Genomic DNA, 56973 nt, shown 5'->3' on the forward strand with positions numbered 1-56973 from the left:
CTCGTGCCCGGCGTCGATCATCCGGGCGGCGGCGACGGCGGAGTCGACCCCGCCGCTCATCGCGGCGACGACCCTCATGCCCGGCTCCTGGAGGCGGCGTGCGCCCGTCGGGCCCGCTCGAGGGCGGGCGGGAGCGCGGCGAGGACCGCGTCGACGTCGGCCTGCTCGGAGCCGTGGCCGAGGGTGAACCGCAGCGCGCCCCGGGCCTCGCGCTCGGGCACGCCCATGGCCAGCAGCACGTGGCTGGGCCGCGGGACCCCGGCCTGGCAGGCCGACCCGGTCGAGCAGGCGATCCCGGCGGCGTCGAGCAGGTAGAGCAGGGAGTCCCCCTCGGCGTCGGCGACGCGCAGGTGCACGTTGCCGGGCAGCCGGTCGGTCACGTCGCCGGGCGTCCAGGTGCCGCTGACGCTGATGCCGTCGTCCAGCGCCAGCGCGCCCTCGATCAGCCGGTCGCGCAGCGCGGCGAGATGCCGGGCGTGGCTGGCCTGCTCCGCGGCGGCGTGGGCGACGGCCTCGGCCAGCCCGGCGATCCCGGGGGTGTCCAGGGTGCCGGAGCGCAGCTTGCGCTCCTGCCCGCCGCCGTGCGTGAGCGGCACCGGCGACTGGTCCCGGCCGGCGACGAGCGCGCCGACGCCCAGCGGGCCGCCGATCTTGTGGCCGGTGATGACGCCCAGGTCGACGACCGAGAGGTCCAGGGGGACCTGGCCCAGCGCCTGCACCGCATCGCTGTGGAACGGGATGCCGTGCTCACGCGCCAGCTCGGCGAGCTCGCGGACGGGCTGCACGGTGCCGACCTCGTTGTTGGCCCACATCACGCTGACGAGCGCCACCGTCCCGGGGCCGCCGTCCGCGTCCAGCGCGTCCCGGAGGGCCTGCGGGTGGACCCGACCCTGGCCGTCCGGCTCGACCCAGGTGACCCGGGCCCCGGCGGTGCGGACGAGGTGCTCGACCGGGTCGAGGACGGCGTGGTGCTCGACGCTGCTGACGACCAGCCGGTCGCGACGGGGGTCGGTGGTGCGCCGGGCCGCGAAGGTCCCCTTGACGGCGATGTTGTCCGACTCGGTGCCGCCGGAGGTGAAGAGCACCTCCGAGGGCCGCACGCCCAACGCCTCGGCGATCCGCTCCCGCGACTCCTCGACGACGCGGCGGGCCGCCCGGCCCGGCGTGTGGAGCGAGCTGGCGTTGCCGACCTGCTGCATGGTGCGGGTGACGACGTCGACGACCTCGTCCAGCACCGGCGTGGTCGCGGCGTGGTCGAGGTAGACGAGACGGTCGGGAAGGGGCACCGCAGAAGTCTACGTCCGTCACCCTGCCCCGACGGCCGGACGAGGCAAGGCCCCGGCCGCGGGGTCGCGGTCGGGGCCTTGCGTCGGGGGTTGCTCAGCCCTTGCGGGCCTGGACCTCCTGGGTGGCCTGGGGCAGGACCGTGAACAGGTCGCCGACCACGCCGTAGTCGACCAGCTCGAAGATCGGGGCCTCGGGGTCCTTGTTGACCGCCACGATCGTCTTGGACGTCTGCATGCCCGCCCGGTGCTGGATCGCCCCGGAGATGCCCGCGGCCACGTACAGCTGCGGCGAGACCGACACCCCGGTCTGCCCGACCTGGGAGGCGTGCGGGTACCACCCCGCGTCGACCGCCGCCCGCGAGGCGCCCACGGCCGCGCCCAGGGAGTCGGCGAACTCCTCCACCGGGCCGAAGTCACCGCCCGTGCCACGCCCGCCGGAGACCACGATCGCGGCCTCGGTCAGCGACGGCCGGCCCGAGGCCGCCTTCTGCGCGCGCTCGGTGATCCGCACCGCGGTGGCCGCCTCCGACAACGACACCGAGACCTCCTCCACGACCGGGGAGGCCGGAGCCTCCTGCGCCGGGACCGAGTTCGGCTTCAGCGTGACCACCGGCGTGCCGGAGGTGACCGTCGAGGTCACCGACCAGGACCCGGCGAACACCGACTGGGTGGTCAGCACGCCACCACCCTCACCGGGCTGGACGTCGACCGCGTCGGTGATGACCCCCGAGGAGGTCTTGATCGCCAACCGGGCCGCGATCTCCTTGCCGTCGTTGGACGAGGGCAGGATCACCGCCGCCGGCGACACCTTCCCCACCAGGTCGGCCAGCAGCTCGGCCACCGGCGCCACCAGGTGCTCGGTCAGCGCCGGGTCGCCCGCGGCATACACCTTGGTCGCGCCGAACCGGCCCAGCGTCTCCGCCGCCGCCTGCGCATCACCCCCGACCATCACCGCGGCCGGCTCACCCAGCCGGGCCGCGGCCGTCAACGCCTCGGCGGTGGACTTGCGGACCTGCCCGTCGACGTGGTCGACCAGGACGAGAACTTCAGCCATCAGATGTGCTCCTTCATCAATCTCGGGTCGACCGGCTCAGACGAACTTGCGCGAGGCCAGGAAGTCGGCCAGGGCCACCCCGCCCTGACCCTCGTCGGTCACGACCTCGCCCGCCGAGCGCGGCGGACGCTCGGTCGCCTCCACGACCTTCGTCCAGGCCGCGTCCAGCCCCACCTGCGCGGCGTCCACGCCCAGGTCGGCCAGCGACCAGGTGTCCACCGGCTTCTTCTTCGCCGCCATGATCCCCTTGAACGAGGGGTAGCGCGGCTCGTTGATCTGGTCGGTCACGCTCACCACCGCCGGCAGCGAGGCCTCCACCGTCATCGAGGCGGTCTCGTCGTCCCGACGGATCCGCACGGTCGATCCCTCCACCGTCAGCTCCGAGGCGAACGTCACCTGCGGCAGACCCAGCCGCTCGGCCAGCATCGCCGGCACCACCGACATCACCCCGTCCGTGGACGCCAGCCCGGTCAGCACCAGGTCCACCGGCGACTCCTGCCCCAGCTTGCGCACCGCCTCGGCCAGCACGAGCGACGTCGCCACCGAGTCCGACCCGGCCAACGCCTCGTCCAGCACGTGCACACCCCGGTGCGCACCCATCTGCAGGCTCTTCTTCACCGCCGCCACGGCGTCGTCCGGGCCCATGGTCAGCACCGTGACCTCGCCCTCGCCCGCCTCGACGATCTTCAGCGCCTCCTCCACCGCATACTCGTCCAGCTCCGAGAGCAGCCCGTCCACCGACTCCCGGTCGGTCGTGCGGTCCTCCTCGAAGCCCCGGTCGCCCTGGGCGTCCGGCACATACTTCACACAGACGACGATGTTCACGTCTCACGTCCTCGTTGGTCGGGGGCAGTCGGGCCCATCTTGTCATCTCGTCCCGGGCCCGACGCCAGGTGGCTACTCATGGGTAACACAAGCGCGTCAGCGGCCCTCGAAGCTCGCCTTCCCAGGGCCCTCCTTGACGAAGGAGGTCATCCCGATCTCGCGGTCCTTGGTGGCGAACACCCCGGCGAACTGCATCGCCTCGATGGCCAGGCCGGTCTCCAGGTCGTTGTCCAGTCCGCGGTCGATGGCCTCCTTGGCGGCCCGCAGCGCGAACGCGGGGCCGTGCACGTAACGCTGGACCATCTCCAGGGCCCGCGCGTAGGCCTGGCCGGAGGGGACGACCTCGTCGACCATGCCCATCTCCCTGGCCTCGGCGGCGTCGATCTGCCGGCCGGTGAAGACGAGGTCCTTGGCGCGGGAGGGGCCCACGAGCCGGGCCAGCCGCTGAGTGCCGCCGGCCCCCGGGATCACGCCGAGCAGGATCTCGGGCTGGCCGAGCTTGGCGTCCTCGGCGGCGACCCGGAAGTCGGCGCACAGGGCCAGCTCGTTGCCGGCTCCCAGGGCGTAGCCCTCGATGGCGGCCACGACCGGCTTGGGGATGCGCGCCACGGCGCTGAAGCACTCCTGGATGACGGCGGCCCGCTGCACCATGTCGGTGTAGCTCATCCGCTGCATCTCCTTGATGTCGGCCCCGGCGGCGAAGACCTTCTCCCCGCCGTAGAGCACGACGGCGGCGACCTCGTCGTCGGCGGACACCAGGCGGGCCGCCTCCCCGAGCGCGTCCTGCACCTCGATCGAGAGCGGGTTCATCTTCGGCCGGTCGATCCGGATCGTGGCGACGCTGGCCTCGATCTCGATCCGCACGAACTCGCTGGCCGTGGGGACGGTCCTGCTCACGCGTCGCCCTCCCGGCCGTCCGACCCGTCGGCGGGGGCGTCCTGCTGGGCCGAGGCGCCCCGCGTGCCGATCGACAGCCACGGGCCGACCTCGGTCCCCTCGGGGGCTCCCTCGGGCAGCTGCGGGTCGAGCCCCTGCTCGGCCCGCGACTTGGCCAGCACGTTGCGGTGCCACAGCGACAACGCCTGCAGGATCAGGCCGACGCCGATCTGCAGCTTGGCCTTGGGCTGCTCCTGGCGGGCGACGATCTGCTCGACCGCGAGCACGAGGTGGCCGGCGGCGATCCCGGCCTTGACGAGGTTCACCCCGAGGGTGATGTCGTTGCAGCCGTCCAGCCGCACGCGCATGTCCTCGGGGACCGAGTCGGCGATCTGCCACTGGCCGAAGACGCGCATGATGTCGAACTGCTCGCCCTGGACGACCTTGACGAAGAGCTTCTGGTCGCGGGCCTCGAAGGCCACGTCCCCCTCCTTGTCCAGGTCGGGGTTCATCTGCAGGTCCTGCAGGGCGTCGAGGACCCGGCCGCTGAGGGGGCGGTCCTGCGGCGGCGGGGGGAAGTTGGGCAGCGAGGTGGGATCCGTCATGGCCCCAACGTACCTCCCGCCCGGTCGGCCCCCTGCGGTGTGGGTGCGCGGGCAGCGGGCCCGGCGGACCTACCCTTGGCCACCATGGCCCCACCCCTCCGCCCCCGCCGCAGCACGGACACCCCGCCCCCTCCCGGGGTCACCAGGACGGCGGCCGGGACCGAGGTCGCCGTCGTCGCGGCCCACGCCACCGCGGTCGAGCTGTGCCTCTTCGACGGGGCGCACGAGCGCCGCATACCCCTGCGGCACCGCGCCCACGGCACCTGGTGGGACGAGGTCCCCGAGCTGACCCCCGGCACCCGCTACGGCTTCCGCGTCGAGGGCCCGTGGGACCCCGACGCCGGCCACCGGCACAACCCGGCCAAGCTCCTCCTGGACCCCTACGGGCACGCCGTCGAGGGCTGGGTGCGCTGGGGGCCCGAGGTCTACGGGCACGTGGTCGACACCTCCGGCCACGCCTCCCCCGGGACCCGGGACCCCCGGGACTCGGCGCCGTTCGTCCCCCGCTCCGTCGTCCTCGACCACGACTTCGACTGGGGCGACGACGCCCTGCCGGCCGTGCCGTGGTCGGAGACGGTGGTCTACGAGGCGCACGTGCGCGGGCTGACGATGCGGCACCCGGAGGTGCCCGCCCACCTGCAGGGGACGTATGCCGCGCTGGGACACCCTGCGGTCGTGGAGCACCTGCTGTCGCTGGGGGTGACCACGCTCGAGCTGCTCCCCGTCCACGCCTACGTCTCCGAACCGACCCTGGTCCGGCAGGGGCGGCACAACTACTGGGGCTACAACAGCCTGGGGTTCTTCGCCCCGCACGCCGGCTACGCGGCCGCCAACGACCCGCAGGGCGTGGCGGACGAGCTGCGCACGGCCGTGCGGACCCTGCACGCCGCCGGGATCGAGGTCCTGCTCGACGTGGTCTACAACCACACCGCCGAGCAGGCCTCCGCCTCCGGACCGACGCTGTCCTGGCGCGGCCTGGACAACGCCGGCTACTACCGGCTGGACGAGCGTGGGCGCGACATCGACGTGACCGGCACCGGCAACACGATGAACGTGACCGAGCCCGCGGTCGTGCGGATGATCCTGGACTCCCTGCGGCACTGGGTCGAGCACTACCACGTCGACGGTTTCCGCTTCGACCTGGCGCCGGCGCTGGGGCGCGGCCGCGACGACGGCTACGACCGCGACCACCCCTTCCTCGTGGCGCTGCGCGCCGACCCCGTCCTGTCCCGGGTCAAGCTCGTCGCCGAGCCGTGGGACGTCGGGGTGCACGGCTGGCGCACCGGTCAGTTCCCCCCGCCGTTCGCCGAGTGGAACGACCGCTACCGCGACACGGTCCGCAGCTTCTGGCTCGACGACGTCCGGCGGCGCCTGCACGGCGAGCCCGGGCACGGCATCCGCGAGCTGGCCACGCGTCTGGCCGGGTCGGCCGACATGTTCGCCGCCGGCGACCGGGGCCCGGTCGCGTCGGTGAACCTCGTCGCCGCGCACGACGGGTTCACCCTCGCCGACCTGACGGCCTACGACCAGAAGCACAACTACGCCAACGGCGAGGACAACCGGGACGGGCACGGCGACAACCGGTCGTGGAACCACGGGGTGGAGGGGTCGACCACGGACGCCACCGTGCTCGCCGCGCGCAACCGCTCGATCCGCAACCTGCTGGCCACCCTCGTCCTGAGCGCCGGCGTGCCCATGCTGGTGGCCGGCGACGAGATGGGCCGCACCCAGGAGGGCAACAACAACGCCTACAACCAGGACAACCAGATCTCCTGGGTCCGCTGGGACCTGCGCCCGTGGCAGCAGGAGCTCCTCGCCGACGCCCGCGACCTGCTCGCGCTGCGCCGCGAGCTGGCGCTCGTGCGCACGCCCCGCTTCCCCACCCACGAGCCCGTCCCGGGGCGGACCCGCCTGCGGTGGTTCACCGAGACCGGGCACGTCGTCGACGACGAGGGGTGGCTCGACCCGTGGCGACGCACCGTGGTGGCGGTGCTCGACACCCTCCACGCCGAGGACGGCGCGGAGCGGCAGGCCGTGGCGCTGGTCCTGCACGGCGGGCTCGACCGCGTCGACGTCGTGGCCCCCGTGGTGGAGGGGGTGCCAGGCTGGCGGCGGCGCTGGACCAGCGAGCCGGACCCGGCCGGCCCGGGGTCGGTAGACCCCGGGCAGGACCTGTCCGTCGGCGCCACCACCGTCACGGTGCTCGTCGGCGCCTGACCGGCCCGCTCAGGGCAGCGTGACCAGCCCCAGCTCGGCGGCGCCGGCCAGCTGCCCGTGGCGCGGGAGCACCCGCACCGTCCAGCCCAGCGCACCGGTGCGCGCCAGCCGCATCCGGCCGTCGAAGCGGTGCCGGCCCTCCTCGTAGGACTGGGTCGGCTCGAGGTCGACGTACTCCAGGTCGGTCAGCGTGTCCTCGGCGTTGGCCCGGCCGTAGGCCATCTGGACCCGCACCTGGTGCGGGTCCAGGTCGCCGAGGCCGACGAAGGCGTGCACCGAGATCTCGTCGCCGATCTGCGGGGCGTCCGAGAGACCGTCGGCGTCGACGTGGTCGATCCGCACCTGCGGCCAGCTGGCGTGCACCTGCTCGACGTAGGCGGCCAGGTCGCGGGCGCCGGCGAAGTCGTCGGCGGCGGCGGACCAGGCGGCGTGGGCGGCCGGCCAGTAGTACTGCTCGGTGTAGTCCCGCACCATCCGGTCGGCCAGGACCTTCGGGCCCAGGGTGGACAGGGTGTGGCTGACCATCTCCAGCCACCGCTGCGGCAGGCCGTCCTCGTCGCGGTCGTAGAAGGTCGGCACGACCGTCCGCTCGAGCAGCTCGTAGAGGGCTGCCGACTCGAGGTCGTCCCGTCGGTCGGGGTCCTCGACGCCGTCGGCGGTGGGGATGGCCCAGCCGTTCTGGCCGTCGTACCACTCGTCCCACCACCCGTCGAGGATGGACAGGTTGAGCGCGCCGTTGAGGGCGGCCTTCATCCCGGAGGTGCCGCAGGCCTCGAACGGACGCAGCGGGTTGTTCAGCCACACGTCGCAGCCGGGGTAGAGCTGCTGGGCCATGGCGATGTCGTAGTTGGGCAGGTAGAGGATCTTGCCGCGGACCTCGGGGTCGTCGGTGAAGCGCACCATCTGCTGGATGAGCGCCTTGCCGGTGTCGTCGGCCGGGTGCGACTTGCCCGCGATGAGCAGCTGCACCGGGCGCTCGGGGTCGTTGAGCAGCTTCTTGAGCCGCTCCGGGTCGCGCAGCATGAGGGTCAGGCGCTTGTACGTCGCGCCGCGCCGGGCGAAGCCGATCGTCAGCGCGTCGGGGTCGAGGACGTCCTCGGTCCAGCCGAGCTCGGCCTCGGTGACGCCACGGTCGCGCAGGGAGGTCTTCAGCCGGGCCCGGGCGTCGTCGATCAGCTGGGCCCGCAGCTCCCGCTTGGTGCGCCAGAACGCGTCGATCGGCACCTCGTGGATGCGGGTGAAGACCGACCGGGCGGCGGTCTCCGGCCCGAGGTGGGCCTTGGCCAGGTCGTAGAGCTTGCGGTCGACCCAGGTGCCGGCGTGCACCCCGTTGGTGACCGAGCCGATCGGCACCTCGTCCAGGTCGAAGCCCGGCCACAGCCCGGAGAACATCTCCCGGCTCACCGCGCCGTGCAGGCGGGAGACCCCGTTGACCCGCTGGCCCAGGCGCATGCCCATGACCGCCATGTTGAACCTCGAGCGGTCCCCGCCCTCGTAGTCCTCGGCCCCCAGGGCCAGCAGCCGGTCGAGGGGGACGCCGTCGAGCTGGCAGCCGTCCTCGGCGAAGTGGGCCCGGATGGCGTCCACGTCGAACCGGTCGATGCCGGCCGGCACGGGGGTGTGCGTGGTGAAGACGGTCCCGGCGCGCACCGCCCGCAGCGCCTCGTCGAAGGTCAGCCCCGCGCGGGAGACCAGCTCGCTGATCCGCTCCACGCCCTGGAACCCGGCGTGGCCCTCGTTGGTGTGGTAGACGGTCGGCTCCGGGGCGCCGGTGATCCGGGAGTAGGCGCGCAACGCCCGCACCCCGCCGATGCCCAGCAGCATCTCCTGCTCCAGCCGCTGGTCGCCGCCGCCGCCGTAGAGGCGGTTGGTGACCTCGCGCCGGGCGGCGTCGTTGGTCTCCACGTCCGAGTCGAGCAGCAGGAGCGGCACCCTCCCGACCTGCGCACGCCATACCCGCGCGTCCAGGTGGCCGCCCTGCGGCATCGCCAGCCGCACGACGACGGGGGTGCCGTCCTCCTCGCGCAGCAGCGACAGCGGCAGGTCGTCGGGGTCGAGGACGGGGTAGGACTCCTGCTGCCAGCCCTCGGCGTTGAACCGCTGGGCGAAGTAGCCGGAGGTGTAGAACAGCCCCACGCCCACGATCGGGATGCCCTGGTCGCTGGCCGCCTTGAGGTGGTCGCCGGCCAGGATCCCCAGGCCGCCGGAGTACTGCGGCAGCACCGAGGTGATCCCGAACTCCGGGGAGAAGTAGGCGATCGACCGCAGCTCGCGGTCCCCGTGCTCGGCGGTGCGGCCCGCGCCCTCCTGCTGGTACCAGCGGGGCTTGGTCAGGTAGCGCTCCAGGTCCGCCGCGGCCTCGTGCACCCGGGTGACGAACGACTCGTCGGCCGCCAGCCGGTCCATGTCCGCGGTCCGCAGCGAGGAGAGCACCGCCACCGGGTCGTGCCCGCTGGCCTGCCACAGCTCGGGGTCGATGCTGGCGAAGATGTCGCGGGTCGGGGGGTGCCAGGACCAGCGCAGGTTGAGCGCCAGGTCGTGGAGCGGGGCAAGGGTCTGCGGGAGGACGGTGCGTACGTGCAGCCGACGGATAGCCTTCACACCGGTCGAGGATAGGGGACGGGGCTGCAACTTCTTGCACCGTGCTGGTGACGGCCTCGACGGACGGGCCGGGCGGCGGCGCGAGCGCCGACCTCAGGGTGACCGGCCCACCCGATCCCCGGTAGCGTGAGGCGCGTGACCGAGGACTCGACCACGCCCCCCGCCCAGCCCGACGCCGACCCGATCGACCGATCCGTCCTGGCCCTCTTCGGCCAGCAGCCGGTCGGCCGCATCCCCGTCCTGGACGTCGAGCCCGTGGTCGACGCCGGCCGCCGGCCGACCCGCTCGGTGGTGGGCGAGCTGTTCCCCCTGTCCGCCACCGTGCTGCGCGAGGGCCACGACGCCGTCAACGCCACCGCCGTCCTCGTCGACCCCGACGACCGGGAGCACCACGTGCCGATGGTGCAGACCAACCCCGGTCTGTCGCACTGGGAGACGGTCGTGCACGCGGACCAGGAGGGGGTGTGGAGCTTCCGCGTGGAGGGGTGGTCCGACCCCTACGGGACCTGGGTGCACGACGGGACGATCAAGGTCGAGGCCGGCGTCGACGTCGAGCTGATGCTCGAGGAGGGGGCCCGGGTGCTCGAGCGGGCCCTCGACGAGGTCGACCGGCCCCAGGAGGACGCCGACCTGCTCGACCGCGCCATCGGCACGCTGCGGTCCAGCTCGCTCGACCCCGCCCGACGGCTGGCCGCCGGCACCGACGAGCAGGTGCAGGAGGTGCTCCGGCGCGCCCCGCTGCGCGACTACGTCAGCGCCAGCCCGAGCTACACCTGGTGGGTCGAGCGCCCCCTGGCGCTGACCGGGGCGTGGTACGAGATCTTCCCGCGCTCCGAGGGGGCCACCCAGGACCCGCGGACCGGGCTGTGGACCACCGGCACCTTCGAGACCGCCGCCCGCCGGCTGCCGGCCATCGCCGAGATGGGCTTCGACGTGGTCTACCTCACGCCGGTGCACCCCATCGGGTCCACCAACCGCAAGGGCCGCAACAACAGCCTGACGGTCGAGGAGCACGACCCGGGCTCCCCCTACGCCATCGGCGCCGCCGAGGGCGGGCACGACGCCATCCACCCCGACCTGGGGGACTTCGAGGACTTCGACGCCTTCGTCGAGGCCGCCCGGGAGCAGGGCCTGCAGGTCGCCCTCGACCTGGCGCTGCAGGCCTCCCCGGACCATCCGTGGGCGAGCGAGCACCCGGAGTTCTTCACCACCCGGGCCGACGGGACGATCGCCTACGCGGAGAACCCGCCGAAGAAGTACCAGGACATCTACCCGCTCAACTTCGACAACGCCCCCGCGACGATCTACGCCGAGGTCCGGCGGGTCGTCCAGGTGTGGATCGACCACGGCGTGAAGATCTTCCGGGTGGACAACCCGCACACCAAGCCGGTGGAGTTCTGGCAGTGGCTCATCGCCGACGTGGCGGTGGACCACCCGGAGGTCATCTGGCTGGCCGAGGCCTTCACCAAGCCCCGGATGATGCAGATCCTGGCCAAGGTCGGGTTCCAGCAGTCCTACACCTACTACGCCTGGCGCAACACGGCCGCCGAGCTGCGGGAGTACGTCACCGAGCTGGCGACCGAGACGGCGGCCTACATGCGGCCCTCGTTCTGGCCGACGACGCACGACATCCTCACCCCCTACATGCAGACGGGCGGGGCGACGGCCCACCTGGTCCGCTCGGCGCTGGCGGCCACCCTGGTGCCCACCTACGGCATCTACGCCGGGTTCGAGCACGTCGAGGACCGGCCGCGGCCGGGGGCCGAGGAGCACCTGGACAACGAGAAGTACGAGTTCAAGGACCGTCGCTGGGGCGAGGACGTCCCGGGGCGCACGGACCTCACCGGGTGGCTCACCACGCTCAACCGGATCCGCCGGGAGCACCCGTCGCTGCACTGGTTGCGCAACATCACCTTCCACGGCGCCGACGACGAGAACGTCCTCACCTTCTCCAAGCACGGCGGCGGGGCCGCCGACGGCTCGGCGCAGGACACCGTGCTCGTCGTGGCCAACCTCGACCCGCACAACGTCCGGGGCACCCGGCTGCACCTGGACCTGCCGGCGCTCGGACTGGGCCTGGGCTGGGGGCGTACGTTCACCGCCCACGACCTGGTCACCGACCAGCGCTGGACCTGGGACTCCGAGCCGTGGGTGGTGCTGGGCCCCGGCTACGGCCACGAGCCGGTGCACATCATCCACGTGACGACGGACTGAGGACACCTCATGCGCGGACTCAACCTGCACCAGCCCGGACTGCGGAACGACCCCGACTGGTTCCGCAAGGCGGTCTTCTACGAGGTCCTCGTGCGGGCCTTCGACGACTCCACCGGCTCCGGCTCGGGCGACTTCACCGGCCTCATCAACCGCCTGGACTACCTGCAGTGGCTCGGCGTGGACTGCCTGTGGATCCCGCCCTTCTACGCCTCCCCGCTGCGCGACGGCGGCTACGACGTGGCGGACTACACCGCCGTGCTGCCGGAGTTCGGCACCCTTCCGGACTTCCGTGAGCTGATCTCCCAGGCGCACGCCCGCGGCATCCGGATCATCACCGACCTGGTGATGAACCACACCAGCGACCAGCACCCGTGGTTCCAGGCCTCGCGGTCGGACCCGGACGGCCCCTACGGGGACTTCTACGTCTGGTCCGACACCGATGAGAAGTACAGCGACGCCCGGATCATCTTCGTCGACACCGAGACCTCCAACTGGACCTTCGACGCGGTCCGGCGGCAGTTCTTCTGGCACCGGTTCTTCTCCCACCAGCCGGACCTGAACTTCGAGAACCCGGCCGTCCAGGAGGCGATGTTCGACGTCGTCCGGTTCTGGATGGACATGGGCATCGACGGCTTCCGGCTGGACGCCGTCCCCTACCTGTTCGAGGAGGAGGGGACCAACTGCGAGAACCTCCCCCAGACGCACGACTTCCTGGCGGCGCTGCGCAAGATGGTCGACGAGGAGTACCCCGGCCGGGTCCTGCTCGCCGAGGCCAACCAGATGCCGGCGGAGGTGGTCGACTACTACGGCACCGAGGAGGCGCCGGAGTGCCACATGTGCTTCCACTTCCCGGTCATGCCGCGGCTCTACTACGCCCTGCGTGAGGAGAAGGCCGAGCCGGTGGCCCGGGTGATGCTGGAGACGCCGCAGATCCCCCCGGGCACGCAGTGGGGCACCTTCCTGCGCAACCACGACGAGCTCACCCTGGAGATGGTCACGGCCGAGGAGCGCTCGGCGATGTACGGCTGGTACGCCCCCGACCCGCGGATGCGGGCCAACATCGGCATCCGTCGCCGCCTGGCGCCGCTGCTCGACAACTCGCGCAGCGAGATCGAACTCATCAACGCCCTGCTGCTGTCGCTGCCGGGGTCGCCGTGCCTCTACTACGGCGACGAGATCGGCATGGGCGACAACATCTGGCTCAGCGACCGCGACGCGGTCCGCACCCCGATGCAGTGGACGCCCGACCGCAACGCCGGCTTCTCCACCGCCGACCCGGGCAAGCTCTACCTGCCGGTGATCAGCTCGCTCGTCTACCACTACAACAGCGTCAACGTCGAGGCCCAGATCGCCAGCAGCTCCTCGCTGCTGCACTGGACCCGCGGCATGCTGCAGGTGCGGGCGGCCCACGAGGTCTTCGGCGTCGGCCGGTTCGAGCTGTGCGAGGCCGACAACGACGCCGTTCTGGCGTTCGTCCGGGCCCTGCCCGCCGACGACGACAGCGAGCGCGACGGGCACCCCGCCGTGCTCTGCGTCAACAACCTCTCCTCGCGCCCCCAGGCGGCCCGGATCACCCTCCCCGAGGAGCTGCACGGGGCGCTGGTGACGGACCTCTTCGGCGGCCACGGCTTCCCCGACGTCGAGGACGACGGCACCATCGTCCTCACCCTGGGCTCACGCGACTTCTTCTGGCTGGGCCTGCAGCCGGTCGAGCCCGCCGGCCCCACCCCCACCGCGCCGTCCACCCACTCCGAGGAGGGCTCCTGATGGCCACCCTGTCCCCCGACTTCGACGACTTCCTCCCCGGGTGGATCGCCACCCAGCGCTGGTACCGCGGCACCGGCCGCACCCCGCTGCTGCGCCGCATCGGGGGCATCCGGTGGGAGGACCCGCTCGGCGAGGTCGGGCTCGAGGACCACCTCCTGGTCGACGAGTCGGGTCCCGAGCCGGTCGTCTACCAGGTCCCGCTGTCCTACCGGGCCGAGCCGGTGGCCTTCCTGGCCCACGCCCTCGTGGCCACCGCGGAGCACGCCGAGCTGGGCACCCGCTACGTCTACGACGCCGCCCACGACCCCGTCTTCGCCCAGACGCTGCTCCAGCACGTCTGGTCGGAGCACGACGTGCCCTCCGCGCGGGCCCGACGGCTCGTCGCCGGCGGGACCGCCCCGGCCCTGCGCGCCAGCCGGGTGCTGACCGGTGAGCAGTCCAACACCTCGATCGTCGTCGACCCGCACGAGGGCCGTCGCCCCGTGCTGGTCAAGCTCTTCCGCGTGCTCCAGGCCGGGGAGAACCCCGACGTGACGGTGTGCGCCGCCGTCGCCCGGACCGGCGACCGCACCGTCCCGGGGCCGCTGGGCTACGTCGAGGGTCGCTGGAACGACACCGACGGGCAGGAGGTCAGCGGCCACCTGGCCGTGGCCTCGGAGTTCATCGCCGGGGGGCGGGACGGGTGGGAGCTCGCGCTGGCCGCCGCCCGCTCGGGGGAGGACCTGTCCACCCCGGCGCGGGAGCTGGGCGAGGCGACCGCCCGGGTGCACACCGCGCTCGCGGCGGCGTTCGGCACCGAGGACGCCGAGGCGCAGCGGGAGACGCTGGTCGCGCGCCTGCGGCAGCGGGCCCGGACCGCCTTCGCCGAGGTGGACGAGCTGGCCGTCCACCGCGAGGACGTGGACCGGACCTACGACGCGCTGGCGGACGTCCCGCTGCCGCCGCTGCAGCGCATCCACGGCGACCTCCACCTCGGCCAGGTGCTCCACGTCCCCGGGCGCGGCTGGGTGCTGCTCGACTTCGAGGGTGAGCCGCTGCGACCCATGGCCGAGCGCACCGCCCCCGACCTGGCCCTGCGCGACGTGGCCGGGATGCTCCGCAGCATCGACTACGCCGCCGCGACCGTCGACCAGGAGGGCGTCGACGCCACCGGCTGGGCCCAGGAGGCCCGCGCCGCCTACCTCCAGGGGTATGCCGCCACTGCGGACGTCGACCTCGACGACCCCCAGGTGCGCACGCTGCTCGACGCCCTCGAGCTGGACAAGGCGCTCTACGAGGTCGTGTACGAGGCCCGCAACCGGCCCTCCTGGGTGCCGATCCCGGTCGAGGCGGTCCAGCGGCTGGTCTCCGGCGGTCGGGCCGGCCGGCACGAGGCTCCGACCGGCCCGGTGGCGGCGGCCGACGGTGGCGACGGGAGCTCCGACGAGCGTCCGGGCCGCCACCGCGCGGACCAGGGTCCCTCGGCCGCCGACTTCGGCGTGGCCGGGACGTCCGCCGAGGACGGTGCCGCGTCGCTGACCGAGGAGTCCGGCGAGGTGCGCAGCGTCGCGCTCCCGGAGGAGTATGCCGCCACCCCCGGTCCCGGCGAGCCCGACCCGGCCGCCGGCGGGGGGTCGGACGACCGGCCCGAGGACCTCCTCGAGGACGCGGGGGACCTCTCCCCGCTCTACGCAGGGGCCGGAGCGGGCGCCGACCAGGACGCGACCGCCGAGGGCGACGAGCAGGCCTCCCCGCACGTGCCCGCCAGCGGCGGCCGTCCGCATGCCCCCGTCCCTCCGCCGGAGGAGATGGTGGACGCCTTCCGCCCGACCCCGGCGGGGTCCCGGCCCGCCAGCGGCGGGCTTCCCCACGCCCCGGTGCCTCCGCCCGCCGGCATGACCATCACGACGGACCTGCCCGCCGGGCCCCGCCAGGGCGGCGAGGAGCCACCGCCGTCCGTGGACGTCGCGCAGCCGGCGGCCGCCCGGGAGTACCCGCCGGCCAGCGGCACCGCGCCCCGGTCCGCCGAGGGGGTCCTGCTGGATCCCGTGGTCAGCCACCGGCAGGCCTGGGAGGAGGCCAGCAGCTCCCCCGCGGTCGTGACCGGCCGGGTCGTGCGGGACGACGGTCCCGCCGGAGGGGCCGGGGTCCCCGGGGCCGGGGCCGGCGCGGACGCCCCCGGGACGGTGCGTCGCACCCCCCTGCCGCCGCCGCAGGAGCCGCCGGCACCGCATACCCGTCCCCTCGACCTGGACGAGGCCACGGACGTCGTGCACGGCCTGCACCGCAGTCCCCACCACGTCCTGGGTCCCCACGCCCACGAGGGCCACGTCACCGTGCGCACGCTGCGTCCCGGGGCCCAGGCGGTCTCGGTGCTCCTCGCCGACGGCCGGGAGCTGCCGATGACCCACGAGACCGGCGGCATCTGGGCGGCGGTGGTCCAGCAGGAGCAGGTCCCGGCCTACCGGCTGGCGGTCACCCGGGAGGGCGAGCGCCGGATCGTCGACGAGTCCTACCGGCACGCGCCCATGCTCGGCGAGATCGACCTGCACCTGCTCGGCGAGGGCCGGCACGAGGAGCTGTGGCGGGTGCTCGGCTCGCACGTGGTCACCCGGCGCGACGAGATGGGCGAGGTCACCGGCACCCACTTCGCCGTCTGGGCCCCCAACGCGCTGGCCGTGCACGTCGTCGGGGACTTCAACGGCTGGGACGGCAGCACCCACGCGCTGCGCGTCCACGAGGACGTCGGCGTCTGGGAGCTCTTCGTGCCCGGCGTGGGCGCGGGTGCCCACTACAAGTACGACATCACCGGCCCCGACGGCACCCGTCGGGCCAAGGCCGACCCGATGGCCCGCGCGACCGAGGTGCCGCCCTTCAACGACTCGGTCGTCACCGTCTCCACCCACCGGTGGAACGACGACGCCTGGATGGAGCGCCGCGCCCGGGAGGACATCCACCTGGGCCCGATGAGCGTCTACGAGGTGCACCTGGGGTCCTGGCGGCAGGGGCTGAGCTACGAGCAGCTCGCCGACCAGCTCGTCCCCTACGTCAGCGAGATGGGCTTCACCCACGTCGAGCTGATGCCGGTCATGCAGCACCCCTACGGTCCCTCGTGGGGCTACCACGTCACCGGCTACTTCGCGGCGGACAGCCGGTTCGGTCACGAGGACGGCCTGCGCCACCTCATCGACCGGCTCCACCAGGTCGGGGTCGGGGTCATCCTCGACTGGGTGCCCGGGCACTTTGCCACCGACCCGTGGGCGCTGGCCCGTTTCGACGGGACGCCGATCTACGAGCACCCGGACCCCCGCAAGGGCTGGCACCCGGAGTGGGGCTCCTACATCTTCGACTACGGGCGCCCCCAGGTGCGCAACTTCCTCGTCGCCAACGCCTGCTACTGGCTCGAGGAGTTCCACGCCGACGGCCTGCGGGTCGACGGCGTCGCCTCGATGCTCTACCTGGATTACTCCCGGGAGGGCGACCAGTGGATCCCCAACCGCTACGGCGGCCGGGAGAACCTCGAGGCGGTCGAGCTGCTGCAGGAGACCAACGCCACCGCCTACCGCCGCAACCCCGGCGTCGTGATGATCGCCGAGGAGTCCACCTCCTGGCCCGGGGTCACCGCGTCGACCGAGGAGGGCGGCCTGGGCTTCGGCTTCAAGTGGAACATGGGGTGGATGCACGACACCCTCGGCTACCTGGCCGAGCTGCCCTACGCCCGGGCGCACCACCACCATGCGCTGACGTTCTCGCTCGTCTACGCCTACAGCGAGAAGTACATCCTGCCGATCAGCCACGACGAGGTCGTGCACGGCAAGGGGTCGCTGCTGCGCAAGATGGCCGGCGACTCCTGGCAGAAGTTCGCCACCACCCGGGCCTTCCTGGCCTACCAGTGGAGCCACCCGGGCAAGCAGCTGCTCTTCATGGGCAGCGAGTTCGCCCAGGACCGGGAGTGGGCCGACGGGGGCACCCTGTCGTGGGAGCTCACCGAGCGGCCCGACCACGGCGGTGTGCAGCGGCTCGTGCGCGACCTGAACCGGCTCTACGACGAGCTGCCCGCCCTGTGGCAGATCGACCACCACGAGGACGGCTTCGCCTGGCTGGACGCCAACGACGCCCACCGCAACCTCTACTCCTACCTGCGGTGGGGCAACGAGGGCCCGGACGGGCTGCGGCCGGTCGTGGCCGTGGTCGTGAACTTCAGCGGGGTGCCCCAGCACCAGGTGCACGTCGGCCTGCCCTACGGCGGCCGGTGGCGCGAGGTGCTCAACACCGACGCCGAGGTCTACGGCGGGTCCGGCCAGGGCAACATGGGTGCCGTCCAGGCCTACGACGAGCCGCACCAGCGGCAGCCGTGGTCGGCCCTGGTCACCGTGCCGCCGATGGGTGCGATCTGGCTGGTGCCCGACCCGGTCGAGGCCGAGGAGGAGCCGCCCGCCCAGATCGAGCAGGCCGACGAGGAGCCGCCCGCCACGGCCGCGGTCTCGGAGGTGTCCGGCCTCGAGGCGGTCGAGGACGGCTCACGGACCACCGACGAGCCGATCCCCACGGCCACCACGGACACCGGGACCCCGGGCGCCGTGGACGAGGGGACGACCGACGCCCCGACAGCGGAGCCGGACGGGGACGACGCGACGCCGGACACCCGGCTCCGGGAGCCCGTGGACCCGGGCTACCCCGGGGAGGTCCCCGACACCGACACCGCCGACGACGCCGACGCCGACGGCACGGCATACCCCGACACCCGGCAGAGCTGAGGAGCGAGCACGATGGCACGGCACGAGCGCGCCGGACAACCGGCCCGGCCCGAGGACCTGGTCGACGTCGCCTCCCTGGTGACGGCCTACTACACGCGGGTCCCCGACCCGGAGGACGTCGACCAGCAGGTGGCCTTCGGGACCTCCGGGCACCGCGGCAGCGCGCTGGACACGGCGTTCAACGAGGCGCACATCCTGGCCACGACCCAGGCCATCTGCGAGTACCGGAGGCAGCAGGGCACGACCGGGCCGCTGTTCCTGGGCCGGGACACCCACGCGCTGTCCGAGCCGGCCTGGGCCAGCGCGCTGGAGGTGCTCGTCGCCAACGACGTGACCGTCCTCGTCGACGCCACCGACCGCTACACCCCGACCCCGGCGGTGTCCAGGGCGATCCTGGCGCACAACCGGGAGGGCTCCGGCGGCAGCGACGCGGACGGCATCGTGGTGACCCCCTCGCACAACCCGCCCCGGGACGGTGGGTTCAAGTACAACCCGCCGCACGGCGGCCCGGCGGACACCGACGCCACCGGATGGATCGCCGACCGGGCCAACGCCCTCCTGCGCGCCGGGCTGGACGGCGTCCGCCGGGTGCCCTTCGCCCGGGCCCGGGGCAGCGCCGGCAGCTACGACTTCCTCGGCGAGTACGTCCGGGCGCTGCCGCGAGTCCTCGACCTCGACGCCGTCCGCGAGGCGGGCGTGCGGATCGGGGCCGACCCGCTCGGCGGGGCCGCGGTGGACTACTGGGGGGCGATCGCCGAGGAGCACCGGCTGGACCTCACGGTCGTCAACCCGCTCGTCGACCCCACCTGGCGCTTCATGACGCTGGACTGGGACGGCAAGATCCGGATGGACTGCTCCTCGGCCGACGCGATGGCCTCGCTCATCGCCGCCCGGGACCGGTACGACATCGCCACCGGCAACGACGCGGACGCCGACCGGCACGGGATCGTCACCCCCGACGGGGGCCTGATGAACCCCAACCACTACCTCGCGGTGGCGATCGACCACCTCTTCGGGGGCGCCCGGCCGGACTGGCCCCAGGACGCGGCCATCGGCAAGACGCTCGTGTCGTCCTCGATGATCGACCGGGTGGCCACCTCCCTGGGCCGGCGCCTGGTCGAGGTGCCGGTGGGCTTCAAGTGGTTCGTCCCCGGCCTGCTCGACGGGTCCGTGGCGTTCGGCGGCGAGGAGTCCGCCGGGGCCTCGTTCCTGTGCCGCGACGGCTCGACCTGGTCGACGGACAAGGACGGGATCATCCTCGCGCTGCTGGGCAGCGAGATCATCGCCCGGACGGGCCGGACCCCCTCGCAGCGCTACGCCGAGCTCGTCGAGCAGCTCGGGGGCGGCGCCGAGATCGCCTACGCCCGGATCGACGCCCCGGCTGACCGGGAGGCCAAGGCCCGGCTCAAGGCCCTCTCCCCCTCGGACGTCTCCGCGGACGCCGTGGCCGGCGAGCCGATCACCGCGGTGCTCACCGAGGCCCCCGGCAACGGGGCGGCGGTCGGCGGGCTGAAGGTGACGACGGAGAACGCGTGGTTCGCCGCCCGCCCGTCCGGCACCGAGGACGTCTACAAGATCTACGCGGAGTCGTTCCGCGGTCCGGAGCACCTGGCGCAGGTGCAGGCCGACGCCCAGGAGGTCGTGGACGCCGCCCTGAAGGGCTGAGCGTCGGTCAGAACAGGGCGCTCATCAGGGCGCTGCGCGCCTTGCCGACCCGCGGGTCGGAGCTGCCGACGACGTCGAACAGGCCCAGCAGGTGGGTCCGCACGCGGTCGCGGTCCTCCCCCGTGGTGGCCCGCACGAGGTCCACGAGGCGGACGAAGGCGTCCTCCACGTGCCCGCCCACGACGTCCAGGTCGGCGGCGTCCAGCTGAGCCTGCACGTCGGTGGGCCGGTCGGCCGCGGCCTGGCGCACGGCGGTCAGGTCCATCCGGCTGGTGCGTTCCAGCAGCTGCACCTGGGCCAGGCCGAGACGGGCCTGCTCGTCGCCCGCGTCCTCCCGGAGAGCCTGCTCGTAGGCCTGCTGGGCCGCCGTCCAGTCCCCGCGCTCGACGGCGTCGTAGGCCGCCTGGTGCAGCGGGGGCAGCTCGGCCTCCGCGTCCTCGTCCGCCTCCCCGCCCGCTGCGTCGGCGTCGGCCAGCTCGACCCGCCCGGTGACCCCGTTCGTCACCGCCGCCTGCAGGAACTGGTCGAGCAGCTGGTCGACCTGGCTCATCGGCTGCACGCCCAGGTAGAAGGGCATCGGCTGGCCGCCCACGAGGCCGATCACCACGGGCAGCGCGGTGACCTGCCCGAAGGTCTGCTGCAGCACGGGGGTGAGGGCCTGCATGACCCCGGGGGCGGCCGCCAGGTCGACGCCGACGACCTGGAAGCGTCCCTCCTTGTCCCGGGCTGCCTGGGCCAGCTCGCGCAGGTGCTGCACCGACTCGGGCACCTGCGGGGTCCACAGCACCAGCACCAGGGGGGTGGTCAGGCTGGCGTTGACGACCGCCTCGAAGCTGGCGTCGTCGGCGTGCACGAGCGCCCCGCTGCGCCCGGGGACGCCGTCACCGGCCTGACCGGTGCCGCCGCCGGCCGGCGCCGACGCCGCCTGAGCCGCAGCACCGGGGGCGGACGCGGGGGCGCCGGGCCGGCCGTTCCCGCCGCCGAGGCGGGACAGGTCGACGGCACCCCTCAGGGCAGCGGCGGAGAAGGGCTGCTGGGACATGGAGGCTCCTCGTACGACGGTGGTGCGGGTCGGGTGCTGGCTCCCCAGGGTATGCGGTGAACGCGCCGGTCAGGACCCCCAGGCCTCGACGAGCTGCTCGCGGACGGCGATCATCTCGGGGGTGAACTCCTCGCCCTCGGCGGGTACCCGCACCCCCATGAACACCATGGTGCGCAGGACGGCCTCCTCGGTGACCTCGTCGATGCCGGCCAGGGTGGTGAAGGCCTCCGGCGGCGTGAGCACCACGTCGGGCTCGACGGTGAACGTGGTGTCGCGCAGGAGCGTCCCGATGACGAACGCCGACCCGTCCTCGAACAGCAGGGTCTTGGTGTCGTCGGAGATGAGCCAGTTCCTCTCCTGCAGCGTGGCCCTGCCCTCCACCGCGGCCGCCTGCTCCTCGGCGGCGTCCCGGACGGCCGGGCTGTAGCCGTGGGTGCGGTACTCGGGGATCTCCTCCGGCTGCGGCCAGCTGGTGTAGGCGGCGATCTCCTTCAGCGTGTCCCGCGGGGCGACGAGCAGGTCTCCCTTGCCCTCGCGCAGCACGGGGGTGCCGACCGACCGGGGGTCGAAGGTGGGCACGGAGGTCCCCGGGAGCATGGGGGCCTCCCAGATGATCCGGAAGTCCTCCTGCTCCCCGGTGCGGCTCTCCATGAGGTGCAGCACCGGCACCCCGTCGTCGGGCACGGTCTGCACGAGCAGGAACTGGGGCAGTTCCCCGTCCTCGCGGCTGATCGCCAGGACGTTGGGCTCGGCCGGGGCGTCCATCTCCGCCTCCGCCGACTCGCCGTTGACGGCCTCCAGGACGTCCGCGGCCTCCGCCGCGTCCCGGGCCGAGCCCATGACGGACTTGCGGTGGTCGTCCACGACCTCGTCCCCGTCGCCCCGGAGTGCCGCGTGCCGCCGCTCCAGGATGGTGGCGGCGACCTGCTCGGCGTCCTCGACGCTCATGACCGCGGTCGCCTCGTCGGTGCTCATGGCGACCGTCTCGTCCTCCGTGTCGCCCGAGGTCGCGGCGACGTCGGCCGTGGCGGTGCTGTCGTCGGCGTCGGCCCCCTCGGAGGTCGCGGTGGCCCCGTCCGCGTCCGGGCCGGCGGTCGTCGCGGGGCCGTCCGTGGCGGTGGCGCCGGTCGCGTCGTCGGCGGAGGAGGCGTCGGAGGAGCCGTCCCCACCGGTGCAGGCGGAGAGCGCGAGCGCCGAGGTCAGGGCGACCGCGGCGGTCAGACGGGGAAGTTTCATAACGAAACGGTAAACACCCCCGGCCTCCCGCGCCAAATCAGGAACCTCCCAGGTCCCTGGTCCGCACCCCCCGCCGGTCCGCGGGACCGCTCACCCACCGCTCCAGCAGCTGGTACCCGCCGTAGAGGACCAGCAGGACGGCCGTCACGTGCAGGAGCAGCGCCAACGCGACCCCGCTGATCACCCCGGCCTGCCAGTAGCGGCCCCAGGACAGGGCCAGGACCGAGGGGACCAGGACGGCGAAGACCGCCCCGAGGACCAGCTCCTGCTGCCAGGGCCGGTCCCCCATCCACGGCAGCACGTCGAGGACGTCGAGGAAGTCCAGGGTGGCCAGCACCCCCACGAGGGCCACCAGGCCCAGCACCGCCACCAGCCGGGTGCGGTGCCACGGGTCCCGGCCGGCCCAGAGCGTCCCCAGGGTCACCGCCGCCCACATCAGCCAGGCGCGGACCCGGCCGGTGCCCAGCTCGACCATGGCCGTGCGGAAGAGGCGGTCGGCCTCGTGCCGGTCGACCGCCGGTCCCTCGTGCGACCCGGGCCGCACGAGGGCGTCGTGCAGCACCGCCGCGGGCAGGAACTCCCCGCTCACCGGCACCAGCCAGGTGAACAGGTGGGGCACCGAGGCCAGGTCGGTGGTGAAGGTGTCCAGGTCGGTGGGGACGACGAAGGGCTCGGGGTGGTCGGGCGAGCGGTAGCCGAAGCGGCGCAGCAGGCTGAAGTCGCGCCCGTCCACGCTGCGCAGCTCCAGCCGCAGCAGACCGCCGGTCTCCGCGTCGAAGAACTCCCCCGACCCCACCTCCGTCACCCCGCGGCGAAGCGGTCCGTGGCCCGGACCAGGGCGTCGAGGGTGCCCGGCTCGGAGAACGCGTGCCCGGCGTCGGGGACCACGACGAACTCCGCGTGCGGCATGCGGGCGGCGAGGTCGAAGGCCGTGCGGGCCGGGGTGCACATGTCCAGGCGGCCCTGGACGATGACGGTGGGCACGGCGGAGAGCCGGTCCGCGTCCGCCAGCAGCTGGCCCTCGCGCAGAAAGCCGCCGTGGGTGAAGTAGTGGTTCTCGATCCGGGCGAAGGCCAGCGCCTGGGCCGGCTCGGTGGCCTTGGCGTAGCCATCCTCGTCCGGCTGGACGGTGATGATCCTCGACTCCCAGCCGCTCCAGGCGACCGCCGCCGGCAGGTGCACCTGCGGGTCGGGGTCGAAGAGCAGCTCGTGGTAGGCCTCCATCATCGCGTGCCGGCGGTCCGGGGCGACGGGGGCGACGTAGTCGGCCCAGTGGTCGGGGTAGACGTGCTCGAGGTGGCCGCGTTCGTACATCCACGCCAGCTCCGCCCGGCGCAGGGTGAAGATGCCCCGCAGCACCAGCTCGCCGACCCGCTCCGGGTGCCGTTGCGCGTAGGCCAGCGACAGGGTGGAGCCCCACGAGCCGCCGAACACCTGCCACCGGTCCACCCCGAGGTGCTCACGCACCCGTTCCAGGTCCTCGACCAGGTGCCAGGTCGTGTTCGTCGCCCACACCCGGGGGTCCACGGTGGTGGAGGCGTGCGGCCGCGACCGACCCGCCATCCGCTGGTCGACGAGCACGATCCGGTAGCGCTCCGGGTCGAACACCCGACGCTGCCGGGGCGAGGTGCCGCTGCCCGGGCCGCCGTGCACGAAGACCACCGGGCGGCCGTCGGGGTTGCCGGACTGCTCGACGTAGATCTCGTGCCCGTCCCCCACGGGCAGGTGCTCCACGGCATACGGCTCGATCTCGGGGTAGAAGGTGCGTCGCTGCTCCACGCCCCCTGCCTACCACGCGACGACGACACCGGACGGCAGTAGTCTTCCTGGGCATGTCGACCAGCGCCGCCACCGCCGACACCGACCGCCCGTGGGCCTCCCGGCTGGCCGCCCTCGGACCCGGCCTGCTCGCGGCCTCGGCCGCGATCGGGGCCTCGCACCTGGTCTCCTCGACCCAGGCGGGGGCGCTCTTCGGCTGGCAGCTGGGGCTGGTCATCGTGCTCGCCCTCGTGCTGAAGTACCCCTTCTTCCGGTTCGGTCCGGAGTACACCGCCGAGACCGGGCTGAGCCTCGTCGAGGGGTATGCCCGCAAGGGCCGGCCCTACCTGCTCGTCTTCTTCGTGCTGTCCGCGCTGTCGTCGGTCATCTCCACCGCCGGCGTCACCCTCCTCGGGACGGTGATCCTCGCGTGGATCCTGCCCTCCTCCTGGGGGCTGGGGGTGCCCGTGCTCGCGGCCGCCCTCATGGGGCTCACCTGGTTGCTGCTGGTCGGCGGCCACTACAAGGCGCTCGACGGCGTCACCAAGGTCATCGTGGTCACGCTGGCCCTGGGCACCGTCGTGGCGGTGGTCATGGCCGCGGGACGCACCCCGGTGCGGGAGGCCGGCTTCGTGGACCCCTCGCCGTGGACGCTGGCCACCCTGCCCTTCCTCGTCGCCCTCGTCGGCTGGATGCCCGCCCCGGTGGAGATCAGCGCGCTCAACTCGCTGTGGGTCAAGGCCAAGGCGCAGGACCGCCGCCTGTCCCGGGACGGGATCCTGTTCGACTTCACCACCGGCTACGTGGTGTCCGGGATCCTGGCCCTGTTCTTCCTGGCCCTGGGCGTGTTCGTCCAGTACGGCAGCGGGGAGGAGCTGGAGATGGCCGGCGGCGCCTACATCCCGCAGCTCATGGGCATGTACGGCGAGGCCATCGGGCAGTGGGCCGTCCCCCTCATGGCGGTGGTCGCGTTCGTGACGATGTTCGGGACGATCATCAGCGTGGTCGACGGCTACGGCCGCGCGTGCGCCGAGTCGCTGCGCCTGCTCCGGGGGCAGCCGCGGATGAGCCGCCGGGCCAAGGACACCTGGATCACCCTCATCGCCGTCGTCGGCCTGGTCATCGTCATCTTCATGAGCGCCCAGCTGGCGGGCATGCTGCGGTTCGCGATGATCAGCGCCTTCCTCACGGCCCCGGTGTTCGCCTGGCTGAACTTCTCCCTCGTGCGGCACGAGCACCGGCTCTCCCCCGGCCTGCGCGCGCTCTCGTGGGCGGGCCTGGCCTTCCTCGCCGGGTTCGCCGTGCTCTTCCTGCTCAGCCTGACCGGGGTGCTGGGCTGATCAGCCCCGACGCACCATCCGCGCCTCCCGGACGCCCGCGTGGCGGTCGTCCGACACCGCCCCGTCGAGCTCGAACCCGTGACGCCGGTAGAACCGGACCGCCCGGTCGTTGCCCTCGGCCAGCCACAGGTAGGCCGGGCCCGGCCCGAGCACCTCGGCCATGAGCCGGGCGCCCAGGCCCCTGCCCTGGTGCCCGGGCGCCACGTTGAGCGCCCACAGCTGGTCGGGCGTCGGTGCGTCCTCGTCGCGCGCCGGGCCGCACATGAGCCAGCCCGCGGGATCGTCGCCGAGCACCGCCACCCTGATACGGCGCCCGTCCGCGGGGACGGCGTCGCGGGCGTAGGCCTGGGCCACGGAGTACCACAGCGGCCGGAAGGTGTCCGCCGACAGCCCGTCGACGACCTCGTCGTCCATGAGCCCGCGGTAGGTCTCCTGCCAGACGCGGGCGTGCAGCTGCGCGAACGGCTCGACGTCCGCCATGACCGGGTCCCGCAGCAGGTATGCCGCCGGGTCGGGCTCCCCGGGTGCGCTCACCGGGGGTCCTCCGTCAGGTGGGCACGGACCCGCTCCACCTTGGTGCGCAGCTGGTCCGTGTGCCCCGGGCGCAGGTCGGCCTTGAGCACGAGCGAGACGCGCGGGCCGTGGGCCGCGACGGCGTCGCAGGCCGCGCGGACCACCGGCATCACCTCGTCCCACTCCCCCTCGACGGTGGTGAACATCGAGGTGAGCTCGTAGGGCAGACCGGACTCGCGGACCACCCGGACGGCGTCGGCGACGGCCTCGCTGACCGACCCGGAGCCGTCGCCGGCCACGGACGGGGCGACGGAGAACGCGAAGAGAGCCATGGCCCCACCGTACCGAGGCCGCCCGGCACCCCCAGGGTCAGCGGCCGAGGGTCTGCTCGACGACCGTGTCCGCGGCCGCGTAGGGGTCGAGCCGGCCGGCCAGCACCTCGCCGACGGCCGTCGCCAGGATCCCCCCGCCGTGCTCGTCCCCCAGCCGTTCCCGCAGCCGGGCCAGCGCCAGGGCCTCGACCTCGCGGGCCGCCCGCTCGCGGCGGCGGCGCTCCAGCTCGCCGTGCTCCCCCAGCCACGACCAGTGCTTGTCGAGGGCCGCCATGAGCTCCTCGACCCCCTGGCCGCGGTCCGCGACCGTCTTCACCACGGGCGGCCGCCACAGGTGGGGCTCGGTGCGGTCGCCGAGGGAGATCATGTGGCGCAGCTCCCGGACGGTGGCGTCGGCCCCGTCCCGGTCGGCCTTGTTGACGACGAAGACGTCCCCGATCTCCAGGATCCCCGCCTTGGCGGCCTGCACCCCGTCGCCCATCCCGGGCGCCAGCAGCACGAGGGTGGTGTCGGCCAGACCGGCGACCTCGACCTCGCTCTGGCCGACCCCGACGGTCTCGACGAGGACCACGTCGTAGCCGGCCGCGTCGAGCACCCGCAGCGCCTGCGGCGTCGCCCGCGCCAGCCCGCCGAGGTGGCCCCGCGAGGCCATCGACCGGATGTAGACGCCCTCGTCCAGGGCGTGGTCCACCAGCCGGATCCGGTCGCCCAGCAGCGCTCCTCCGGAGAACGGGCTGGAGGGGTCGACCGCCAGCACGGCCACCCGCAGGTCCCGGTCCCGCAGGGCCCGCACGAGCATCCCGGTCGAGGTCGACTTGCCCACCCCGGGGCTTCCCGTCAGCCCGATCGTGCGGGCCCCCGAGGCGTGCGGGGCCAGGGCGGCCATCGCCTCCCGCAGGGCCGGGTCGCCGTTCTCCACCAGGGTGAGCAGCCGGCCCAGGGCACGCGGGCTGCCCGCCCGGGCCTGCTCGACCAGGGCGGGGACGTCGACCTTCCGTCTCGATCGCATGGGACCAGCGTCGCAGAGGGTATGCGGTGCACCCGGCCCGGGTGCACCGCATACCCTCTGCGGACGTCAGGCCTGCTGCGCCGGCACCCGGACGATGAGGGCGTCGCCCTGGCCCCCGCCGCCGCACAGGGCGGCGGCGCCCACCCCTCCGCCGCGGCGCTGCAGCTCGAGGGCCAGGTGGAGGAGGATGCGCGCGCCGGACATGCCGATCGGGTGGCCCATCGCGATGGCCCCGCCGTTGACGTTGACCTTCTCCGGGTCCAGGCCCAGCTCCTTGGAGGCGGCCAGCCCGACGGCGGCGAAGGCCTCGTTGATCTCGACGAGGTCCAGGTCGGTGGGGGCCAGGCCCTCCTTCGCGCAGGCCTTGGCGATCGCGCGCGCGGGCTGGCTCTGCAGGGTCGAGTCCGGGCCGGCCACCATGCCGTGGGCGCCGATCTCGGCGATCCAGCTCAGGCCGAGCTCCTGGGCCTTCTCCTTGCTCATGACGACCACCGCGGCGGCGCCGTCGGAGATCTGGGAGGCGGAGCCGGCGGTGATCGTCCCGTCCTTGCTGAAGGCCGGGCGCAGCCGGGAGAGCGACTCGACCGTCGTGTCGCCCCGGATCCCCTCGTCGGTCTTGAAGGCGACCGGGTCGCCCTTGCGCTGCGGGATCTGCACCGTCACGACCTCCTCGTCGAAGCGGCCCTCCTCCCACGCCTTCGCGGCGAGCTGGTGGCTGCGCGCGGCGAAGGCGTCCTGCTCCTCGCGGGTGAACTCCGCCGACCCGCAGTTGGCCCCCTCGGTGAGGTTGCCCATGGCCTGGTCGGTGAAGGCGTCCCAGAGGCCGTCGTAGGCCATGTGGTCGCGCACGGTGACGTCGCCGTACTTGTAGCCGCTGCGGGACTTCTCCAGCAGGTGCGGGGCGTTGGACATCGACTCCTGACCGCCGGCGACGACCACCTCGACCTCGCCGGCGCGGATCAGCTGGTCGGCCAGGGCGATGGCGTCGATCCCGGAGAGGCACACCTTGTTGACGGTGAGGGCGGGCACGTCCATGGGGATGCCCGCCTTCACGGCGGCCTGCCGGGCCGGGATCTGGCCGGCACCGGCGGTGAGCACCTGGCCCATGATCACGTAGTCGACCTGGTCGCCGGAGACCCCGGCCTTCTCCAGGGCCCCCTCGATCGCGAACCCGCCGAGCTCGGCCCCGCTGAACCCCGAGAGCGAGCCGAGCAGGCGGCCCATCGGGGTGCGGGCCCCGGCGACGAGGACGGACGTGGTGGGGGCGGACGTGCTCATCGGGAAGAACCTCCGGCGTCGGTGGTGGAAGCGGTGCTGCCTCCCACTGTAGTGCGCCGACCGGACGCTCCCGGCGGGCCCCGGCCGGGTCCTCAGCCCCCGTGGATCAGGGTCCCGGCCACGACCGTCGCCGAGACCCTCGTCGCCCGCAGCCGACGCGCCTGCTCGGCCGAGGTCGCCCCGGGCGCCCCGAGCGGGTCGTCCTCCAGGAGCACCAGGTCCCCGGGGGCGCCGGCCCGCACCCGTCGTCCGTCCACGGAGGCCGCGAGGGCCTCGACCGGGGTGAGCGCCTGCTCCGGGTGCCAGTTCTCGCCGTCGAGGGGACCGCGGTGCACGGCGGCCGCCGCGGCCAGCCAGGGGTCCAGGGGCGAGACCGGGGCGTCGGAGCCGAGGACCACCTCGATGCCGCGGTCGAGGAAGCTGCGCAGCGTGAACGTCCGGTCGGTGCGGTCGGGCCAGCACTGCTCGGTCACGACCCGGTCGTCGAGCAGGTGGGCCGGCTGGACGCTGGCCCGCACGGGCAGCCGGCGCCACCGGTCCAGGTCCTCGACCGCGACCAGCTGGGCGTGCTCGATCCCGCCCCTGGCCCCGGTCCGGCCGAAGGCCGTCAGCGCCTGGTGGACGGCGGCGTCCCCGATGGCGTGCAGGGCCACCTCCAGCCCGGCCCTGCGCGCGGTGGCCAGCAGGTCCACCAGCTCCTCGCCGCCGAGGTTGGGCGCCCCGGCCGGCTCGGCCAGGCTGGCCCCGTCGGCGTAGGGCTGGCAGCACCAGGCCGTCCGGGTGTTCAACGACCCGTCGCTGATGATCTTCAGCGGACCCATGGTGACCAGCCCGTCGGTGGCACGGATCGTGTCGCCCGTCCGCACCCCTGCGGCCAGGACCTCCTCCAGGCCCTCGGGATAGACCCCCACGCGGGCCCGCAGGGCCGGCAGGTGCTCGGCCACCCGGTCGCGCCAGTGCGCCCAGGGCCGGCCGAACTCCAGGTCGGTGATGCCGACGACCCCCAGTGCGACGGCGTCCGCCAGCGCCAGGGCCACCCCGGCCTCCGCCTCGTCGTGGGCGCCGGGCAGTCCGCCGAGGCGTTCGTAGACGGCGAACCACTCGGCCTCGGCGATGACGCCGTCGCGCCGGGGCGCACCGAGCAGGTCCATGGCCCGCGAGTTGAGCCACCCGTGGTGGCCGTCCCCGCTGATGAGGACGACGGGGACGTCGGGGGCGACCGCGTCCAGGTCCGCCGTCGAGGGGTCGCGCCCCCAGGTCGCGGGTCGGTGCCCCCACCCGGTGAGCACCCCGCTCGTCGGCAGGTTCCCCTCCGCCAGCCGCCGCCGCACCAGGTCGACGGCCTCGTCCGCGTCCCGGGCGCCCGACAGGTCGAGCCGGCTGCGCACGAGGCCCCACTGGCGCACGTGGACGTGGTGGTCCCACAGCCCCGGCAGGACCCACCGCCCGCCGCCCTCCAGCTGCTCCCCGCCGGGCGGCCGGGGCAGGGTCGGGGCGACCTCGGTCACCGTTCCGTCCTCGACGAGGACGTCGACGGGCGTGCCGGACGGGTCGGGCGCCGTTCCGTCGAGCGGCACGACACGCACCCCGCGGATGAGGAGAGAGTCCATGGGGTGGGAGTATGCCGCCCGTCCCCACCCGTGTCGGGCACCGGGCCTAGTCTGTGGTCATGAGCGCTACCCCCGGCCCGCAGGACCCCTCGGCGCAGAGCGTGCTCGGTCCGTTCCTCCTCGCGATCGACCACGTGGGCATCGCCGTGCCCGACCTGGACGCCGCGATCACCTTCCACCAGGAGGTCCTGGGCAACCGGGTCGTGCACGAGGAGACCAACCCCGAGCAGGGGGTGCGGGAGGCGATGGTGGCGGTCGGCCCGGCCGACACCGGCGGCGGCGCGCCGCCCACGATGATCCAGCTGCTGGCCCCGACCGGTCCGGACTCGACGATCGCGAGGTTCCTCGACCGGTCCGGGCCGGGCCTGCAGCAGCTGGCCTACCGGGTGGCCGACGTCGACGCCGTCTGCGCGCTCCTGCGGGAGCGCGGGCTGCGGCTGCTCTACGACGAGCCCCGGCTGGGCACCGCGGGGTCGCGGATCAACTTCATCCACCCCAAGGACGCCGGCGGGGTGCTCGTCGAGCTGGTGGAGCCTGCCGGGTGAGCCGAGGCAGCACGAGGCTGGTCCGCGGCCGCCGGATGCTGCGCCGGCTGCGCCCCCACCACGTCCCCCGGGCCGGACGGCGCGCCGTGCGCCGCTGGCAGGACTACCGCGAGCGCCAGCTGACCCTCCTCGCCGAGAGCAACCGGCTCCAGCAGGAGCTGCGCGACCAGGTGGTCGCCCCCGTGACGGTGGTCCCCGGCGTCCCGCCGCCGGGGGCGGTCGACGCCTCGGCCCCCGGCACCGCGGACCAGGACCCCCGGGCCGGTCGCAGCTGGTCGCTCGCCTCCCCGTTCTACGTCGGGTTCACCTTCGCCCTGGGCGCCCTGCTCGCCTGGCTGCTCGTGCAGAACCTGACCCGGCTGACCTCCGTGTTCACCTTCCTGCTCGTGGCCCTGTTCGTCACCCTCGCGCTCGACCCGGTCGTGCAGTGGCTCACCCGGAGAGGGTTCACGAGGGGGCCTGCGGTCCTCGTCGTGTTCCTGGGCCTGGTGGCGGTGGTCACCGTCGTCGGTCTGCTCGTCGTCCCCCCCATCGTGGCGCAGGCCGGGGCCCTGGTGGAGAAGTTCCCCTCCTACCTGCAGAACCTCGGCGGCCAGCCCTGGCTGGCCGACCTGGACGCCCGCTACGACCTCTCCGGACGGCTCACCGAGGAGGCCGACCGCCTGGCCACGGACGGGCGCACCATCTCCACCGTCTTCGGCGGCGTGCTGGGGGCGGCCGGCTGGGTCGCCGGCAGCCTCGTGGGTCTGCTGACCTCGGTGATCCTCACGCTGTACCTGCTCGCCACCCTGCCCACCGTCAAGGAGGCCGCCTTCCTCCTCGTGCCCAGCAGCCGTCGTCCCCGGGTCGTCGGCCTGGCGGAGGAGATCATGCGGCGGGTCGGCGGGTACGCCCTGGGGCAGAGCGCGGTGGCCACGATCAACGCCGCCTGCTCCTGGGTCATGATGCAGATCATGGGGATCCCCTACCCGGCCGTCCTCGCGGTGCTCGTCGGGCTGCTGGGCCTCATCCCCATGATCGGCGCCACCCTGGGCGCCATCATCGTCGGGCTCGTGGCGCTGACCGTCTCCCCCACGACGGTGCTCGTGGTCATCGTCTACTACGTGGTGTACCAGCAGGTGGAGAACTACGTCATCGTGCCCAACATCATGCGGCGGACGGTGTCCGTGCCCGGCGCGGTGACCGTCGTGGCGGTCCTGGTCGGCGGCACCCTCCTCGGGGTGCTCGGCGCGCTCATCGCCATCCCCGTGGCGGCGGGCCTGCTCCTGCTCTACCACGAGGTGATCGTCCCCCGGCAGCAGCGCACCTGACGACGACGGTCAGGCGAACGACCCGCCCGGGCGCCGACGCTCCCGGGCCGACCAGCACACCGTGTGCCAGTGCCGGCGGTTGTCCAGCTGCTGCATCCCGTCCACCGGCCAGACCACGGTGTGGGCCACGTCGGCGCCGACCTCGTGCTGGCAGCCGGGGCAGCGGTAGACCCGGCCGGTGCCGGTCGGCCCGACCTGCCGGATGGCCCACACCTGGCCCGCCCAGGCGACCTCCACGACCGTCGGGCCCCGGGGCCCGGGTGCGGGCGAGCCCGCACGCCCGGGGACCGGCCGTCCCCGGCGCCGGGGACGGTTGGACCGGGGAGCCACGGTCGGCCCGTCAGGAGGTGAAGGGGCGGTCCAGCAGGACGTGCTCCAGGAGCAGCGGGGACGGGCGCAGGGCGTCCGCCGGGAGCCCGGTGCCGCCGGCCGAGAGCTCCTCGCAGACCGCGAGCACCTCGTCCGCCCCGATCTGGTCGATCATCGCGAACGGCCCCGTCGGGTAGCCCAGGCCGTGCTGGAGGGCGGTGTCGATGTCCGCCACGCCCGCGTAGCCCTCGTCGAGCATCCGGACCGCGTCGTTGAGGTGCGGCACGAGCAGGGCGTCCACGACCATGCCCGACCGGTCACGGCAGACGACCGGCTCGGCGCCGATCCGGGTGACGACCTCGCGCAGCAGGGCGACCGTGGCGTCGTCGGTCGCCGAGGACCGGCCGATCTCGACCACCTGGCCGTTGCCGGTGGGGGCGTGGACCTGGAGCACGGCCACCTGCTCCGGCCGCCCGGACAGGGCGCCGACGGCGACGGCCGCCTCGGGGTTGACCGTGGTCAGCACCGCGCCGGGGCCGACGACCTCGCCCAGTGCCTCCCACAGGTCCTCGCCGGTCGCCTCCACCCAGGCCTGCGCGTCGGCCAGCTCCTCCTCGCCCGGCGGCGGGGCGGGTGCCTGGGCCTCGACGACGAGGCCGACGTCCGCGAGCCGGGCGAGCTCCGCCCGGTCGGCGGGGTCCTCCACGCGGGTGACCGCATACCCGCCGTCCTGGAGCCGCGAGACGAGCTCGTCGGCCAGCTCGCCCGTGCCCACGACCCCGACGGCGGACAGGTCCGTCGCCGCGGCGGTGGACGGGGTCTGCTCGTCCTCGACGACCTGCCCGCTGCCCGGCGCGGCGTAGGTGTAGAAGCCGCGGCCGCTCTTGCGGCCCAGCAGCCCGGCGGTGACCATCCGCTCGAGCAGCGTGCTCGGCGCGTGCATGGGGCTGCGGCTGTGGGCGTAGATGACCTCGCCGATGTGGTGGCACACGTCCAGCCCGACGAGGTCCATCAGCGTGCAGGGGCCCATCGGCAGACCGGCGCCCACGCGCATGGCGGTGTCCAGGTCCTCCCGGCTGACGTGGCCCTGCTCGAGCATCTTCAGGGCCGAGACGAAGTAGCCGAAGAGCAGGTAGTTGGCCACGAACCCGGCCCGGTCCCCCACGACGACGGGCTTCTTGCCGATCCGCCCGGCGAGCGCCACCACCGCGGCGGTCACGTCCTCGTCGGTGCGCAGGGTGGTGATGACCTCGACGAGCTTGAGGACGGGCGCCGGGTTGAAGAAGTGCATCCCGACCACGCGGGCCGGGTGACGGGTGCCGGCGGCGATCGAGGTGATCGACAGGCTGGAGGTGTTGGAGGCCAGGACCGCGTCCTCGCCGACGATGTCGTCCAGCTGGCCGAACACGCGGTGCTTGAGGTCGAGGATCTCCGGGACGGCCTCGACCACGAGGTCGGCGTCGGCCAGGTCGGCCATCCGGGTGGTGATCGTCACCCGCCCGAGGATCTCGGCCTGCCCGTCCTCGTCCAGCCGGCCCTTCTTCACGGCCCGGTCGGTCGAGGCCTGCAGGATCGCCCGGCCGCGGTCGGCGAGCTCCTGGGTCGTCTCCACGCCGACGACCCGCAGCCCTCCCCGGGCGAAGACCTCGACGATGCCGGCACCCATGGTGCCCAGTCCGATGACCCCGACGGTGCCGATCTCGCGCATGGGCCGATCCTCTCAGACGGCCGGGGGCCCCGCGGGCCGGGGTCGGGCCCCCGCCGGGCGTTAGGGTGGCCCGCGTGCGTGTCGTGATCGCCCGCTGCTCCGTCGACTACCACGGCGCCCTCGAGGCCCACCTGCCGCTGGCGACCCGCCTGCTCATGGTCAAGGCCGACGGGTCGGTGCTCGTGCACTCCGACGGCGGCTCCTACAAGCCGCTGAACTGGATGGCGCCCCCGTGCTCGATGGTCCAGGTGGAGCCGGACGAGCTGGAGCGCGAGGAGGGCGTCGAGCAGGTGTGGGTGGTCTCGCACGCCAAGCGGGAGGACACCCTCCGGGTGCGGCTGCACGAGATCCACGCCGACAGCTCGCACGACCTCGGGATCGACCCGGGCCTGGTCAAGGACGGGGTCGAGGCCCAGCTGCAGGCGCTGCTGGCCGAGCACATCGGCACCCTCGGCGAGGGGTGGACCCTGCTGCGCCGGGAGTACCCCACGGCCATCGGCCCGGTGGACATCCTGTGCCGGGACGCGGACGGCGCCACCGTCGCCGTGGAGATCAAGCGCCGGGGCGACATCGACGGCGTGGAGCAGCTGACCCGCTACCTGGAGCTGCTCAACCGTGACCCCCACCTCGCCCCCGTCCAGGGGGTGTTCGCGGCCCAGCAGATCCGTCCGCAGGCGCGGGTGCTCGCCACGGACCGCGGCATCCGCTGCGTGACCCTCGACTACGAGGCCCTGCGCGGACGCGACGACGCCGCCTCGCGCCTGTTCTGACGTCCGTGCCCCGCTGCGGCAGAATCGGGGCATGAGCCCCCGCGCCGCGATCGCCGCCCCCAACGCCTACGCGACCCGCGCCGCGGAGCACGCCCTGGACGAGGGAGGCACCGCCGTCGACGCCGCGATCGCCGGCATGCTGGCCGCCACCGTCACCGAGCCGGGCGTCATCTCCCCCCTGGGCGGGGCCTACGTCACCGTGTGGCCGGCGGGCGGCGAACCCGTCGTCGTCGACGGCAACGTGGAGATGCCGGGACGGGGCCAGCCGTCCGGGCGGCTGGGCTCCGGGCTCATCGAGGCCGCCTCCTCCTACGGCGGCGGGATGGTCACCTACGTCGGCCCGGGCTCGGTCGCCACCCCCGGGATGTTCGCGGCGATGGGCTGGGCGCACGACCGGTTCGGCCGGGCTCCCTGGCGCGAGCTGCTCCAGCCGGCGGCCGACGTGGCCCGGGAGGGCTACCCGCTGGGCCGGATCGCCCAGTCCTACCTCGTGCTCGTCACCGACACGATCCTGGCGTGGGACCCGGCCACGCGTGCCCGGCTGACCGTGGACGGCGCCCCCGCACCGGTGGGCCACCGCGTGGTCGACGCCGACCTGGCCGCCACCCTGGAGCAGATCGGGGCGGAGGGCCCGGACACCGTGTACCACGGGGACCTCGCGCAGACCCTCGCCCGGGACGTCCGGGAGCGTGGGGGGCTGCTGGGCCGCGCCGACCTGGAGGCCTACCGGGCCGTGCCCCGGCCGGCGCTGCGCAGCCGGCTCGGCCCCTGGGACCTGGCCTGCAACCCGCCGCCCTCCATCGGCGGGCCGGTCCTGACCGCCCTGCTCCGCCTCCTCGGTGCGACCGAGGGCCCGATCGACCCGGGCCAGGCGGCCGCCGTCATGACCGAGGTGCTCGACATCCGGCTGGACCGCATCGACACGGCCGCCGACCTGGCCGCGGCCGGGGCCGAGCTGCTCGAGACGCTGCACGAGATCGGCTCCGCCGGGCTGCCCACCTCGCCCTCCACCGCGCACATCTCCGTCGTCGACGCCGACGGCACGGCGTGCGCCCTGACGGCGTCGGCCGGCTACGGCTCGGGGATGACCGTGACCGGCACCGGCCTGATCGCCAACAACGCCCTCGGCGAGCTGGAGCTGAACCGGCTCGGGCTGCACGCCCTGCCGCCCGGGACCCGGCTGGCCTCCAACATGGCCCCGACCGTGGCCCGGCGCGACGACGGCTCCGTCCTGGCGATCGGCACCCCGGGCGCCGACCGCATCACCACGGCCCTGGCCCAGGTGCTCCTGCACCTGGCCCGCCACGGCGAGGACCTGCAGACGGCGGTCGACCGCCCTCGGATGCACCCTCGCCGGCTGGACGACGGGTCGACCCGGGTGGAGCACGAGCAGGATCCCACGATCGCCGCGAGCCTGGACGCCGCCGGGCTGGCGCGCCACGAGCACCCGTTGCACGTCATGTACTTCGGCGGCGTCGGCGCGGCGCTGCGGACCGGGGAGGGCCAGCTGCAGGCCGCGGCGGACCCGCGGCGCGAGGCCGCCACCCTCATCACCTGACCGGCCCACCAGCCGGCAGGCCCGCGTGGGACGATGCCGTCCATGGTCAACCTCACCCGGATCTATACCCGCACCGGCGACGACGGCACCACCGCGCTCGGGGACCTCGGCCGCACCGGCAAGAACGACCCCCGCCTCGTGGCCTACGCCGACACCGACGAGACCAACGCGGTCATCGGCGTGGCCCTGGCCGGGGCCAGCCTGCCCGTCGACGTGCAGCGCACCCTCACCCGGGTGCAGAACGACCTGTTCGACGTGGGTGCCGACCTGGCCATGCCCCTGCGGGCCAGCTACGACTGGGAGCCGCTGCGGGTCCAGGCGCCATGGATCGAGGAGCTCGAGGCCGACTGCGACCACTACAACGAGCCGCTGGAGCCCCTCCGTTCCTTCATCCTGCCCGGCGGGACCCCCGGGTCGGCCCACCTGCACGTGGCGCGCACCGTGGCCCGGCGGGCCGAGCGGTCGGCCTGGGCCGCCCTGGACGTCCACGGCGACGCCCCGGCGCCCGAGGGGGCCGAGAAGGGGATCGGCGGGGTCAACCCGCTGGCGCCGAAGTACCTCAACCGGCTCTCCGACCTGCTCTTCATCCTCGCGCGCGTGGCCAACCGCTCCCAGGGGGACGTGCTGTGGCGGCCGGGCGGAGGGCGGGTGGAGGCGCCGGAACGTCGCCGGCGCCGGGGCCCTCAGGCCACGCGCGACTGACGGTAGCCGGGCGGGACGGCCTCGACCCAGGCCCGCAGCGCGGTGTAGTGCTGTTCGTCGAGGGCCAGCTCGAAGGTGGCCGTCCCGTAGCGCACCGGCACCTGGATGAGGTCCTGGCGACCCAGACCGTGGGCGTCGTCGGCGGTCAGCGCGGTCGCCACGCCCAGGTCCAGCTCCCCCCGCAGCCACGGACCGTCGGAAAGACCGCCCGGCCCACGCACGGCCAGGCGGTCCTCGGTGAAGCGGAGCATGCCCCGACGCCAGTCCGCGGACCCTCGTCGGTAGGCGGTCGGCATCGGCGGACAGATCAGGTCCTGGTCGGCGAACCGGTGGAAGAGGACCAGCCCCAGTCCCAGGATCACCAGCGCGCCGACGGCGGCCAGGAGCACCAGGACGAGGCTCTCCGGCATGGCGTCAGGCGGTGGCGGCGGTGGTCAGGCTGCCCGCGTCGACGCTGTCGGCGACGATGACGACGCGGTCGTGGTCGACGGAGAGGAAGCCCCCGTCGATGGTCACCGTCTCGGTCGAACCGCCACCGGTGACGATGCGCACGTCCCCGGTGACGAGGACGCCCAGCAGGGGGGTGTGGCCCGGCAGGATCCCCAGCTCGCCGTCGATGCTGCGCGCGCTGACGCTCGCGGCCTCGCCCTCCCAGACCTTGCGGTCGGCGGCAACCAGCTGGACCTTGAGCTCACTCACGGATTCTGTCCTCTCGGGTACGGCGGTCGGTGCTGCCAAGTCTACCGGTCCTGCGGGCCTGCCCGGGACTCACGCCAGACCCAGGTGCTCGGCCTCCTCCCACAGCTCGTCCCGGACCCGCGGGTGGGCGGTCCGTTCGATGAGGTGCCGCGCCTGCTCCTTCTCGCTGTGCCCGAACAGCGGCGCCACCCCCTGCTCGGTGACGATCGCCGAGGCCTGGAAGGAGGTGACCGGCTCGTCGACCATCGGCACGATCGTGGACACGTCGGCCTTGGGGTGCCAGGAGCGCAGCGCCATGATCGCCTGGCCGCCCTGGGAGTGCAGCGCCCCGACGATGAAGTCGGTCTGGCCGCCGAAGCCGCTGTGGATCCGGGCGTCGATGCGCGAGGCGTTGGCCTGCCCGAAGAGATCGACCTCCAGCGCGGTGTTGATCGAGGTCATGGACCGCTGCCGGGCGATGAGCGCCGGGTCGTTGGTGCGTTCGGTGCGCAGCAGGTGGACCCGGCGGTTGCCGTCGAGCCAGTCGTAGAGGTCCTGGGTGCCGAAGAGGAAGGACGTGGTCAGCGGGTGGTCGTCGTCGAGGGCCCCGGCGGCGTCGAGGGCTAGCACCCCGTCGGAGAACATCTCGGTCCACAGCCGCAGCCCCCGGTGGCCCGTGAGGGCCGCCAGCACCGCGTCGGGGACGGCCCCGATGCCCATCTGCAGGGTGGCCCCGTCGGGCACCATCGCGGCCACCCGCTCGCCGATGGCCCGCGCGTCCTCCCCCAGCGGGGCCGCGGCCGGAGGTGTCGGCAGCGGGCTGCTCGCCTCCAGCGCGAGGTCGATGTGCTCGACGGGCACCAGCGCGTCGCCGTGCGTGAACGGCATCCGGTCGTTGACCTGGGCCACGACCAGTCCGCCCCGTTCCCGGCAGGCCTCGACGGCGGCCGGCAGCACGTTGACCTCGATGCCGAGCGAGACCACCCCGTCGCGGGGTGGCGAGCAGTGCAGGAACACCGCGTCCACCGGCAGGGAGCGCCGGAAGAGCACCGGGACGAGGGACAGCCGCGAGGGTACGTAGCGCAGCCCCGGGTGCCGTCGCTGGCCTGCCCCCACGAAGCTGGTCTCGGCCACGACGCCGTCCCTCTCGGGCAGCCCGGGCGGGCCGTTGAGCGTGTTGAGCACGTAGCGCTCCACGTGCTCGTCGAGGACGCGCACCAACTCCCAGGGCACGCTGTGGTTGCCGGAGGCGACGACCCGGGGGGTGTCGGGAAGGGCGCGGAGCGCGGCGGCGAGGGCCGGGGTGCCGACGGTGATCACCCGCCCATTGTCCCGTCGGGCCGGCCGGGCCGTCGCCCGGGGTCGCCCGTCCCCGCCCCCCGACAGGGACGACGCAGGGCCGGCGCGGCTCGTCTCCGCACCGGCCCCTCCGCCCACCCCCACGGACGGGGGTATGGCGCGTCAGCTCAGCTGTTCTTCTCCAGCTCGGCGGCCTGACGCTCGACGTCCTCCAGCCCGCCGCACATGAAGAAGGCCTGCTCGGGCACGTGGTCGTACTCGCCGTCGGCGACCTTGGTGAAGGCCTCGATCGTCTCGGACAGCGGGACGGTCGAACCCTCGATGCCGGTGAACTGCTTGGCCACGTAGGTGTTCTGCGACAGGAACCGCTGGATCCGGCGGGCCCGGCCGACGAGGATCTTGTCCTCCTCGGAGAGCTCGTCGATCCCGAGGATGGCGATGATGTCCTGCAGCTCCTTGTAGCGCTGGAGGATCGACTTCACCCGCACGGCCGTGTCGTAGTGCTCGCGGGTGATGTAGCGCGGGTCGAGGATCCGGCTGGTGGAGGTCAGCGGGTCCACGGCCGGGTAGATGCCCATGGAGGCGATCGGGCGGGACAGCTCGGTGGTCGCGTCCAGGTGGGCGAACGTCGTCGCCGGGGCCGGGTCGGTGTAGTCGTCGGCCGGGACGTAGATCGCCTGCATCGAGGTGATCGAGTGACCACGGGTGGAGGTGATCCGCTCCTGCAGCGTGCCCATCTCGTCGGCCAGGTTGGGCTGGTAGCCCACCGCGGACGGCATCCGGCCCAGCAGCGTGGAGACCTCCGAGCCGGCCTGGGTGAACCGGAAGATGTTGTCGATGAAGAGCAGCACGTCCTGCTTCTGCACGTCGCGGAAGTACTCCGCCATCGTCAGCGCGGACAGGGCGACCCGCAGACGGGTGCCCGGCGGCTCGTCCATCTGGCCGAAGACCAGGGCGGTCTGGCCGAGGACGCCGGCCTCCTCCATCTCGACGATGAGGTCGTTGCCCTCACGGGTGCGCTCGCCGACCCCGGCGAACACCGACACACCGCCGTGGTCGCGGGCCACGCGGGCGATCATCTCCTGGATGAGCACGGTCTTGCCCACGCCGGCGCCGCCGAACAGGCCGATCTTGCCGCCCAGCACGTAGGGGGTCAGCAGGTCGATGACCTTGATGCCGGTCTCGAACATCTGGGTCTTGGACTCCAGCTGGTCGAAGGCCGGCGCCTGGCGGTGGATGCCCCAGCGCTCGGTGATCTCCAGGGTCTCGCCCTCGGGCAGGTCGAGCACGTCGCCGGTGGCGTTGAACACGTGGCCGAGGGTCACGTCGCCCACGGGCACGGTGATCGGTCCGCCGGTGTCCTGCACGGCCGCGCCGCGGACGAGACCGTCGGTGGGCTGCAGCGAGATCGCGCGCACCATGTTGTCGCCGATGTCCTGGGCGACCTCGAGGTTGATGGTCTTGGTCTCCCCGCCGAGGGTGACCTCGGTCTTGAGGAGGTTGTAGAGGGAGGGCATCTGCCCGGGCGGGAACTCGACGTCGACGACCGGGCCGATGATCCGGGACAGACGACCGACGCCGCCCTGCGACTGCTCCTGTGCCGGAGCCTCAGTGGTAGCCATGCTCATGGTTTCGGTTCCTTCTCACTTGGCGTCGGCGAGGGCGCTCGCGCCGCCCACGATTTCGCTGATCTCTTGGGTGATCTCGGCCTGGCGGGCCTGGTTCGCCAGCCGGGTGTAGGTCTTGATGAGCTCCTCGGCGTTGTCCGTGGCCGACTTCATCGCCCGCTGGCGGGCGGCCAGCTCGGACGCGGACGCCTGCAGCAGCGCGTTCCAGATCCGGGAGGTGACGTACTTGGGCAGCAGCGCGTCGAGCACCTCGCCGCCGTCGGGCTCGAACTCGTAGAGGGGGTAGATGTCCTCCTCCGTCGCCGGGCTGTCGTCCTCGACGACCTCCAGCGGCAGCAGCCGCACGACGTGCACCTCCTGGGTGACCATCGAGACGAACCGCGTGGAGACGATGTGCAGCTCGTCGACCCCGCCGTTCTCCGAGCCCGCCACGAAGTCCTCGGTCAGCCGGGTGGCGATCTCCTTGGCCACCTCGAAGGTGGGCGCGTCGGAGAAGCCGGACCAGGACTGCTCGAAGGAGCGCCCGCGGAACTTGTAGTAGCCCTCGGCCTTGCGCCCGGAGAGGTAGGGGACGAACTCCTTGCCCTCGTCGTCGACGAGCAGCTCGCGCAGCTGCTCGCTGCGCTTGAGCACGTTGCCCGCGTAGGCCCCGGCCAGACCCCGGTCGCTGGTGATGATGAGCACGCCGGCCCGGCGGACCGCCTCCCGCTCGGTGGTCAGGGGGTGGTCGACGTCGGAGTAGCTGGCGACGGCGGACACGGCGCGGGTGATCGCGTTCGCGTAGGGCGTCGTCTCGGCGACCCGCTGGCGGGCCTTGACCACGCGGGAGGCCGCGATGAGCTCCATCGCCCGGGTGATCTTCTTGGTCGACTGGACGGACCGGCTGCGCTGGCGGTACTCCCGCTGCTGCGCTCCCATATCTCGCCTCTCTCGTGTGTCGGTGACGTCTGCGGTCGGTGCGTGCCTGCCGGCCGGGGCCGGGTATGCCGTGGAGCGCGCCCCACGGCATACCCGCGGGGGTCAGCGGCGACGGACCTTGATCTGCTCCTGGTCCACGTCCTCGTCCTCGAGGGCGTCGACGTTGTCGAAGTCCTCGTCCGAGCCCACGCGGACCTCCTGGCTGTCGTCCGGGCTGAACTCCTGCGTGAAGGCCTTCATCGCCTCCACGAGGGTCGCCTCGGTGTCGTCGCCGAGCTTGCCGGTCTCGCGGATGCCGTCGAGCAGGCCGCGCTGGTTGCGGCGCAGGTGGTCGATCCACTCGTTCTCGAACCGGCGCACGTCGGAGACGGGCACCGAGTCGATGTGGCCGTTGGTGCCGGCCCAGATGATCGCCACCTGCTCCTCCACCGGGACCGGCGAGGACTGCGGCTGCTTGAGCAGCTCCACCATCCGGGCGCCGCGCTCGAGCTGGGCCTTGGACGCCGCGTCGAGGTCGGAGGCGAACATCGCGAAGGCCTCCATCTCGCGGAACTGCGCCAGGTCGACCTTGAGGCGGCCCGAGACCGACTTCATCGCCTTGATCTGGGCGGCGCCGCCGACCCGGGAGACCGAGACACCGACGTCGATCGCCGGCCGGACGTTGGAGTTGAACAGGTCGGCCTGCAGGTAGATCTGGCCGTCGGTGATCGAGATGACGTTCGTCGGGATGTAGGCCGAGACGTCACCGGCCTTGGTCTCGATGATCGGCAGGCCGGTCATCGAGCCCGCGCCCAGGTCGTCGGAGAGCTTGGCGCAGCGCTCCAGCAGCCGGCTGTGCAGGTAGAAGACGTCGCCCGGGTAGGCCTCACGGCCCGGCGGGCGGCGCAGCAGCAGCGACACGGCGCGGTAGGCCTCGGCCTGCTTGGACAGGTCGTCGAAGACGATGAGGACGTGCTTGCCCTGGTACATCCAGTGCTGGCCGATGGCCGAGCCGGTGTAGGGGGCGAGGTACTTGAAGCCGGCCGCGTCCGAGGCGGGGGCCGCCACGATCGTGGTGTACTCCAGCGCGCCCTGCTCCTCCAGGGTGCCGCGCACGCCGGCGATGGTGGAGCCCTTCTGGCCGATCGCCACGTAGATGCAGCGGACCTGCTTGTCCGGGTCGCCGGACTCCCAGTTGGCCTTCTGGTTGAGGATCGTGTCGATCGCCACGGCGGTCTTGCCGGTCTGGCGGTCGCCGATGATGAGCTGGCGCTGGCCGCGGCCGATCGGGATCATCGAGTCGATGGCCTTGATGCCGGTCTGCATCGGCTCGTGCACCGACTTGCGCATCATCACGCCGGGCGCCTGCAGCTCCAGGGCGCGTCGGCCCTCGTCCTCGATGTCGCCGAGGCCGTCGATCGGCACGCCGAGCGGGTTGACGACCCGGCCCAGGTAGTTGTCCCCGACGGGCACCGAGAGGACCTCGCCGGTGCGGCGCACCGGCTGCCCCTCCTCCAGCCCGGAGAAGTCGCCCAGCACGATGACACCCACCTCGTGGACGTCCAGGTTCAGCGCCAGGCCGAGGGTGCCGTCCTCGAACTCCAGCAGCTCGTTGGTCATGACCGAGGGCAGGCCCTCGACGTGGGCGATGCCGTCGCCGGCGTCGACCACGCGCCCGACCTCCTCGCGGGAGGCGGCGCTCGGCTCGTAGGACTGGACGAACTGGTCCAGGGCGTCCCGGATCTCCTCCGGACGGATCGAAAGCTCCGTCATGTCTCTTCTCCTCGTCGTCGGTCCGCTGGCGCGGCCCGGGTGTCTGTCGTGGCGGGTATGGGGTGGCTCAGCTGGTCATCTGGCGGCGGGCGTCGGCCAGGCGCTGGCTGACGGTCCCGTCGATGACCTCGTCGCCGATCTCCACCCGGATGCCACCGACGACGTCCTCGTCGATGACCACGTTCGTGTGGACCTGGCGGCCGTACTGGGTGCTCAGGGCTGCGGTGAGCCGCTCGAGCTGCTGCGTGGACAGCGGCACCGCGCTGGTGACGGTCGCGGTGACCTGGTCCTGCCGGTCGGCGGCCTGCTCCAGGAAGGAGGCGATGGCCAGGTCGAAGCGGCGGCCGCGGGTGCCGGCGACGGCCTGCCGGGCCAGGCTGACCGTCTCCGGGGAGCTGCGCACCGCCAGCAGACGGTCCACCAGGGACCCCTTCGCCTGCGCGTCGGCCCGCCGGTCCGCCAGGGCGGCCTGCAGGTCGGGGGTGCCCTCGACGATCCGGGCGAACCGGAACAGCTCGTCCTCGACCTGCCCCAGCCGGCCGTGCCGCTGGGCCTGGGCGAGCATGGCCTCGACGCCGAGCCGCTCGAGCGCGGTCACCAGGTCACCCTGGCGCGGCCAGCGCTGGGCCACGGTGGCCCGGGCGACGGACAGGGCGTCCCCGCCGACCTTGCCGGCCAGCAGCCGTTCCGCCAGGGTGGCCTTGTCGGCGCCCTCGCGGGAGGGGTCGGCCAGGTTGCGGCGCAGCGTCGGGTTGGCCTCGACGACCCGGGCCACGGCCCACAGGTCCTCGGCCACCCGGGCCGGATCGCCCTCCAGCACCTGCTGGAGGGCCTGGTCGGCCTCGTGGTAGGACCGGCGGAAGGCGCTCTCCATCAGCGTCCCTGCTCCGCCCCGAGGCGCTGCGGGCTGATCGCGCCCGACTCGAGGTCACCGAGGAAGCGGTCCACGATGCCGCTCTGGCGGGCCTCGTCGTGCAGCGACTCGCCGACGATCTTGCTGGCCAGGGCGGTGGAGATCGCACCGACCTCGCCCCGCAGCTGGACCATCGCCTGCTGGCGCTCGGCCTCGACCTGCTTGTGGGCGGTCTCGGTGATGCGGTTCGCCTCGGTCTGCGCCTGCTGGCGCATCTCGGCGATGATCTGGGCGCCTTGCTCCTTGGCCTGCTCGCGGATGCGCGCGGCCTCGGCGCGGGCCTCGCCGAGCTGGTCCTCGTACTGCTTCTTCGCCGCGGCGGCCTCGGCCTGGGCCTGCTCGGCCGCCTGCATCCCGCCCTCGATCGCGGCCGTGCGCTCGGCGTAGACCTTCTCGAGGGTGGGGACGATCTTCTTGGCGACGAACCAGTAGAAGAGGCCGAAGACGATCAGCCCGAAGATGAGCTCGGGCATGTAGGGAAGGATCGGGACGGCATCCTCCCCGGCGCCGATCGGCTCGGCAGCCCTCAGGACGCCCGTCGCGATCGTGGTGTGCTCCACGAGCGGCTCCTCACGTGTGCGTGTCCCTCGGTGCCCTCACGGGCCCCGGCGGGACGGGTCTGGACGGGTCGGGGTCGGGTCAGCCGACGAAGAACGCGATGAAGAACAGCACCAGACCGAAGATGGCCAGCGCCTCGGCGAGCGCGAAGCCGAGGATGGCGATCGGCTGCAGCTTGCCCTGCGCCTCGGGCTGGCGGGCGACGCCGTTGATGTAGGCGGCGAAGATCAGACCCACGGCGATGGCCGGGCCGATGGTGGACAGGCCGTAGCCGAGCAGAGTGATGTCACCAGTCACGTCGTATCTCTTTCTGTGTGATGTCCCGACGGGGCGGCGCCCCGTCGAAGGCCTTGGAACTATTCAGTTGTGCGGGTGTGGTCGGTGGTCCGGGCGGGCGCCGGCCGTCGCGGGGACGGTCAGTGCTCGTCGGCGAGGGCGCCCCCGATGTAGGAGGCGGCCAGGAGGGTGAAGACGTAGGCCTGCAGGAACTGGACCAACGCCTCGAAGGCGGTCAGCGCCACGCCGAGGATCCAGGCGGGGATGGCGACCAGCATGAGGCCGGGGTCGTAGGTCTTGAACAGGTACCAGCCGCCGACGATGAAGACGACCAGGAGCATGTGGCCGGCGAACATGTTGCCGAAGAGTCGCAGGGCGAGCGTCAGCGGGCGGGTGATGAAGAAGGTGATGAGCTCCAGCAGGAGGATGAACGGCTTGATCCACCCCGGCAGGCCGCTGGGGAGCATGCCGCCCAGGTAGGCGCCGATGCTGCCCTTCTTGCGCAGCCCCACCCAGTGGTAGACGACGTACACCAGCAGCGTCAGCCCGATGGGGAAGGCCACCCGGGCCATCGTCGGGTTCTGGAACGGCGGGACGATGCCCATGAGGTTGTTCAGCAGGATGAAGACGAACAACGAGAACAGGAACGGCACGAACGGCATGAACTCCTTGCTGCCGATCATGTCGCGCGCGATGCCGTTGCGGCCGAAGTTGTAGACCTGCTCGGTCAGCCACTGGCCCTTGCCGGGCACGAGGGCGGCCTGCCGGGTGGTCAGCCACAGCCAGACCATGAGGATGACGGTGGCGATCGCCATGAGCAGCATCGGCCGGGTGAAGTAGTACTCGGTGCCCGGGATCGCGAACAGCGGCTGCCAGAAGTCGCCCGGCGTGGGCGGGAAGTGGCTGGACTCGCCTTCAGCCATGGGCAGCACCAGCCCAGCGGCCGTCATGGTCGCACTCACGCGTTCTCCTTCACAGGGTGTTCGACGGGTGTCGGGGCTGGCTCCCGGACAGGGTGCGACGCCGTGGGGTCGCGGTGGGACACCGACGTCATGACCTACCGTACCTGAGCCAGATGACGTACATGGACAGCACCATCCCGCCGAGCACCCCGACGGGCAGCAGGAACCAGGTGCCCAGCAGCAGGTCGAGCACCCAGCCCAGCGCCCCGAAGCCCACCGGCCCGGCGAGCAGGTAGGCCAGCACGGCGTTGCCGAGGTCGGTCTGCCGGGCCATGCCGACGACCTCCCGCTCGGTGCCGCCGTGCGGCGAGGGGATGGAGGGGCGGGGCGGGTCGCCCGGGCGGCCGGCGTCGGGGCCCGGGGTGCCGGGGTCGGTCACCGGACCTCCCCCGGGAGCGTGACGTCCAGCTGGGGACGGGACCGCAGGTAGCCCACGACGAGGCCGGCCTGGAAGACCAGACCGGTGACGACGAAGGCGACGACCAGCGGGAGGACCTGCAGCCAGGTTGTCTGCGCCAGCGCCCAGATCGTCACCGCGAGCACGGCCATCTGCACGATCAGGACGCCGAACGCCCCCGCCATGGTCGTGGCGGTGGGTCCGCTGAGCACCCCGCGGATGCCGAGCACCCCGAGGACGAACACCGCCGCGGAGATTCCCACCCCCAGCAGGGCCGACACCGCCGCCCAGCCGCCGGCGGCGGCCCACGTCAGCAGCGGGACCAGCACGACCAGGGGGGCGACCGGCAGCAGCCCGCCGAGCAGCATCGAGGCCACCGGCGTGCGCGCACGGAGCGTCGCGGGGGCGGCGGTCATGGCTGCTCCTGAGGGGTCGGAAACTTTGTGAAAGTTATCACAAGCCCCGGCGCCGGCCGGAAACCTGCAGGCCGGGCGGTCAGGCGGTCCTCGCCGGGACGCTCTCCGGACGTCGGGTGAGCGCGATCGCCAGGCCCAGCAGCAGCAGGATGCCCACGACGGAGACCCACACCGGCAGGTAGGCGAAGGAGACCGCCCCGACGGCGATGAGGCCGGACCACAGGTAGAGGACGACCACCGCCCGACGGTGGCTGTGGCCGATGTCGAGCAGCCGGTGGTGCAGGTGGCCGCGGTCCGGCTTCCAGGGCAGCTGCCCCGCACGGGTCCGCCGCAGCACCGCCAGCACGATGTCCAGGAAGGGCAGGGCCATGATGGCGATCGGGATGAGCAGCGGCAGCAGGATCGCGGTCGCGGCCGAGGCGGTCGCCACCGAGGAGCTGGGGTCGACCGAGCCGGTCATCGAGATCGTCGCGGCGGCCAGCAGCAGCCCCAGCAGCAGGGCGCCGGCGTCGCCCATGAACAGCCGGGCCGGGTGGAAGTTGTGCGGCAGGAAGCCCAGGCACACCCCGATGAGGGCCGCGCTGATGAAGGTCGCGGTGGAGAACACGTTGGGCGGGTCGAAGTTCGTGCTCACCAGGTAGGACCACCCGAAGAACGCCGAGGCGGCGATGAGCACGACCCCGGCCGCCAGCCCGTCCAGGCCGTCGATGAAGTTGACCGCGTTCGTGGACACGACGACGACGAGGACGGTGAGGGTCACCATGACCGGCTCGGGCAGGACCGTGACCCCGGCGATCGGCAGCGACAGGAGCTGGACGCCGAAGAAGGCCATCACGGCCCCGGCGACCACCTGGCCGGCCAGCTTGGTCGCCCAGTCCAGGTCCCGGACGTCGTCCAGCGCCCCGAGCAGCGTGACGAGGGTGGCCGCCGCGAGCACCCCGTAGAGCTGGGGCGAGGAGTCGAAGAGCTGCCCGTGGTAGGGCAGCTGGGAGCCGAGCACGACCGCGGCGGCGAAGCCGAGGAGCATGGCCACGCCCCCGAGCCGCGGCACCGGGGTGGCGTGCACGTCCCGGTCGCGCACGGGGGTGATCGCCCCGACGACGAGCGCGAGCCGCCGGACCAGCGGGGTCGCCAGGTACGTGACGACCGCCGCGGTCAGCAGCACCATGAGGAACTCGCGCACGTCAGGTCACCTTCCCCGACGGCCTCCGGTCCCCCGGGGTCGGTCGGTCGATGTCCGGCTCAGCCGGCCTGCGGCTCCGGGTAGGCCGGGTAGGAGGTGAGCAGCTCGCCCACCTCCGCCCGGATCTCCCGGGCGACCGCGTGGTCCGGGTCCCCGTCGGTCCGGGTCACGGCCCGGTGGATGAGCTCGGCGACGGTCTCCATCTGCTCGGGCCCCATCCCCTGGGTCGTCACGGACGGGCTGCCGACGCGGATGCCGGAGGCCACGTTCGGCTTCTCCGGGTCGAACGGGATGGCGTTCTTGTTCAGCACGATGCCGGCCGCGTCGCACCGGGCCTCCGCGTCGACACCGGTGACACCCACGCCGCGCAGGTCGTGCAGCGACAGGTGCGTGTCGGTGCCCCCGGTGATCGGGCGGATGCCACGGCTGTCCAGGCCGCCGGCCAGCGCCCGGGAGTTGTCGAGCACCTGCTGGGCGTAGGCCTGGTAGGCCGGCGTCGCGCACTCGGCGAAGTTGACCGCCTTGCCGGCGACCGCGTGCATGAGCGGTCCCCCCTGCATCATCGGGAACACCGCCCGGTCGATCTTCTTGGCGTGCTCCGCCTTGCACACGATCGCGCCGCCCCGTGGTCCGCGCAGCACCTTGTGGGTGGTGAAGGAGACCACGTCGGCGTGCGGGACCGGGGAGGGGATGACCTTGCCGGCGACGAGGCCGATGAAGTGCGCCGCGTCGACCCAGAAGATGGCACCGACCTCGTCGGCGATGGCGCGGAAGCGCTCGAAGTCGATGAGCCGGGGGATCGCCGAGCCCCCGGCGAGGATGACCTTGGGGCGGTGCTCCTTGGCCAGCGCCTCGACCTGGTCGTAGTCGATGTCCTCGGTGTCGGGGTGCACGCCGTAGTGGACGGCGTTGAACCACTTGCCGGAGAAGCTGACCTTGAAGCCGTGGGTCAGGTGGCCGCCGTGGTCCAGCGACATCGCCAGGATGGTGTCCCCCGGCGAGGCGAAGGCGCCGTACACCGCCTGGTTGGCGCTGGCCCCCGAGTGCGCCTGGACGTTGGCGTGGTCGGCCCCGAAGAGCTGCTTGGCCCGCTCGACCGCCAGCTTCTCGACCTTGTCGACCTCCGCGCAGCCGCCGTAGTAGCGGGCGTCGGGATAACCCTCGGCGTACTTGTTCGACAGGGTCGAGCCCAGGGCCGCCAGGACCGCCGGACTGGTCTGGTTCTCGCTGGCGATCAGCTGCAGCCCGCTGCGCTGCCGGTCCAGCTCGGCCACGAGCAGCTCGGCGATCTGCGGATCCTGGTCCAGCAGGCTCGCGAAGCTGGGGCCGTAGTACGTGTCGGGGGTCACGGCGGTGGTCATGGGCCCCACTGTAGGGGGTCGTCCCCGTCGGCGGGGGGCGCGCCGCGACCGACTCAGCGGCTCAGGGTGCGGAAGGCCGTGGCCGGCACGGCCACCCCGCTCGGGCTCACGCTGCCCACGAGGTCCGCCGGCCCCGCCGTGCCCTGCCCGGCCGGGCCGTCGGGAGCCTCCTCGACCTCGGCGTCCACCTCCCCGGGCTCCCGCAGCCGCGTCGTGCCCAGGACCGCCCGGACGTCCTCCACGGACAGGGCACCGGTGCGCAGGAGCCCCGGCTCCTCCCCGGTGCAGTCCAGGATCGTCGAGGGCAGACCGCCCGTCCGGGGCCCGTCGTCGAGGTAGACGGCGACGGCCGCGCCCAGCTGCTCGACGGCCTCCGTCCCGGTGGTGGCGGCCGGGCTGCCGGTGACGTTGGCGCTCGTCACGGCCATCGGCCCCACCTCGGCGAGCAGCGACAGGGCCACCTCGTCGTCCGGCATCCGCAGCGCCACCGTCCCGTTCGTCTCGCCCAGGTCCCACCGCAGCGACGGCTGCGCGCGCAGCACGAGCGTGAGCGGACCGGGCCAGAAGTGCCGCATGAGGATGCGGGCGTACATCGGCACGTCGACGGCCAGGCCCTCCACGGTCCGCGGGTCGGGCACCAGGACCGGCGGGGGCATCTCCCGGCCCCGGTGCTTGGCCGCCAGCACCATCGCCACCGCCACCACGTCGAAGGCGTCCGCCCCCACGCCGTAGACGGTGTCGGTGGGCAGCACCACGACCTTGCCGGCACGGACCGCCTCGGCGGCCCGGTCGAGGGCCTGCTGCCGGGTCCGCGGGTCGGTGCAGTCCAGCAGCCGGTCCTGCACGGGCGGGCCAACGGGCATCGGGGTCTCCTCCGGCGGGGTCGGGGCGGGGGCTGACGTGCCGACCGGGTCGCCCGGCCGTCGGCACCCAGTGTCTCACCGCCACCCCGGGCGTGGTGCGCTCCGCCACGTCCCCGTGTCACCTAGAGTTGCGCGCGTCCCTCCGTTGCTCAACAGTGGAGGACGACGACCTGGGCGCACCCCGCGCCCGGGCCACCGAAGGAGAGTGAGAATCATGCGCGGAAGCGGCCTGATCTGGACGATCGTGGGCATCCTGCTCATCATTGCCCTGCTGATCTGGATCTTCTGATCACGACCCCTCCCCTCACGGCCCGCCCCGGTCCGCGCACGTCGCGGGTCCGGGGCGGTGTCGTTCACGGCCCGGCGCGGACCGCCCGGACCACCCTCGGCAGCCCCGCGAGGTCGTCGTGGTCCTCGACCGAGGACCAGCAGCCCTGGGCCGCCAGCGCCTCCGGCAGGCTGCGACCCTGCGCCGCGGCGTGCTCCATGAGCAGCACCCCGCCCGGACGGAGCAGCACGGCCGCCCGCGCGGCGACCTCGAGCGGCACCTGCAGACCGTCGTCCCCGCCGCCGTAGAGGGCCACCCGGGGGTCGTGCTCCCTCACCTCGACGTCGACCGGGACGGCGTCCGGGGGGATGTAGGGCGGGTTGCTCGTCACGACGTCCACCCGGCCGACCAGGTCCTCGAACGCCTCCTGCGCGCGGCCCAGCCGCAGGTCGACCGGGAGCCCGGTGCGCTCCACGTTCCGCACCGCGTACCGGTGGGCGTCCTCGGCCAGCTCCACCGCCCCCACCCGGGCGTCGGGACGCGCGCGGGACACGGCGAGGGCGATCGCCCCGCTGCCCGTGCACAGGTCGACCACGGTCGGCGCGTCCACCTCGTCCAGGGCCGCCAGCGCCAGCCCGACGAGCACCTCGGTCTCGGGCCGCGGCACGAACACCCCCGGCCCCACGACGAGGTCGACCCCGCCCAGGTGCGCCGTCCCGGTGAGGTGCTGCAGCGGCACCCGAGCGGCCCGGCGGTCCACGAGCTCGTGGTATGCCGTCGCGCCCGGGTGCGGCACCACCTCGCCCAGGAGGCGGGCCCGGCGCAGCTCGCCCACGGACCGGCCCAGGACGTGCGCGAGCAGGACCTCCGCGTCGACGGTGGGGCTCGGGACGCCCGCCGGGGCCAGCCGGGCGGCCGCCCCGCGGACCAGCGCGTCGACGGTGTCCGGGGACCCGGTCACCGGTCGCCCGCCCGGGCCAGGCGCTCGGCCTCGTCGGCGTCGACCGCCGACTGCACCACCGGGTCGAGGTCCCCGTCGACGACCTGGTCCAGGTTGTAGGCCTTGAACCCGGTGCGGTGGTCGACGATCCGGTTCTCCGGGAAGTTGTAGGTGCGGATGCGCTCGCTGCGGTCCACCGTGCGCACCTGGCTGCGGCGCTGCTCGCTGGCGGCCGCCTCGGCCTCGTCGACGGCGATCTGGTGCAGCCGGGCGCGCAGGACCCGCAGCGCCGACTCCTTGTTCTGCAGCTGCGACTTCTCGTTCTGGCAGGAGACGACCAGCCCCGAGGGCAGATGGGTGATGCGCACCGCGGAGTCGGTGGTGTTGACCGACTGCCCGCCCGGTCCGGAGGAGCGGAAGACGTCGATCTTGAGGTCGTTGCCGTCCAGCGCGACCTCGGCGGGGTCCTCGACGTCGGGCATGACGAGCACCCCTGCCGCGGAGGTGTGGATCCGGCCCTGGCTCTCGGTCACCGGGACCCGCTGCACGCGGTGCACGCCGCCCTCGTACTTCAGCCGCGCCCACGGCGCCTCGCCCGGCACCGGCGTACCCGTGGCCTGGACCGAGACCCGGGCGTCCTTGTAGCCGCCCAGGTCGGACGGGGTCGCGTCGAGCAGCTCGGTGCGCCAGCCCCGCCGCTCGGCGTACCGCAGGTACATCCGCAGCAGGTCGCCGGCGAAGAGGGCCGACTCCTCGCCGCCCTCGCCGGCCTTGACCTCGAGGATGACGTCGCGGTCGTCGTCGGGGTCGCGGGGCACCAGCTGACGGCGCAGGACCTCGGCCGCGGCGGCCTCCGCCTGCTCCAGCGACGGGACCTCCTCGGCGAAGGACGGGTCGTCGACGGCGAGCTCGCGCGCGGTCGCGAGGTCCCCGGCGGCCCGCTCCCAGGCGCGGTAGGCCCCGACGGTCGGCGTGAGCGCGGCATACCTGGTGTTGAGGCGCCGCAGGGCGGTCGGGTCGCCGTGCACGGCCGGGTCGCCGAGCCGCTGCTCGATCTCGGCGTGCTCGGCCAGGAGGGGGAGGGCGGAGCCGAAGTCGGAGGTGGACATCAGCAACCTCTCGGGATGGTGGGGCGACGGTCGACCTGGAGGCGGACCGGGAACGGCAGACGCCGGCCCCGCGAGCTGCTCGCGGGACCGGCGTCGGGAGGCCTACTTGGCGTCGGCCTTCTTGCCGTAGCGCTCCTGGAAGCGGGCGACGCGGCCACCGGTGTCCAGGATCTTCTGCTTGCCGGTGTAGAACGGGTGGCAGCTGGAGCACACGTCGGCGCTGATGCGCCCGGACGTGGCGGTGCTGCGGGTGGTGAACGACGCCCCGCAGGTGCAGGTCACCTGGGTCTCGACGTACTCCGGGTGGATGTCCTTCTTCATGTCTTCTCCTAGGGGTGGCGGGTTCCCCGGGTCGGTGGCGCGGCAGCGCCGCCGTGAACCGGTGGGCCAACGGGACATTCTGCCAGAGCGGGGCGGTCCGGGTCCATTCCCGCGGGCGGTCACACCGCCGGCACGTCGAAGAAGCTGCGTCGCTCCCGGACCCGGCCGTCCGCGTCGTAGGCGAGGAAGTCCGCGAAGCCCACCTCGACCGCGGAGCCGTCCCGCAGCCGGCCCACGAACCGGCCACGCACCGCCACCCGCCGGTCCTGCACCACGAGCTCGTCCAGGTGGTGGGCCCCGGACTCGATGACCCGCTCGCCCCCGTAGAAGCGCCGCAAGGCCTCCCGGCCGAGCATCGGGGGGTAGCCGGGCCGGTGGTAGACCGCGTCCTCGGCGAACCAGTCGAGCACGGCCGCCACGTCGCCGGCGTCGACCCGCTCGTAGTAGTACCGCGTGCGGGCCGTCAGGTCGGCGGCCGCGTCCGTCCCCCCGCTCATCCCGCTCCCCCCGCCGTCAGCCGGGCCAGGGCACGCCGCCGGGCGGCCTCGACCGGGGTCGTCCCGTGCTCGTCCGCGTCCCGCAGGACCTCCGCCGCCCGGTCGCCGATCGCCTCGAGCCGGGCGACGAGCTGCTCCTCCGACCACCCCGCCTGCCCGGCGTGCACCTGGACCACGCCCCCGGCGTTGGCGAGGAAGTCGGGCACGACGGTGACGCCGGCGTCCCGGAGCAGGTCGGCGACCTCGGGGGTGTCCAGCATGTCGTTGGCCGCCCCGCAGACGACGCGGGCGCGCAGGGAGCCGACGACCGGCGCCGTCAGCACCCGGGCCACGGCGCACGGAGCCAGCACGTCGCAGTCGGTGGTCACGGCCGCCTCGGCCGCCACCACCTCTCCCCCCACCTCGGCCGCCACGGCCCGCGCCCGCGCCTCGTCGACGTCGGCGACCACCAGGTGCGCCCCGTCGGCGGCGGCCCGACGGGCCACGTCGGCGCCGACGTGGCCGGCGCCCTGGACCACGACGCGCACGCCGTCCATCCCCCGCCCCAGCGCGTGCCGCACCGCCGCCCGCATGGCGGCATACACACCGCGGCCGGTGTAGGGCCCCGGGTCCACCTCGTCGCAGAAGGCGCGCGCCCCCCGCCCCCGGATCGTCTGCATGTCGGCGACCGTCGTCCCCATGTCCACGCCGGGCACGTAGCTGCCCGCGGTCCGGGCCACGAAGTCGCCGTAGCGCTCCATCAGCGCGACCCGCCCCGCCGAGCCGGGGGCCGGCAGGGGGCCGTCCGCGAGGACCACGGACTTGGCACCGCCGTAGGGCAGCTCGGCCAGCGCGTGCTTGAGCGTCATCGCCCTGGCCAGCCGCTGGGCCTCCGCGACGGCGGCCCCGGTCGAGGGGTAGGGGCGCCAGCGGACCCCGCCGAAGCCCGGTCCCAGCGTGGTGTCGTCGATCGCGACGACGGCCCGCAGCCCCACCCGATCGTCCCGGCAGGTGATCACCTGCTCGACGTCGAAGAGCTCGGGCAGGTCGTCCTCGGGGGCACCCTGGCGCATGGCGCCAGGGTGCCACACGCCGGTCAGTCCTCGTCGTCCAGCCGGACCGAGGACGTCTGCTGGACCTGGGTGAGGAACTCGTAGTTGTGCTTGGTGCGACGCAGACGGTCGAGCAGCAGCTCGATGCCCTGCTGCTGGTCGAGCGCGGAGAGCACCCGGCGCAGCTTCCACATGATCTTCAGCTCCTCGCCGCCCATGAGGATCTCCTCGCGGCGGGTGCCGGAGGCGTTCACGTCCACCGCAGGGAAGGTGCGCCGGTCGGCCAGGTGGCGCGAGAGCCGCAGCTCCATGTTGCCGGTGCCCTTGAACTCCTCGAAGATCACCTCGTCCATCTTGGAGCCGGTCTCGACCAGCGCGGTCGCCAGGATCGTCAGCGAGCCGCCGTTCTCGATGTTGCGGGCCGCGCCGAAGAACTTCTTCGGCGGGTACAGCGCCGAGGAGTCGACGCCGCCGGACAGGATCCGGCCCGAGGCCGGGGCCGACAGGTTGTAGGCGCGGCCCAGCCGGGTGATGCCGTCGAGCAGGACCACGACGTCCTGGCCCAGCTCGACCAGGCGCTTGGCCCGCTCGATGGCCAGCTCGGCGACCGTGGTGTGGTCCACGGCCGGACGGTCGAAGGTGGAGGCGATGACCTCGCCCTGCACGGTCCGCTCGAAGTCGGTGACCTCCTCCGGACGCTCGTCCACCAGGACGATCATGAGGTGGACCTCGGGGTTGTTCTGGCTGATGGCGTTGGCGATCGCCTGCATGATCATCGTCTTGCCCGCCTTGGGCGGGGAGACGATGAGTCCGCGCTGGCCCTTGCCGATCGGCGCGACCAGGTCGATGACCCGGGTGGTCAGGTTCTTCTGGTCGGTCTCCAGGCGCAGCCGGTCCTGAGGGTAGAGCGGGGTCAGCCGGCTGAACTCGGGCCGCTGCCGGGCCTGCTCGGGGCTCTGGCCGTTGATCGAGTCCAGCCGCACGAGCGCGGCGAACTTGCCACGGTCACGCTTGTTGCCGGTCGAGGAGACGGTCTGGGTGTGGTCCTGCCCGTCCTGCGGGGCCTTGATCGCGCCGGTGACGGCGTCGCCCTTGCGCAGGCCGTACTTGCGGACCATGCCCAGCGGGACGTAGATGTCCGTCGGACCGGGCAGGTAGCCGGTCGTGCGGATGAAGGCGTAGCTGTCCAGCAGGTCGAGCACGCCGCCGACGGGGACGAGCACGTCCTCCTCGGAGTAGCTCTCCTCGACGTCCCGCTGGCCCCCGGTCTGACCGCCCTGGCGCTGCTGGTCCTCGCCCCCGGGGCCGCGCCCGCGCTTGCGGTCCCGGCTGCGCTGACGGTTGCGCCGGCGGCGGCCACGGCCGTCGTCGTCCTCGTCCCCGCCCTGGCCGCCCTGGCGCTGGTCGCCCTGCCGCTGGTCGCCCTGACGCTGGTCGCCCCCCTGCTGGGAGCGGTCGCCGCCGTTCTGGTCGCCGCCGTTCTGTCCACGGCCGTCCCGTCGCTGGTGCTGCTCGTCGCGCCGGTCCTGGCGCTCGTCGCGCCGGTCCTGGCGCCCCTGGTCCCGGCGGTTCTCCTCGCCCGAGCCCGCGCGTTCGTCGACGCGCGGCGCTCCGGCCGAGGAACCGGCACGACGGGTGCGGCGGGTGCGCCCGCCCTCCCGCTGGGCCTCGGCCCGGTCCAGGACGGCGTCGAGGTCGACCGCCGGCCCGCCCTCGCCGGAGGACCGCTCCTCGCGGGCGGGCTGCTCCGCCTGCGCGGGCTGATCCGCCCGCGCGGGCTGCTCCTTGCGGGGGGACTGCGCCGGGCGTCCGGCGCCGTCGCCGGTGCGGACGTCGCCACCACCGCGGCGCTCGCGGATGGCGGAGACGAGGTCGGCCTTGCGCATCTTGGCGTCGACGGCGATGCCCATGCTCGAGGCGAGCTGCTGCAGCTCGGCCAGTCGGAGGGTGCTGAGCGCACCGGTCCTGGTCGTGGCAGCCTGACTGATGTCGGTCACGTACTGTCCTTCCCCCTCGGCCCGGGCTGCGCCGGACATGGGGTCCTGGGGTGTGGTCCGACGCGGACGGCGCCGGACGGGGACGTGCCACGGACGCGAGCCGGATCGTCGGTCGGGCGACCGGACGTCGATGGACGTCGGTCCGTGGATGGATGTTCCGGAGCTCGACCTGGACCGGCCGGACCGCTCACGGAATGGCCCCAACATAACACGGCGTCAGCCCCGGCGGACCACCCGCACGATGTCGCCCAGGACCGCCGAGGCGGTCTCGTCGCCGCCGGCGCCGGCCCCCTGGAGCCGCAGCGTCCCGGCGCTCTCGGCCTCGATGATCAGCACGTTCGCGCTCTCCCGGGCCTGGGCCAGCGGGTCGTCCTGCGGCAGGGCCACCGGCCGGACGGCGACCTCGACCCGTCGGTGCCCCGCGGACCCGCGGCACCAGGCGGAGGCGACCAGCTTGATCACGGTCCCCGCCCCCGCGGCCTGCCGGAAGTCCTCGTCGGTCAGGTCGGCGATGCCGCGCCGCTGGACGTCCTCGAGCGTGACCGGCACGCCCCAGGCCGCGCGGGCCAGGATGACGATCTTGGCCGCGGCGTCCAGGCCCTCGAGGTCCTCGGTCGGGTCCGCCTCCAGGTAGCCCAGCTCACCGGCCTGACGCACGGCCTCCTCGAAGGGCACCCCGCGACGGGCGACGAGGTCGAGCACGAAGTTCGTCGACCCGTTGACGACGCCGGAGATCGCCG

The 56973-nt window shown here is 73.4% G+C and carries 51 protein-coding genes (2 of these 51 cut by a window edge); 11 read left to right on the plus strand and 40 right to left on the minus strand.

Features of this window, described 5'->3' with window-relative positions; genetic code table 11:
• From mnmA to FJR00_RS12085, 6 genes are all read right to left on the minus strand, one after another.
• Positions 1-78, minus strand: partial view of a tRNA 2-thiouridine(34) synthase MnmA gene (gene mnmA, locus FJR00_RS12060; protein ID WP_141338964.1) — the 5' portion only. It extends 1038 nt beyond the left edge of the window; only the first 78 of its 1116 coding nucleotides appear in the window; its start codon is at positions 76-78; its stop codon lies off the left edge, out of view.
• Entirely contained in the window at positions 75-1286 is a 1212-nt protein-coding gene (locus FJR00_RS12065; RefSeq protein WP_141338965.1) for a cysteine desulfurase family protein, read from the minus strand. The genes mnmA and FJR00_RS12065 overlap by 4 nt, the downstream gene beginning before the upstream one ends.
• A 94-nt stretch (positions 1287-1380) precedes the next feature.
• Entirely contained in the window at positions 1381-2340 is a 960-nt protein-coding gene (locus FJR00_RS12070) for an electron transfer flavoprotein subunit alpha/FixB family protein (protein WP_141338966.1), read from the minus strand.
• A gap of 36 nt (positions 2341-2376) precedes the next feature.
• Positions 2377-3165, minus strand: a complete 789-nt coding sequence (locus FJR00_RS12075; RefSeq protein WP_141338967.1) for an electron transfer flavoprotein subunit beta/FixA family protein — start codon at positions 3163-3165, stop codon at positions 2377-2379.
• 96 nt (positions 3166-3261) lie between these two features.
• Complete coding sequence (locus FJR00_RS12080) at positions 3262-4062, minus strand: enoyl-CoA hydratase/isomerase family protein (protein ID WP_141338968.1); 801 nt, start codon at positions 4060-4062, stop codon at positions 3262-3264.
• Positions 4059-4646 (minus strand): hypothetical protein, encoded by a 588-nt coding sequence (locus tag FJR00_RS12085; protein WP_075957404.1) that lies wholly within the window; start codon positions 4644-4646, stop codon positions 4059-4061. Before FJR00_RS12085 ends, FJR00_RS12080 begins: the two co-directional genes overlap by 4 nt.
• A gap of 84 nt (positions 4647-4730) precedes the next feature.
• Here FJR00_RS12085 and glgX point away from each other — a divergent pair, with 84 nt between their 5' ends.
• Entirely contained in the window at positions 4731-6863 is a 2133-nt protein-coding gene (gene glgX, locus FJR00_RS12090) for a glycogen debranching protein GlgX (protein WP_141338969.1), read from the plus strand.
• Between the two features lie 9 nt (positions 6864-6872).
• Here glgX and glgP read toward each other — a convergent pair whose 3' ends face one another.
• The gene (gene glgP, locus FJR00_RS12095; RefSeq protein ID WP_141338970.1) at positions 6873-9464 is read right to left on the minus strand and encodes an alpha-glucan family phosphorylase; all 2592 of its coding nucleotides are present in this window, start codon (positions 9462-9464) and stop codon (positions 6873-6875) included.
• A gap of 135 nt (positions 9465-9599) precedes the next feature.
• On the opposite strand from glgP, the gene FJR00_RS12100 reads away from it, so the two are divergent.
• From FJR00_RS12100 to pgm, 4 genes are read left to right on the plus strand one after another with little or no spacing between them, the layout of a single operon-like run.
• Entirely contained in the window at positions 9600-11678 is a 2079-nt protein-coding gene (locus tag FJR00_RS12100) for an alpha-1,4-glucan--maltose-1-phosphate maltosyltransferase (RefSeq protein ID WP_377466354.1), read from the plus strand.
• Positions 11679-11687: 9 nt separating this feature from the next.
• Positions 11688-13445: a maltose alpha-D-glucosyltransferase gene (gene treS, locus FJR00_RS12105; protein ID WP_141338971.1), complete on the plus strand. Its 1758-nt coding sequence runs from the start codon at positions 11688-11690 to the stop codon at positions 13443-13445.
• Positions 13445-18181: a 1,4-alpha-glucan branching protein GlgB gene (gene glgB / locus FJR00_RS15790; RefSeq protein ID WP_181409617.1), complete on the plus strand. Its 4737-nt coding sequence runs from the start codon at positions 13445-13447 to the stop codon at positions 18179-18181. The genes treS and glgB overlap by 1 nt, the downstream gene beginning before the upstream one ends.
• Before the next feature lie 12 nt (positions 18182-18193).
• Positions 18194-19846: a phosphoglucomutase (alpha-D-glucose-1,6-bisphosphate-dependent) gene (pgm, locus tag FJR00_RS12115; protein WP_141338972.1), complete on the plus strand. Its 1653-nt coding sequence runs from the start codon at positions 18194-18196 to the stop codon at positions 19844-19846.
• Positions 19847-19853: 7 nt separating this feature from the next.
• Here pgm and FJR00_RS16545 read toward each other — a convergent pair whose 3' ends face one another.
• From FJR00_RS16545 to pip, 4 genes are all read right to left on the minus strand, one after another.
• A complete protein-coding gene (locus FJR00_RS16545; protein ID WP_141338973.1) occupies positions 19854-20888 on the minus strand; it encodes a tetratricopeptide repeat protein in 1035 nt (344 codons plus the stop codon).
• 69 nt (positions 20889-20957) lie between these two features.
• A complete protein-coding gene (locus tag FJR00_RS15795; RefSeq protein WP_075957410.1) occupies positions 20958-22124 on the minus strand; it encodes a prolipoprotein diacylglyceryl transferase in 1167 nt (388 codons plus the stop codon).
• Between the two features lie 37 nt (positions 22125-22161).
• A complete protein-coding gene (locus FJR00_RS12130; protein ID WP_238330469.1) occupies positions 22162-22920 on the minus strand; it encodes a DUF1353 domain-containing protein in 759 nt (252 codons plus the stop codon).
• A gap of 5 nt (positions 22921-22925) precedes the next feature.
• Complete coding sequence (pip, locus tag FJR00_RS12135) at positions 22926-23903, minus strand: prolyl aminopeptidase (RefSeq protein WP_141338975.1); 978 nt, start codon at positions 23901-23903, stop codon at positions 22926-22928.
• Between the two features lie 53 nt (positions 23904-23956).
• Here pip and FJR00_RS12140 point away from each other — a divergent pair, with 53 nt between their 5' ends.
• Positions 23957-25222 (plus strand): NRAMP family divalent metal transporter, encoded by a 1266-nt coding sequence (locus FJR00_RS12140; RefSeq protein WP_075957413.1) that lies wholly within the window; start codon positions 23957-23959, stop codon positions 25220-25222.
• Here the strand turns inward: FJR00_RS12140 and FJR00_RS12145 are convergent, their stop codons facing one another.
• From FJR00_RS12145 to FJR00_RS12165, 5 genes are all read right to left on the minus strand, one after another.
• Positions 25223-25756, minus strand: coding sequence for a GNAT family N-acetyltransferase (locus FJR00_RS12145; RefSeq protein WP_202876664.1), 534 nt, complete (start codon positions 25754-25756; stop codon positions 25223-25225).
• On the minus strand, positions 25753-26067 hold the full coding sequence (locus tag FJR00_RS12150) for an MTH1187 family thiamine-binding protein (protein WP_141338976.1): 315 nt from the start codon (positions 26065-26067) through the stop codon (positions 25753-25755). The genes FJR00_RS12145 and FJR00_RS12150 overlap by 4 nt, the downstream gene beginning before the upstream one ends.
• 37 nt (positions 26068-26104) lie before the next feature.
• Positions 26105-27076, minus strand: coding sequence for a methylmalonyl Co-A mutase-associated GTPase MeaB (meaB, locus tag FJR00_RS12155; protein WP_141338977.1), 972 nt, complete (start codon positions 27074-27076; stop codon positions 26105-26107).
• 66 nt (positions 27077-27142) lie between these two features.
• Positions 27143-28354, minus strand: a complete 1212-nt coding sequence (locus tag FJR00_RS12160) for an acetyl-CoA C-acetyltransferase (protein ID WP_141338978.1) — start codon at positions 28352-28354, stop codon at positions 27143-27145.
• 92 nt (positions 28355-28446) lie between these two features.
• The gene (locus FJR00_RS12165) at positions 28447-29964 is read right to left on the minus strand and encodes an amidohydrolase (RefSeq protein ID WP_141338979.1); all 1518 of its coding nucleotides are present in this window, start codon (positions 29962-29964) and stop codon (positions 28447-28449) included.
• Positions 29965-30023: 59 nt separating this feature from the next.
• On the opposite strand from FJR00_RS12165, the gene mce reads away from it, so the two are divergent.
• Both mce and FJR00_RS12175 read left to right on the plus strand, forming a co-directional pair.
• Complete coding sequence (gene mce, locus FJR00_RS12170) at positions 30024-30509, plus strand: methylmalonyl-CoA epimerase (protein ID WP_141338980.1); 486 nt, start codon at positions 30024-30026, stop codon at positions 30507-30509.
• The gene (locus tag FJR00_RS12175) at positions 30506-31819 is read left to right on the plus strand and encodes an AI-2E family transporter (RefSeq protein WP_238330470.1); all 1314 of its coding nucleotides are present in this window, start codon (positions 30506-30508) and stop codon (positions 31817-31819) included. Before mce ends, FJR00_RS12175 begins: the two co-directional genes overlap by 4 nt.
• A 9-nt stretch (positions 31820-31828) precedes the next feature.
• Here the strand turns inward: FJR00_RS12175 and FJR00_RS12180 are convergent, their stop codons facing one another.
• Positions 31829-32149 carry a hypothetical protein gene (locus tag FJR00_RS12180; protein WP_141338981.1) on the minus strand — a complete coding sequence of 107 codons (321 nt, stop codon included), beginning with the start codon at positions 32147-32149 and terminating at the stop codon, positions 31829-31831.
• 10 nt (positions 32150-32159) lie between these two features.
• Positions 32160-33836 carry a 3-hydroxyacyl-CoA dehydrogenase family protein gene (locus FJR00_RS12185; protein WP_141338982.1) on the minus strand — a complete coding sequence of 559 codons (1677 nt, stop codon included), beginning with the start codon at positions 33834-33836 and terminating at the stop codon, positions 32160-32162.
• A gap of 74 nt (positions 33837-33910) precedes the next feature.
• Here FJR00_RS12185 and nucS point away from each other — a divergent pair, with 74 nt between their 5' ends.
• Genes nucS through FJR00_RS12200 form a run of 3 tightly spaced genes read left to right on the plus strand, consistent with a single transcriptional unit; the run spans position 33911 to position 36866 of the window.
• Entirely contained in the window at positions 33911-34606 is a 696-nt protein-coding gene (gene nucS, locus FJR00_RS12190) for an endonuclease NucS (protein WP_141338983.1), read from the plus strand.
• A 31-nt stretch (positions 34607-34637) separates the two neighbouring features.
• Positions 34638-36164, plus strand: coding sequence for a gamma-glutamyltransferase (locus FJR00_RS12195; RefSeq protein WP_141338984.1), 1527 nt, complete (start codon positions 34638-34640; stop codon positions 36162-36164).
• A 42-nt stretch (positions 36165-36206) separates the two neighbouring features.
• On the plus strand, positions 36207-36866 hold the full coding sequence (locus FJR00_RS12200) for a cob(I)yrinic acid a,c-diamide adenosyltransferase (protein ID WP_075957424.1): 660 nt from the start codon (positions 36207-36209) through the stop codon (positions 36864-36866).
• On the opposite strand, the gene FJR00_RS12205 is transcribed toward FJR00_RS12200, so the two are convergent.
• The 22 genes from FJR00_RS12205 to FJR00_RS12310 form a co-directional block, all read right to left on the minus strand.
• Positions 36848-37276 carry a DUF2550 family protein gene (locus FJR00_RS12205; protein ID WP_075957426.1) on the minus strand — a complete coding sequence of 143 codons (429 nt, stop codon included), beginning with the start codon at positions 37274-37276 and terminating at the stop codon, positions 36848-36850. The two genes, FJR00_RS12200 and FJR00_RS12205, sit on opposite strands and share 19 nt — an antisense overlap.
• Before the next feature lie 4 nt (positions 37277-37280).
• On the minus strand, positions 37281-37565 hold the full coding sequence (locus tag FJR00_RS12210) for a F0F1 ATP synthase subunit epsilon (protein ID WP_075957427.1): 285 nt from the start codon (positions 37563-37565) through the stop codon (positions 37281-37283).
• A gap of 69 nt (positions 37566-37634) precedes the next feature.
• A complete protein-coding gene (locus FJR00_RS12215) occupies positions 37635-38864 on the minus strand; it encodes an acetyl-CoA hydrolase/transferase C-terminal domain-containing protein (protein ID WP_141338985.1) in 1230 nt (409 codons plus the stop codon).
• A gap of 146 nt (positions 38865-39010) precedes the next feature.
• Positions 39011-40471 (minus strand): F0F1 ATP synthase subunit beta, encoded by a 1461-nt coding sequence (atpD, locus tag FJR00_RS12220; RefSeq protein ID WP_141338986.1) that lies wholly within the window; start codon positions 40469-40471, stop codon positions 39011-39013.
• 15 nt (positions 40472-40486) lie between these two features.
• Positions 40487-41389: a F0F1 ATP synthase subunit gamma gene (locus tag FJR00_RS12225; RefSeq protein ID WP_075957430.1), complete on the minus strand. Its 903-nt coding sequence runs from the start codon at positions 41387-41389 to the stop codon at positions 40487-40489.
• 102 nt (positions 41390-41491) lie between these two features.
• Positions 41492-43141, minus strand: coding sequence for a F0F1 ATP synthase subunit alpha (gene atpA, locus FJR00_RS12230; RefSeq protein WP_075957431.1), 1650 nt, complete (start codon positions 43139-43141; stop codon positions 41492-41494).
• Between the two features lie 67 nt (positions 43142-43208).
• Positions 43209-44015: a F0F1 ATP synthase subunit delta gene (locus tag FJR00_RS12235; RefSeq protein WP_141338987.1), complete on the minus strand. Its 807-nt coding sequence runs from the start codon at positions 44013-44015 to the stop codon at positions 43209-43211.
• On the minus strand, positions 44015-44614 hold the full coding sequence (locus FJR00_RS12240; RefSeq protein WP_377466368.1) for a F0F1 ATP synthase subunit B: 600 nt from the start codon (positions 44612-44614) through the stop codon (positions 44015-44017). The genes FJR00_RS12235 and FJR00_RS12240 overlap by 1 nt, the downstream gene beginning before the upstream one ends.
• 79 nt (positions 44615-44693) lie before the next feature.
• Positions 44694-44909 carry an ATP synthase F0 subunit C gene (locus FJR00_RS12245; RefSeq protein ID WP_075957433.1) on the minus strand — a complete coding sequence of 72 codons (216 nt, stop codon included), beginning with the start codon at positions 44907-44909 and terminating at the stop codon, positions 44694-44696.
• Between the two features lie 119 nt (positions 44910-45028).
• Entirely contained in the window at positions 45029-45850 is an 822-nt protein-coding gene (gene atpB, locus FJR00_RS12250; protein ID WP_237770036.1) for a F0F1 ATP synthase subunit A, read from the minus strand.
• Positions 45851-45938: 88 nt separating this feature from the next.
• Positions 45939-46229: an AtpZ/AtpI family protein gene (locus FJR00_RS16010; RefSeq protein ID WP_075957435.1), complete on the minus strand. Its 291-nt coding sequence runs from the start codon at positions 46227-46229 to the stop codon at positions 45939-45941.
• The gene (locus FJR00_RS12260) at positions 46226-46663 is read right to left on the minus strand and encodes a hypothetical protein (RefSeq protein ID WP_141338988.1); all 438 of its coding nucleotides are present in this window, start codon (positions 46661-46663) and stop codon (positions 46226-46228) included. The genes FJR00_RS16010 and FJR00_RS12260 overlap by 4 nt, the downstream gene beginning before the upstream one ends.
• Positions 46664-46742: 79 nt before the next feature.
• Entirely contained in the window at positions 46743-47846 is a 1104-nt protein-coding gene (locus FJR00_RS12265) for a glycosyltransferase family 4 protein (protein WP_075957437.1), read from the minus strand.
• A gap of 59 nt (positions 47847-47905) precedes the next feature.
• Complete coding sequence (locus FJR00_RS12270) at positions 47906-49207, minus strand: serine hydroxymethyltransferase (protein ID WP_141338989.1); 1302 nt, start codon at positions 49205-49207, stop codon at positions 47906-47908.
• Between the two features lie 53 nt (positions 49208-49260).
• Positions 49261-50070: an L-threonylcarbamoyladenylate synthase gene (locus FJR00_RS12275; RefSeq protein WP_075957439.1), complete on the minus strand. Its 810-nt coding sequence runs from the start codon at positions 50068-50070 to the stop codon at positions 49261-49263.
• A gap of 353 nt (positions 50071-50423) precedes the next feature.
• Positions 50424-51299 (minus strand): peptide chain release factor N(5)-glutamine methyltransferase, encoded by an 876-nt coding sequence (gene prmC / locus FJR00_RS12280; protein ID WP_141338990.1) that lies wholly within the window; start codon positions 51297-51299, stop codon positions 50424-50426.
• Entirely contained in the window at positions 51296-52387 is a 1092-nt protein-coding gene (gene prfA, locus FJR00_RS12285; RefSeq protein WP_141338991.1) for a peptide chain release factor 1, read from the minus strand. Before prfA ends, prmC begins: the two co-directional genes overlap by 4 nt.
• A 102-nt stretch (positions 52388-52489) precedes the next feature.
• Entirely contained in the window at positions 52490-52708 is a 219-nt protein-coding gene (rpmE, locus tag FJR00_RS12290; protein ID WP_075957440.1) for a 50S ribosomal protein L31, read from the minus strand.
• Positions 52709-52827: 119 nt separating this feature from the next.
• Complete coding sequence (locus FJR00_RS12295) at positions 52828-53205, minus strand: nuclear transport factor 2 family protein (protein WP_141338992.1); 378 nt, start codon at positions 53203-53205, stop codon at positions 52828-52830.
• Positions 53202-54257 carry a Glu/Leu/Phe/Val dehydrogenase dimerization domain-containing protein gene (locus FJR00_RS12300; protein WP_141338993.1) on the minus strand — a complete coding sequence of 352 codons (1056 nt, stop codon included), beginning with the start codon at positions 54255-54257 and terminating at the stop codon, positions 53202-53204. The genes FJR00_RS12295 and FJR00_RS12300 overlap by 4 nt, the downstream gene beginning before the upstream one ends.
• 23 nt (positions 54258-54280) lie before the next feature.
• Positions 54281-56233, minus strand: a complete 1953-nt coding sequence (gene rho / locus FJR00_RS12305) for a transcription termination factor Rho (RefSeq protein WP_272949583.1) — start codon at positions 56231-56233, stop codon at positions 54281-54283.
• A 216-nt stretch (positions 56234-56449) separates the two neighbouring features.
• Positions 56450-56973: the 3' portion of a homoserine dehydrogenase gene (locus tag FJR00_RS12310; protein ID WP_141338995.1), read on the minus strand. It continues 451 nt past the right edge of the window; the window shows 524 of its 975 coding nt (coding positions 452-975); its start codon lies off the right edge, out of view; the stop codon is at positions 56450-56452.

The organism is Ornithinimicrobium kibberense, assembly GCF_006519705.1.
GTDB lineage: Bacteria > Actinomycetota > Actinomycetes > Actinomycetales > Dermatophilaceae > Ornithinicoccus > Ornithinicoccus kibberensis.

Excerpts from the sequence above, each read along its gene's own strand:
- FJR00_RS12070 (WP_141338966.1), bottom strand. The coding sequence starts at position 2,340 with ATGGCTGAAGTTCTCGTCCTGGTCGACCACGTCGACGGGCAGGTCCGC.
- FJR00_RS12085 (WP_075957404.1), bottom strand. The coding sequence starts at position 4,646 with ATGACGGATCCCACCTCGCTGCCCAACTTCCCCCCGCCGCCGCAGGAC.
- glgX (WP_141338969.1), top strand. The coding sequence starts at position 4,731 with ATGGCCCCACCCCTCCGCCCCCGCCGCAGCACGGACACCCCGCCCCCT.
- treS (WP_141338971.1), top strand. The coding sequence starts at position 11,688 with ATGCGCGGACTCAACCTGCACCAGCCCGGACTGCGGAACGACCCCGAC.
- glgB (WP_181409617.1), top strand. The coding sequence starts at position 13,445 with ATGGCCACCCTGTCCCCCGACTTCGACGACTTCCTCCCCGGGTGGATC.
- pgm (WP_141338972.1), top strand. The coding sequence starts at position 18,194 with ATGGCACGGCACGAGCGCGCCGGACAACCGGCCCGGCCCGAGGACCTG.
- FJR00_RS16545 (WP_141338973.1), bottom strand. The coding sequence starts at position 20,888 with ATGTCCCAGCAGCCCTTCTCCGCCGCTGCCCTGAGGGGTGCCGTCGAC.
- FJR00_RS15795 (WP_075957410.1), bottom strand. The coding sequence starts at position 22,124 with ATGAAACTTCCCCGTCTGACCGCCGCGGTCGCCCTGACCTCGGCGCTC.
- FJR00_RS12140 (WP_075957413.1), top strand. The coding sequence starts at position 23,957 with ATGTCGACCAGCGCCGCCACCGCCGACACCGACCGCCCGTGGGCCTCC.
- FJR00_RS12150 (WP_141338976.1), bottom strand. The coding sequence starts at position 26,067 with ATGGCTCTCTTCGCGTTCTCCGTCGCCCCGTCCGTGGCCGGCGACGGC.
- meaB (WP_141338977.1), bottom strand. The coding sequence starts at position 27,076 with ATGCGATCGAGACGGAAGGTCGACGTCCCCGCCCTGGTCGAGCAGGCC.
- FJR00_RS12160 (WP_141338978.1), bottom strand. The coding sequence starts at position 28,354 with ATGAGCACGTCCGCCCCCACCACGTCCGTCCTCGTCGCCGGGGCCCGC.
- FJR00_RS12165 (WP_141338979.1), bottom strand. The coding sequence starts at position 29,964 with ATGGACTCTCTCCTCATCCGCGGGGTGCGTGTCGTGCCGCTCGACGGA.
- mce (WP_141338980.1), top strand. The coding sequence starts at position 30,024 with ATGAGCGCTACCCCCGGCCCGCAGGACCCCTCGGCGCAGAGCGTGCTC.
- FJR00_RS12185 (WP_141338982.1), bottom strand. The coding sequence starts at position 33,836 with ATGCGCGAGATCGGCACCGTCGGGGTCATCGGACTGGGCACCATGGGT.
- FJR00_RS12195 (WP_141338984.1), top strand. The coding sequence starts at position 34,638 with ATGAGCCCCCGCGCCGCGATCGCCGCCCCCAACGCCTACGCGACCCGC.
- FJR00_RS12200 (WP_075957424.1), top strand. The coding sequence starts at position 36,207 with ATGGTCAACCTCACCCGGATCTATACCCGCACCGGCGACGACGGCACC.
- FJR00_RS12205 (WP_075957426.1), bottom strand. The coding sequence starts at position 37,276 with ATGCCGGAGAGCCTCGTCCTGGTGCTCCTGGCCGCCGTCGGCGCGCTG.
- atpD (WP_141338986.1), bottom strand. The coding sequence starts at position 40,471 with ATGAGCATGGCTACCACTGAGGCTCCGGCACAGGAGCAGTCGCAGGGC.
- FJR00_RS12225 (WP_075957430.1), bottom strand. The coding sequence starts at position 41,389 with ATGGGAGCGCAGCAGCGGGAGTACCGCCAGCGCAGCCGGTCCGTCCAG.
- atpA (WP_075957431.1), bottom strand. The coding sequence starts at position 43,141 with ATGACGGAGCTTTCGATCCGTCCGGAGGAGATCCGGGACGCCCTGGAC.
- FJR00_RS12235 (WP_141338987.1), bottom strand. The coding sequence starts at position 44,015 with ATGGAGAGCGCCTTCCGCCGGTCCTACCACGAGGCCGACCAGGCCCTC.
- FJR00_RS12260 (WP_141338988.1), bottom strand. The coding sequence starts at position 46,663 with ATGACCGCCGCCCCCGCGACGCTCCGTGCGCGCACGCCGGTGGCCTCG.
- FJR00_RS12270 (WP_141338989.1), bottom strand. The coding sequence starts at position 49,207 with ATGACCACCGCCGTGACCCCCGACACGTACTACGGCCCCAGCTTCGCG.
- FJR00_RS12275 (WP_075957439.1), bottom strand. The coding sequence starts at position 50,070 with ATGCCCGTTGGCCCGCCCGTGCAGGACCGGCTGCTGGACTGCACCGAC.
- prfA (WP_141338991.1), bottom strand. The coding sequence starts at position 52,387 with ATGTCCACCTCCGACTTCGGCTCCGCCCTCCCCCTCCTGGCCGAGCAC.
- rpmE (WP_075957440.1), bottom strand. The coding sequence starts at position 52,708 with ATGAAGAAGGACATCCACCCGGAGTACGTCGAGACCCAGGTGACCTGC.
- FJR00_RS12295 (WP_141338992.1), bottom strand. The coding sequence starts at position 53,205 with ATGAGCGGGGGGACGGACGCGGCCGCCGACCTGACGGCCCGCACGCGG.
- FJR00_RS12300 (WP_141338993.1), bottom strand. The coding sequence starts at position 54,257 with ATGCGCCAGGGTGCCCCCGAGGACGACCTGCCCGAGCTCTTCGACGTC.